General features: G+C 42.1%; 52 protein-coding genes and 1 pseudogene (2 of these 53 only partly in view). 27 read left to right on the top strand and 26 right to left on the bottom strand.

All coding sequences use genetic code 11. The features are described from left to right. Together HEQ19_12690 and HEQ19_12685 are read right to left on the bottom strand one after the other, a co-directional pair. Nucleotides 1–1,063 carry the 5' portion of a C1 family peptidase gene (locus tag HEQ19_12690; protein WYM00251.1) on the bottom strand. Its footprint begins 290 nt before the window's first position, so the window shows 1,063 of its 1,353 coding nt (coding positions 1–1,063); the start codon lies at nucleotides 1,061–1,063; its stop codon lies off the left edge, out of view. Nucleotides 1,064–1,241: 178 nt separating this feature from the next. Beyond that, nucleotides 1,242–1,397: a hypothetical protein gene (locus HEQ19_12685; protein WYM00250.1), complete on the bottom strand. Its 156-nt coding sequence runs from the start codon at nucleotides 1,395–1,397 to the stop codon at nucleotides 1,242–1,244. A 46-nt stretch (nucleotides 1,398–1,443) separates the two neighbouring features. Here HEQ19_12685 and HEQ19_12680 point away from each other — a divergent pair, with 46 nt between their 5' ends. The 3 genes and pseudogenes from HEQ19_12680 (at nucleotide 1,444) to HEQ19_12670 (ending at nucleotide 4,760) form a co-directional block, all read left to right on the top strand. Further along, a complete protein-coding gene (locus HEQ19_12680; protein WYM00249.1) occupies nucleotides 1,444–3,354 on the top strand; it encodes a GTPase family protein in 1,911 nt (636 codons plus the stop codon). Nucleotides 3,355–3,524: 170 nt separating this feature from the next. Next, on the top strand, nucleotides 3,525–4,298 hold the full coding sequence (locus HEQ19_12675; protein WZI67196.1) for a hypothetical protein: 774 nt from the start codon (nucleotides 3,525–3,527) through the stop codon (nucleotides 4,296–4,298). A 219-nt stretch (nucleotides 4,299–4,517) separates the two neighbouring features. Further along, nucleotides 4,518–4,760, top strand: a pseudogene (locus tag HEQ19_12670) (transposase). Here the strand turns inward: HEQ19_12670 and HEQ19_12665 are convergent. From HEQ19_12665 to HEQ19_12650, 4 genes are all read right to left on the bottom strand, one after another. Further along, nucleotides 4,757–5,095, bottom strand: coding sequence for a PAS domain S-box protein (locus HEQ19_12665; GenBank protein ID WYM03380.2), 339 nt, complete (start codon nucleotides 5,093–5,095; stop codon nucleotides 4,757–4,759). The pseudogene HEQ19_12670 and the gene HEQ19_12665 overlap by 4 nt on opposite strands. A gap of 129 nt (nucleotides 5,096–5,224) precedes the next feature. Then, nucleotides 5,225–5,440, bottom strand: a complete 216-nt coding sequence (locus tag HEQ19_12660; GenBank protein ID WYM03379.1) for a hypothetical protein — start codon at nucleotides 5,438–5,440, stop codon at nucleotides 5,225–5,227. Nucleotides 5,441–5,902: 462 nt separating this feature from the next. Continuing rightward, nucleotides 5,903–7,486, bottom strand: a complete 1,584-nt coding sequence (locus HEQ19_12655; protein WYM00248.1) for an NAD(P)H-hydrate dehydratase — start codon at nucleotides 7,484–7,486, stop codon at nucleotides 5,903–5,905. 135 nt (nucleotides 7,487–7,621) lie between these two features. Next, nucleotides 7,622–8,494 (bottom strand): hypothetical protein, encoded by an 873-nt coding sequence (locus HEQ19_12650; GenBank protein ID WYM00247.1) that lies wholly within the window; start codon nucleotides 8,492–8,494, stop codon nucleotides 7,622–7,624. Nucleotides 8,495–8,723: 229 nt separating this feature from the next. Between HEQ19_12650 and mnmA the strand changes: the two genes are divergently transcribed. Both mnmA and HEQ19_12640 read left to right on the top strand, forming a co-directional pair. Then, the gene (gene mnmA / locus HEQ19_12645; protein ID WYM00246.1) at nucleotides 8,724–9,779 is read left to right on the top strand and encodes a tRNA 2-thiouridine(34) synthase MnmA; all 1,056 of its coding nucleotides are present in this window, start codon (nucleotides 8,724–8,726) and stop codon (nucleotides 9,777–9,779) included. A 19-nt stretch (nucleotides 9,780–9,798) separates the two neighbouring features. Next, nucleotides 9,799–10,593, top strand: a complete 795-nt coding sequence (locus tag HEQ19_12640; protein ID WYM03378.1) for a Tab2/Atab2 family RNA-binding protein — start codon at nucleotides 9,799–9,801, stop codon at nucleotides 10,591–10,593. A gap of 34 nt (nucleotides 10,594–10,627) precedes the next feature. On the opposite strand, the gene dcm is transcribed toward HEQ19_12640, so the two are convergent. Both dcm and HEQ19_12630 read right to left on the bottom strand, forming a co-directional pair. Then, complete coding sequence (dcm, locus tag HEQ19_12635; protein ID WYM00245.1) at nucleotides 10,628–11,986, bottom strand: DNA (cytosine-5-)-methyltransferase; 1,359 nt, start codon at nucleotides 11,984–11,986, stop codon at nucleotides 10,628–10,630. Nucleotides 11,987–12,233: 247 nt separating this feature from the next. Next, nucleotides 12,234–12,518 carry a DUF2470 domain-containing protein gene (locus HEQ19_12630; GenBank protein WYM00244.1) on the bottom strand — a complete coding sequence of 95 codons (285 nt, stop codon included), beginning with the start codon at nucleotides 12,516–12,518 and terminating at the stop codon, nucleotides 12,234–12,236. A 249-nt stretch (nucleotides 12,519–12,767) separates the two neighbouring features. Between HEQ19_12630 and HEQ19_12625 the strand changes: the two genes are divergently transcribed. Next, the gene (locus tag HEQ19_12625; GenBank protein ID WYM00243.1) at nucleotides 12,768–13,529 is read left to right on the top strand and encodes a metallophosphoesterase family protein; all 762 of its coding nucleotides are present in this window, start codon (nucleotides 12,768–12,770) and stop codon (nucleotides 13,527–13,529) included. Nucleotides 13,530–13,662: 133 nt separating this feature from the next. Here HEQ19_12625 and HEQ19_12620 read toward each other — a convergent pair whose 3' ends face one another. Then, nucleotides 13,663–14,523 carry a M48 family metalloprotease gene (locus HEQ19_12620; protein WYM00242.1) on the bottom strand — a complete coding sequence of 287 codons (861 nt, stop codon included), beginning with the start codon at nucleotides 14,521–14,523 and terminating at the stop codon, nucleotides 13,663–13,665. A 247-nt stretch (nucleotides 14,524–14,770) separates the two neighbouring features. On the opposite strand from HEQ19_12620, the gene HEQ19_12615 reads away from it, so the two are divergent. From HEQ19_12615 to HEQ19_12605, 3 genes are all read left to right on the top strand, one after another. Next, nucleotides 14,771–15,304, top strand: coding sequence for a DUF4330 domain-containing protein (locus tag HEQ19_12615; protein WYM00241.1), 534 nt, complete (start codon nucleotides 14,771–14,773; stop codon nucleotides 15,302–15,304). Nucleotides 15,305–16,161: 857 nt separating this feature from the next. Next, on the top strand, nucleotides 16,162–16,581 hold the full coding sequence (locus HEQ19_12610; protein WYM00240.1) for a RusA family crossover junction endodeoxyribonuclease: 420 nt from the start codon (nucleotides 16,162–16,164) through the stop codon (nucleotides 16,579–16,581). Nucleotides 16,582–16,690: 109 nt separating this feature from the next. Beyond that, entirely contained in the window at nucleotides 16,691–17,002 is a 312-nt protein-coding gene (locus HEQ19_12605) for a hypothetical protein (protein WYM00239.1), read from the top strand. Between the two features lie 67 nt (nucleotides 17,003–17,069). Here the strand turns inward: HEQ19_12605 and HEQ19_12600 are convergent, their stop codons facing one another. Then, entirely contained in the window at nucleotides 17,070–17,966 is an 897-nt protein-coding gene (locus tag HEQ19_12600; protein WYM00238.1) for an alpha/beta hydrolase, read from the bottom strand. A 566-nt stretch (nucleotides 17,967–18,532) separates the two neighbouring features. On the opposite strand from HEQ19_12600, the gene HEQ19_12595 reads away from it, so the two are divergent. Then, on the top strand, nucleotides 18,533–19,117 hold the full coding sequence (locus tag HEQ19_12595) for a hypothetical protein (GenBank protein WYM00237.1): 585 nt from the start codon (nucleotides 18,533–18,535) through the stop codon (nucleotides 19,115–19,117). A gap of 588 nt (nucleotides 19,118–19,705) precedes the next feature. Here the strand turns inward: HEQ19_12595 and tnpA are convergent. Continuing rightward, a complete protein-coding gene (gene tnpA, locus HEQ19_12590; GenBank protein ID WYM00236.1) occupies nucleotides 19,706–20,128 on the bottom strand; it encodes an IS200/IS605 family transposase in 423 nt (140 codons plus the stop codon). A gap of 67 nt (nucleotides 20,129–20,195) precedes the next feature. On the opposite strand from tnpA, the gene HEQ19_12585 reads away from it, so the two are divergent. Further along, complete coding sequence (locus HEQ19_12585; GenBank protein ID WYM00235.1) at nucleotides 20,196–21,524, top strand: transposase; 1,329 nt, start codon at nucleotides 20,196–20,198, stop codon at nucleotides 21,522–21,524. Between the two features lie 44 nt (nucleotides 21,525–21,568). After that, nucleotides 21,569–22,351 carry an armadillo-type fold-containing protein gene (locus HEQ19_12580; GenBank protein WYM00234.1) on the top strand — a complete coding sequence of 261 codons (783 nt, stop codon included), beginning with the start codon at nucleotides 21,569–21,571 and terminating at the stop codon, nucleotides 22,349–22,351. Between the two features lie 110 nt (nucleotides 22,352–22,461). Here HEQ19_12580 and HEQ19_12575 read toward each other — a convergent pair whose 3' ends face one another. Next, nucleotides 22,462–23,217: a WecB/TagA/CpsF family glycosyltransferase gene (locus tag HEQ19_12575; protein ID WYM00233.1), complete on the bottom strand. Its 756-nt coding sequence runs from the start codon at nucleotides 23,215–23,217 to the stop codon at nucleotides 22,462–22,464. Nucleotides 23,218–23,974: 757 nt separating this feature from the next. Here HEQ19_12575 and HEQ19_12570 point away from each other — a divergent pair. The 4 genes from HEQ19_12570 to HEQ19_12555 all read left to right on the top strand — a co-directional run bounded on the left by HEQ19_12570 (nucleotide 23,975) and on the right by HEQ19_12555 (nucleotide 27,599). Then, nucleotides 23,975–24,694 carry a response regulator transcription factor gene (locus tag HEQ19_12570; GenBank protein WYM00232.1) on the top strand — a complete coding sequence of 240 codons (720 nt, stop codon included), beginning with the start codon at nucleotides 23,975–23,977 and terminating at the stop codon, nucleotides 24,692–24,694. Nucleotides 24,695–24,873: 179 nt separating this feature from the next. Beyond that, complete coding sequence (locus HEQ19_12565) at nucleotides 24,874–26,550, top strand: SpoIIE family protein phosphatase (GenBank protein WYM00231.1); 1,677 nt, start codon at nucleotides 24,874–24,876, stop codon at nucleotides 26,548–26,550. A 3-nt stretch (nucleotides 26,551–26,553) separates the two neighbouring features. After that, the gene (locus tag HEQ19_12560; GenBank protein WYM00230.1) at nucleotides 26,554–26,979 is read left to right on the top strand and encodes an anti-sigma regulatory factor; all 426 of its coding nucleotides are present in this window, start codon (nucleotides 26,554–26,556) and stop codon (nucleotides 26,977–26,979) included. A 179-nt stretch (nucleotides 26,980–27,158) separates the two neighbouring features. Then, the gene (locus HEQ19_12555; protein ID WYM00229.1) at nucleotides 27,159–27,599 is read left to right on the top strand and encodes a hypothetical protein; all 441 of its coding nucleotides are present in this window, start codon (nucleotides 27,159–27,161) and stop codon (nucleotides 27,597–27,599) included. Between the two features lie 69 nt (nucleotides 27,600–27,668). Here the strand turns inward: HEQ19_12555 and HEQ19_12550 are convergent, their stop codons facing one another. Continuing rightward, the gene (locus HEQ19_12550; GenBank protein ID WYM00228.1) at nucleotides 27,669–28,091 is read right to left on the bottom strand and encodes a nuclear transport factor 2 family protein; all 423 of its coding nucleotides are present in this window, start codon (nucleotides 28,089–28,091) and stop codon (nucleotides 27,669–27,671) included. Between the two features lie 484 nt (nucleotides 28,092–28,575). On the opposite strand from HEQ19_12550, the gene iscB reads away from it, so the two are divergent. Next, entirely contained in the window at nucleotides 28,576–29,859 is a 1,284-nt protein-coding gene (gene iscB, locus HEQ19_12545) for an RNA-guided endonuclease IscB (GenBank protein WYM00227.1), read from the top strand. A 288-nt stretch (nucleotides 29,860–30,147) separates the two neighbouring features. Here iscB and HEQ19_12540 read toward each other — a convergent pair whose 3' ends face one another. Continuing rightward, a complete protein-coding gene (locus HEQ19_12540) occupies nucleotides 30,148–30,669 on the bottom strand; it encodes an orange carotenoid protein N-terminal domain-containing protein (protein ID WYM00226.1) in 522 nt (173 codons plus the stop codon). A gap of 651 nt (nucleotides 30,670–31,320) precedes the next feature. Here HEQ19_12540 and queG point away from each other — a divergent pair. Together queG and HEQ19_12530 are read left to right on the top strand one after the other, a co-directional pair. Continuing rightward, nucleotides 31,321–32,295 carry a tRNA epoxyqueuosine(34) reductase QueG gene (queG, locus tag HEQ19_12535; GenBank protein WYM00225.1) on the top strand — a complete coding sequence of 325 codons (975 nt, stop codon included), beginning with the start codon at nucleotides 31,321–31,323 and terminating at the stop codon, nucleotides 32,293–32,295. Further along, nucleotides 32,270–32,905 (top strand): HAD-IA family hydrolase, encoded by a 636-nt coding sequence (locus HEQ19_12530; GenBank protein ID WYM00224.1) that lies wholly within the window; start codon nucleotides 32,270–32,272, stop codon nucleotides 32,903–32,905. The genes queG and HEQ19_12530 overlap by 26 nt, the downstream gene beginning before the upstream one ends. Before the next feature lie 322 nt (nucleotides 32,906–33,227). Here the strand turns inward: HEQ19_12530 and HEQ19_12525 are convergent, their stop codons facing one another. Further along, nucleotides 33,228–33,953: an ABC transporter ATP-binding protein gene (locus HEQ19_12525; protein WYM00223.1), complete on the bottom strand. Its 726-nt coding sequence runs from the start codon at nucleotides 33,951–33,953 to the stop codon at nucleotides 33,228–33,230. Nucleotides 33,954–34,142: 189 nt separating this feature from the next. On the opposite strand from HEQ19_12525, the gene HEQ19_30940 reads away from it, so the two are divergent. After that, nucleotides 34,143–34,715 carry a hypothetical protein gene (locus tag HEQ19_30940; GenBank protein ID WZI67195.1) on the top strand — a complete coding sequence of 191 codons (573 nt, stop codon included), beginning with the start codon at nucleotides 34,143–34,145 and terminating at the stop codon, nucleotides 34,713–34,715. Here the strand turns inward: HEQ19_30940 and HEQ19_12515 are convergent. Next, nucleotides 34,644–35,861 (bottom strand): ABC transporter permease, encoded by a 1,218-nt coding sequence (locus HEQ19_12515; GenBank protein ID WYM00222.1) that lies wholly within the window; start codon nucleotides 35,859–35,861, stop codon nucleotides 34,644–34,646. The genes HEQ19_30940 and HEQ19_12515 overlap by 72 nt on opposite strands. Then, nucleotides 35,858–37,327 carry an efflux RND transporter periplasmic adaptor subunit gene (locus tag HEQ19_12510; GenBank protein WYM00221.1) on the bottom strand — a complete coding sequence of 490 codons (1,470 nt, stop codon included), beginning with the start codon at nucleotides 37,325–37,327 and terminating at the stop codon, nucleotides 35,858–35,860. The genes HEQ19_12515 and HEQ19_12510 overlap by 4 nt, the downstream gene beginning before the upstream one ends. Nucleotides 37,328–37,736: 409 nt before the next feature. Between HEQ19_12510 and HEQ19_12505 the strand changes: the two genes are divergently transcribed. Continuing rightward, nucleotides 37,737–38,621 carry a tetratricopeptide repeat protein gene (locus HEQ19_12505; protein ID WYM00220.1) on the top strand — a complete coding sequence of 295 codons (885 nt, stop codon included), beginning with the start codon at nucleotides 37,737–37,739 and terminating at the stop codon, nucleotides 38,619–38,621. Nucleotides 38,622–38,811: 190 nt separating this feature from the next. On the opposite strand, the gene HEQ19_12500 is transcribed toward HEQ19_12505, so the two are convergent. Further along, nucleotides 38,812–39,216, bottom strand: a complete 405-nt coding sequence (locus HEQ19_12500) for a response regulator (GenBank protein ID WYM00219.1) — start codon at nucleotides 39,214–39,216, stop codon at nucleotides 38,812–38,814. 226 nt (nucleotides 39,217–39,442) lie between these two features. Between HEQ19_12500 and gyrA the strand changes: the two genes are divergently transcribed. Next, nucleotides 39,443–41,962 (top strand): DNA gyrase subunit A, encoded by a 2,520-nt coding sequence (gene gyrA / locus HEQ19_12495; GenBank protein ID WYM00218.1) that lies wholly within the window; start codon nucleotides 39,443–39,445, stop codon nucleotides 41,960–41,962. Between the two features lie 47 nt (nucleotides 41,963–42,009). On the opposite strand, the gene HEQ19_12490 is transcribed toward gyrA, so the two are convergent. Together HEQ19_12490 and HEQ19_12485 are read right to left on the bottom strand one after the other, a co-directional pair. After that, nucleotides 42,010–42,930, bottom strand: a complete 921-nt coding sequence (locus HEQ19_12490; protein ID WZI67194.1) for a transposase — start codon at nucleotides 42,928–42,930, stop codon at nucleotides 42,010–42,012. A gap of 45 nt (nucleotides 42,931–42,975) precedes the next feature. Continuing rightward, nucleotides 42,976–43,260 carry a UPF0175 family protein gene (locus tag HEQ19_12485; GenBank protein ID WYM00217.1) on the bottom strand — a complete coding sequence of 95 codons (285 nt, stop codon included), beginning with the start codon at nucleotides 43,258–43,260 and terminating at the stop codon, nucleotides 42,976–42,978. A 538-nt stretch (nucleotides 43,261–43,798) separates the two neighbouring features. On the opposite strand from HEQ19_12485, the gene HEQ19_12480 reads away from it, so the two are divergent. Then, nucleotides 43,799–43,978, top strand: a complete 180-nt coding sequence (locus HEQ19_12480; protein ID WYM00216.1) for a chlorophyll a/b-binding protein — start codon at nucleotides 43,799–43,801, stop codon at nucleotides 43,976–43,978. A 344-nt stretch (nucleotides 43,979–44,322) separates the two neighbouring features. Here the strand turns inward: HEQ19_12480 and rpoD are convergent, their stop codons facing one another. After that, nucleotides 44,323–45,495, bottom strand: a complete 1,173-nt coding sequence (gene rpoD, locus HEQ19_12475) for an RNA polymerase sigma factor RpoD (protein WYM00215.1) — start codon at nucleotides 45,493–45,495, stop codon at nucleotides 44,323–44,325. A gap of 1,707 nt (nucleotides 45,496–47,202) precedes the next feature. Further along, a complete protein-coding gene (gyrB, locus tag HEQ19_12470) occupies nucleotides 47,203–49,140 on the bottom strand; it encodes a DNA topoisomerase (ATP-hydrolyzing) subunit B (GenBank protein ID WYM00214.1) in 1,938 nt (645 codons plus the stop codon). A 197-nt stretch (nucleotides 49,141–49,337) separates the two neighbouring features. Between gyrB and miaA the strand changes: the two genes are divergently transcribed. Beyond that, complete coding sequence (gene miaA, locus HEQ19_12465; protein ID WYM00213.1) at nucleotides 49,338–50,234, top strand: tRNA (adenosine(37)-N6)-dimethylallyltransferase MiaA; 897 nt, start codon at nucleotides 49,338–49,340, stop codon at nucleotides 50,232–50,234. A gap of 178 nt (nucleotides 50,235–50,412) precedes the next feature. Here the strand turns inward: miaA and HEQ19_12460 are convergent, their stop codons facing one another. The 3 genes from HEQ19_12460 to HEQ19_12450 form a co-directional block, all read right to left on the bottom strand. Then, a complete protein-coding gene (locus HEQ19_12460; protein WYM00212.1) occupies nucleotides 50,413–51,456 on the bottom strand; it encodes a 3-deoxy-7-phosphoheptulonate synthase in 1,044 nt (347 codons plus the stop codon). A gap of 286 nt (nucleotides 51,457–51,742) precedes the next feature. Then, entirely contained in the window at nucleotides 51,743–52,114 is a 372-nt protein-coding gene (locus HEQ19_12455) for a DUF1823 family protein (protein ID WYM00211.1), read from the bottom strand. Nucleotides 52,115–52,140: 26 nt separating this feature from the next. Beyond that, a complete protein-coding gene (locus tag HEQ19_12450) occupies nucleotides 52,141–53,118 on the bottom strand; it encodes a putative 2-dehydropantoate 2-reductase (GenBank protein WYM00210.1) in 978 nt (325 codons plus the stop codon). Nucleotides 53,119–53,311: 193 nt separating this feature from the next. Between HEQ19_12450 and HEQ19_12445 the strand changes: the two genes are divergently transcribed. The 3 genes from HEQ19_12445 to HEQ19_12435 all read left to right on the top strand — a co-directional run bounded on the left by HEQ19_12445 (nucleotide 53,312) and on the right by HEQ19_12435 (nucleotide 55,531). Beyond that, on the top strand, nucleotides 53,312–54,550 hold the full coding sequence (locus tag HEQ19_12445; GenBank protein ID WYM00209.1) for a transposase: 1,239 nt from the start codon (nucleotides 53,312–53,314) through the stop codon (nucleotides 54,548–54,550). Nucleotides 54,551–54,614: 64 nt separating this feature from the next. Then, nucleotides 54,615–55,016: a fasciclin domain-containing protein gene (locus tag HEQ19_12440; protein ID WYM00208.1), complete on the top strand. Its 402-nt coding sequence runs from the start codon at nucleotides 54,615–54,617 to the stop codon at nucleotides 55,014–55,016. A gap of 179 nt (nucleotides 55,017–55,195) precedes the next feature. Then, nucleotides 55,196–55,531, top strand: coding sequence for a hypothetical protein (locus HEQ19_12435; protein ID WYM00207.1), 336 nt, complete (start codon nucleotides 55,196–55,198; stop codon nucleotides 55,529–55,531). Nucleotides 55,532–56,387: 856 nt separating this feature from the next. Here the strand turns inward: HEQ19_12435 and murF are convergent. Then, a protein-coding gene (gene murF / locus HEQ19_12430) for a UDP-N-acetylmuramoyl-tripeptide--D-alanyl-D-alanine ligase (protein WYM00206.1) crosses the window boundary here: on the bottom strand, nucleotides 56,388–57,671 show its 3' portion. The gene runs 72 nt beyond the window's last position; only the last 1,284 of its 1,356 coding nucleotides appear in the window; the start codon falls outside the window, past its right edge — the gene reads right to left on this strand; its stop codon occupies nucleotides 56,388–56,390.

Genomic DNA, 57,671 nt, shown 5'->3' with positions numbered 1-57,671 from the left:
CTAAGCAGAGTGTATTTAACTCTTCTTCAAATTCGCTACTATCATCAATAGTTAGGTCAAAGTTGAGAATATTCAGAATATATTCTTCTGCTTGTTCTTGTTCTTCGTATTCATAATCAAAGTAATAGTCTTCTTCGCTTTCGACATATTTATTACAGAGGGCATCAAGGGCGTCAGCAAAACCCTCTGGGTCGCTGGTTCTAATATAAAAGTTGAAAAGCAATAAAGAACCTTCATCAGCAAAAAATGATTCGCTTTCTTGCCAGACTTCGGCACTAAAATCAAGGTCGCTAACAGATTTAATAATCCATGAGTCGTGCCCATTGTACTCTGAATGTATTATGTAATCGTAGGGAATATAACAATAACCCTGGTCTCCCCACTTTGAACCCCATGAATTGCGGACGATAAACATTTTATCTTTGTTGGAGTAGCCCACACAAAGCATGGCGTGCCACCCGTGGGTAGCGCGGACATTATCTGATTGCTTGGGCATGGGTACACGCCCCCGATTTTTTGTGGCTTCATCAAAAGATTCAAAGGTGTTGAGGGCAAAAGCAATGGGATAACCTTCTGCTAGAGTATGTCGCCACAGATCAAGGTTAGTTTCAATAAATTCGGCTTCTTCAATCTTAAAATTTGCTGCGTGTTCGTAGGCTGATTCCTCGGGTTCCTGGAAAATTAGTTCCTTATCATTAGGCCAAATTTCCTCAGAGCAGGCGCCATATTCAGTTAGAGCCTGAATAGCCAGTTGCATTTGTGTTCCGCCATCTTCGTTTTCTTTGCCATTAAGAGAGCGGGCGTTATAGTAAACAAACAAACGACTGACATCAGCAGACTCGCCTAAAACACGTTTAGCCAAGTATTCATACGCACCCACAAATGCATTGGCTACGCAACTATTACCTACCTGTTCTTCTACAGCGGTCATGCTTTGCCGGAGGTCTACCTTGGGTGGTAATTCTTCACTACTAAAACGTGATGCTTCATGGAGTTTGGCGTCTTCGGCTTTCTGCCCTGGGTGATAACCACCAATCCGATTATTTGAGTTTTGTGTAACCATTTTTACTTTAAAAATATTGCATTATTTGTATAACTTATTGCAAGTGATTTGTAAAGTTTTTTTTTTACAAAGAAGTGGTTTGCAAAAGTCCCCTAAAACCCCACCCCCAACCCCCTAAGCGCAAGCGAGGAGCTTGCTCTGATGCAATACTGTGTATGTTTTAGTATCTGTATTGTATTTATACTTTTTCCCCAGTCCCTAGCCCCCAATCCCCAGCGATGCACTGAGCTTGTCGAAGTGTCCCCAATCCCCAATCCCCAATCCCCAATCCCCAGTCCCCAGCGATGCACTGAGCTTGCCGAAGTGTCCCCAATCCCCAATCCCCAATCCCCAATGATCGACAATAATATAAGAACTCTCCGCAAGGCAGGTATAGGGCAATGGTGCGCTTAAAACTGTGGCAGTGGGTAATATTAGCTACCCCAATCGCCTTCACGATCGCTTTTTTACTAATCTCTGCAGGATTGCAAATTCAAGCATGGCGCATTAGCTGGATTTGGGGCGTGTTAACTCTGTTACTCGTGGGCTGGCGTTGGCTACTGGTGAAATGGACTCGTCCTGCGGTCCAGCAGTTAGAAGCTGTATTGGCGGAAGTTAGTGAAGAACTGAAATCTACTACTACAGATAGTGTCGGTCAGGCGGGAAATGATGTTACGAATCAAGCACAAGCAGCATTACAGGATATTCTCAAAGCTGCACAGAGCGATCGCCCAATTTGGGAAGACTGGCAAACCTTTTGGACAAGATGCCAAAATCTGGTGGAGGCTATTGCCCATATTTACCATCCTGAAGTTAAATATCCCCTATTGAATATTTACATTACTCAGGCTTACGGGTTAATTCGGGGGACAATGGATGATTTGGATGGGTGGATGCAAAAGTTATCACCAGCCCTCAATCAAGTTACCGTAGGTCAAGGATACGAAGCTTACGAAATCTACCGCAAGTTGGAGCCATCCGCCCGGAAACTGTGGCAAGTTTGGAATTGGGCACAATGGATGTTAAATCCAGTCGCTGCCGTCGCCAAACAAGCCAGTAAGCGTTATAATGACCAAGCCAATCAGCAACTGTTGGTAAATTTGAGTCAGATGTTGCGCGAAGCTGCGCTGAGGAATTTATGTCGTCAGGCGATCGCACTTTATGGCGGTAACACCTTACCAGCTTCCAAGTTTCCCACCTCCACACCTACCTTACCCAAAGCCAAAACCCAAACTTTGCGAGACATTCTGGCGCAAGCAGAACCGGCTGAGGCGGTGGCACAGAAACCTGTCAATATTCTCCTAGTGGGGCGGACTGGTGCGGGGAAGAGTAGCTTAATTAACACGTTGTTTCAAGCTGATTTAGCGGAGGTAGATGTATTACCTAGTACAGATAAGATTCAGAATTATTACTGGCAAACTGGCAATACAGAAAGCCTAACACTTTGGGATACACCAGGGTATGAACAAATTAACCGGGGAAATCTGCGTGAGCAAGTCCTGGATTATGCTAGCAACGCAGACTTATTATTGTTAGTTACCCCAGCCCTCGATCCAGCCCTACAAATGGATGTGGACTTTTTGCAAGACATGAAAGCTGAAGTCAGCGATTTACCTGCAATTACAATTGTTACCCAAGTAGATCGTTTGCGTCCGATTCGCGAATGGGTGCCACCTTATGATTGGGAATGGGGCGATCTTCCAAAAGAAATTGCAATTCGCGAAGCTACGGAATATCGCGCCCAATTGCTAGCTGATTTCAGTAATTTAGTTTTGCCGGTTGTCACGAGTGATAGCAAAATCGGTCGAGTCGCTTGGGGTGTAGAAGCGCTATCTTTGGGAGTAATAGAGGCGATCGCACCAGCCAAACAACTGCGTCTAGCCCGATTTTTGCGTAATCTCGAAGCCCGCACTGTCGCAGCTGCGAAAATCATCGACCATTACACCTTCCAGATGGCGACAACCCAGGGACTTACAGCACTGGTTAAAAGTCCCGTTTTGCAATTTATCTCTACATTATCAACGGGTTCGCCTACCTTAGCTTATCTCCTCGCCGAGCAAATTCCTGTGGAACAATTGCCTATTGTAATTGGTAAACTGCAGATGGCTTATGACTTGTTTTCGCTGTTAAGAAATGGTGAAAACCATAGCCGCAATTTTGACCTGTTATCATTGTGGTCTTTGCTGTTAGAAAACCCCGCCACACCAGACCGAAATGCCTGGGCATTTGGTCACGCTTTGGTAGAATATTGGAGTCAGAATTTGACAATTGAACAACTACAAGAGCGGTTTAATTATTATTTGAATGTTTGACTCGGCTGCAGATACCCGACTTATCAAAGAAGTCGGGTATCTTGTTTATTATGAACTTATAAACTTTGGATATGGTGGGCAATGCCTACGTATATTTCAAAAATCAAATAACAGTCCTAGAAATGTCCTGAATTTGATAAAATCTGATTAATCACAATCTCAAAAATTGCATGACTCGATTTATTCATGACCAATTTGCTAAGGATTATTTGCAAGAATTACTCAAAGCTTATGGAGAAGTAAAAGCATCATCTAAGGTAGCAGGAGAGGTCAAAGAAATTGATGTTATCTTCACTCCTTCAGTCCAACAGACTACTAGTTTACAAATCTTAGGATTGCTGGGAATATTTGCCGAATATCCAGCAATCTTCGAGCCATTTCGTAATGCAGCATCTACTGATGAAATCTGCGACTGTCTGCTAAAATTATTAGAAGTTAGGGGTGCATTACAGCGGGAGGCGAATCGAAACAAAACCTCACCTGTTGAGTCAGACATTCCCAAATTATGGGTTCTCACTCCTACAGCATCCCCAGCACGATTATCTAGTTTTGGTGCGATACCAAAATCTGATTGGTTAAGAGGGGTATATTTTCTACCAGAAGCTCTACGGACGGCAATTGTAGTCATCCACCAGCTACCGTCAACACCAGAGACGTTATGGTTAAGAATTCTTGGTAGGGGAACTGTACAGTCACAGGCGATAGTGGAGTTGGAAGCGTTACCATTAAATCATCCATACCAGAAAGTAACACTCGAATTAGTTTACAACTTGCGCGAAAATTTGAGAATCAATCAAGATTTAGAAGAAGATGATCGGGAGTTAATTATGCGATTAGAACCACTTTATCAGCAAGACCGTGAAAGAGCAAAACAAGAAGGTAGACTAGAAGGTAGACTAGAAGGTAGACTAGAAGGCAAACAAGAAGGGTTCTTGCGTACTTAGCGTGCTAAATATGTTGAAAAATAAGCTTGAAATCCTTGCTGGGATAAGATGACAGCCATTATTTACTGCCTTTTAGGTCTGATGATTAAAATTTTGGCTATAAGCGCCTGTAAGCCTTGATTTTAAAACAAAGTTATCGACTGTAATTAAAAATTTAGCACGTTAAGTACGCAAGAACCCAATTTATTTGAAGACAATAAAAATGTGGTAACGGGAACGCTAGAATTAATCAATTGGTTAAAAAAAGCTGAACCATATTATCAAAGAAGTGTGCAGACAATTAAACGGTGGTTTGGAGAAATAGTCGGATATTTTGAACGAAGGACTACCAGTGGAGTAGTAGAAGGAATAAATAATAAACTGAAGTTAATAAAGCGAAGTGGATTTGGATTTAGAAACTTTCGTAATTTTGAGATTAGAGCTTTACTTTCTTGGCATTATCCTATCAATTTAGCACGCTAAGTACGCAATAGCCGTAGTTTTTCGACCTGCTCCAAGTCGGTTGCTAAATCATCAGGGTAGGTGATTTGCTGAAAAGTTAGGGTTTGGAGTTCAGCGTGAGAATAACCGACAATTTCACAAAACCGCTGGTTCAGGCGAATAAATTGTCCAGTCAGTGACACATGTCCGATACCTACCGCTGCTTGTTCAAAAGTACAGCGGAACCGTTCTTCGCTTTCCCGTAGGCTTTTTTCTGCCTGTTTGCGTTGTGCTAATTCTACCTGTAACTGTTGGTAGGCGGTAGCTTGTTGAATGGCGATCGCAATTTGCACCCCCAGTTGATCCAATAAATCCAATTCTACCCCAATACAGTTCAGTTAAGGAAAATTGTCGTAGGGGCACGGCACGAATAAAATTGTCATTAGAAGAAAAAATTTTGGATGTTCCCGTAAGTGTATATCAGAGCCTAACTGAACTGTATTGGACTATATCCTTTTGGGCTTCAAAAATACCCACGCTACCAACAATGTCACGGCTGTAAATATTTGCGTTAAATCCAAAGCAGACAGATAACCATCTGCAAATGAAGCAATACTGCGATCTGTTATACCAAATAGCCAGGAAGACAGTCCAAATAGCCAAATCCCATTTTTAATATTACCAACGAAGACCTTAGAATCGGACGGCTTTCGGTCGTTCATCATCTTCTACTCCCTTGGTGAAAAATCTGGTGATGGATGAGAAATCCCCGTCAGAGTTTTTTCTGTTTCATGACGCTGAATTTATCTTTATGTTAATAAATATTTCACTAACTTGACTAAAATGCCAACAAATACATATGGATATCTTGACATTCCCAAGACAGTTACCAGCTTTTGCATCTCGACTGCGGCAATTTTGTGACAAGAAATACAAATAAATACGCGATATGATATACCAGTGGTGTTAATAACTCTTGCATCCGCGCTGCTATCGCTTCGTTTTCAGGCGCTGGTATATTTTACGATGGCTGCGCCAGCCGTTGGCATCGCTTGTGGTCTGGGTTTCCTACTCAAGAAGTTCCCATGTTTTTTCCGTTGATGCACCTGTTGACAAGCTTACCTTTTTCTTAAGTTGTCACCAATAGTCTGAGACTGGGAACGAGGGAAGCACTGAAGTGTTGACTAAAAAATACTGATAAATTTCCACAAATATTGTGTCAATGTAAAGGCATCAACACCTAACTCAGTGCGCTCAGAGGCTGCTAAAATACCAGCTTGAGAATGCCACCAAGCAGCAGTTGCAACGATATCTGACACCGGAACCTCCCGATTTGCTGTTTGCGCCAATAACCCACCAAGTAGCCCAGTTAACACATCGCCACTTCCACCACGGGCTAAAGCTGGGGTACTTTCAGGATTTATCCAAACCCTACCTTCGGGGTTTGATATGGCAGTTCGTGCCCCTTTTAATAATACTATTGCCCCGCTTTGCGTTGCCGCAGCCTGCACCGCCTTAACTCTGTCTTGGTTAGCATCGGGAAGATCGGGAAATAACCGCTTAAATTCACCAGTGTGGGGGGTGAGTACTGTTGGCGCCTGACGTTTTTGTAAGGTGGGGATTGTTCCTAATTGTGCTAGAATATTCAAAGCATCAGCATCGAGAACCAAAAGGCGATCGCTCTCAATCACCTGTTGTACAATAGGATGACTATCTGTAGTTAAACCAGGACCACAGGCGATCGCCGCAAAGGAACTTAAATCTGTGTTCTCTGGTAATTGTAATTGGGCGATCGCTCCAGTTTCCGTTTCTGGACAACCAATAATCAGCGCCTCTGGTAAATGTGACACCAAAATCGATTTCAACGACTCTGGTACAGCAATTGACAGCATTCCCACACCACTAGCGCGGGCGCCCAAAGCAGTTAAAATCGCCCCCCCAGCATAGCGACGCGAACCACAAATTAACAGTAAATGTCCTTCTTTGTATTTGTGGGTGACTAGTGGACGAGGTAAAGGTAAAGTAGAAACTGCTGTTTTTGTAGTGATCCGTTTAATCTTCGGTGCATTTCCCAACACAGCTTGCACATCAGCCAAGGGAATATCAAAATCAATTAACTCAGCTTTTCCCAGATAGTCTAACGCCTGATCTTGTAATAAACCCAGCTTCCATAGACCCAGACACAACGTATGGGTAGCGTGAATTGCAGTTCCCAAAACTGCGCCTGTATCGGTATGCAAACCTGAAGGTAAATCAATACTAATCATCGGCTTGTGCCATTGATTTAATTGATTAATTGCCGAGGCGATCGCATCAGTCAGGTTTCTTTCTAAGCCAAAACCAAACAATCCATCAATTAGTATATCACAATCAGGCAACTCTTCAATTGTTTGATAAAAAGGAATACCCAAACTCCGAGCATACTGTAAATGCTGCGAAGTTAATTCCTTTACCTGAGAAAAAGGATGATAAATCCAAACCGCATAAGCGCGGAAGTGCAACTCACGGGCGACTACCAAAGCATCACCCCCATTATGACCCGGACCGACCAGAATACCCACACGGTCTCCGATGGGGGGAGAGATTTGCGTCACCTCCCCAGATACAGAGTTCGGGTAAATTTCTTGAATGCGACGGGTAATTAATCCCGCTACCTTTTCCATTAAAGCAGCTACAGGTATTCCCGCGGCAAAGATCCGCGCTTCAATATCTCGCATCTGTGCGGCCGTAACTACTACTTGGGAAATTTGTTCTAGCCTCACTCCCAACTCCTAACTCTTAACTCTTACAGCAATTTTCACCCAATAACCAGAGATCTTTGTAAGGGCGCAAGGCCTTGCGCCCCAAAAGCGTGGTCTATTTACCTGAAAATGGCTGTAACTCCTAACTCCTCACTTTTAACTTTACCTTCCGTAATAAACTCTGGCACTACCATATCCCAAATTTCGCACATAATTATTCCATTGTTCTGCATCAGCACGTTTATTAAAAGGCCCTACGGCTACGTGCGCTCCTCGTGGATTTTGTCTTTCGACTATTCCCCCTTCATATCGTCCTGTACTCTGGCGAATGCGGTTAGCAATTACATTTAACTCTGCTAATTTGCCAGGAATGATGACATAGTATGCTCTGGTAGTTTCTGGTCGTCTGTTATTCTGTATATTATTAGAATAGCTTCTGTTATTCTGTATATTATTAGAATAGCTATTGAAAGCGACTATTGCCTGTCCGTTCGAGGATCTGACGACTTGTGCCCCATTGATACCATTTAATTGTAGTTCTCTCACCCGCTGTTGGGCGTTAGATTCTCTGCTAAATGACCCTGACTGGATGACGGAACGTCCATTCATCTGGCGGATATAGGCTCTAGGTTCTATCGAACGTACTCGTTGTAATTGATCATAATTCATATTATCCACATACACCAAGTAGCGCTCACTCAAGTTTTGGTTAAATTGATTAGTCCGCACTGATTGGTAAGGGTTGACATACTCGTTAACTTGATTAGTCCGCACTGATTGGTAAGGGTTGACATACTCGTTAACTTGATTAGTCCGCACTGACTGCATCGGTTGTGTCGGCTGCTGTAATATTATAGGCTGCTGACTGGTGGGAATCTCTTGCATAGGCGGTGCTGGGGGTAGTCCGTTAACTACTTGAGCAAGCATTATTCGATTGTTGTTAATTTGCCCTTGTGCTGGGGTAGACTGGGCAATCAGCGCTAACCATCCCCCCAAGAACAGTAAGATATATTGCCTTGTGATTGTATTCGACATAGGTAACTGTTGTAGCAAGTTAGTATATATTTGTAGTATAAATTTAGTTTTTCTGGGTGGCAATAAATACATCTTTAGAAAATTAGTGCCGTACCCTCAGCGATAACGCACCCTAGAAATATCCCTAATCCCTCGTAGTAGGTAAAGCGCTTGATTAGCAAGGATTTTTTGGATCGGTGTGCTACAATCGATCAGTCACGAAGCTCCCGTGCCGTCCTTGTATAAGGTTATGAAAAAAGTCGTCGTTGGTCTTTCTGGTGGCGTTGACAGTTCCACCGCTGCAGCAATACTGCACAATCAGGGCTATGAAGTTATCGGTTTAACCCTTTGGCTAATGAAAGGCAAAGGACAGTGTTGCTCTGAAGGTATGATCGACGCGGCTAATATCTGTGAACAATTGGGAATTCCCCATCAAGTTGTTGATATTCGGGATGTCTTTCAAACCAATATTGTTGATTATTTAGTCAACGGTTACAGTGCGGGAATCACTCCTTTGCCTTGTTCGCAGTGCAATAAAACTGTGAAATTTGGCCCAATGGTACAATATGCCCGTGAGCAATGGGGATGCGATCGCATCGCTACTGGTCATTATGCCAATATTAACTATGACGAAACTACTGGGCGTTACCAGTTATTAAGGGCTGTTGACCGCAATAAAGACCAATCCTATTTCCTTTATGATTTGTCTCAAGATTTACTAGCCGCTACGATATTTCCCCTAGGTGATTTACAAAAAAGTGATACCCGTCGCCTCGCGGCTGAATACAGTCTGTCAACCGCTGATAAGCCAGAAAGTCAAGACTTATGTTTGGTGGAAAGCAACGGTTCCATGCGGGCATTTTTAGATAAATACTTAGCGCCGAAGCCAGGTGATATTGTTGACACAAGCGGTAAAGTTTTGGGGCAACATGATGGTGTCCATCATTACACAATTGGACAGCGCAAAGGGTTGGGGATTGCTGCACCGGAGCCGCTGTATGTGATTGAATTAGATGCAGCAAATAATAAGGTGATAGTCGGCGATCGCACTAAAGCAACTCTTGGTGAATGTACTGTAAATCGGGTAAATTGGGTTTCCATTGCACAACCAGCTAGCCCCATTCACGCCGAAGTCCAAATTCGTTATCGTTCTCATCCGACACCAGTCACGGTAATTCCTTTGGAAAACTCCCGTGTCCGCTTGGTGTTTGACGAACCCCAGTTTAGTATCACCCCTGGACAAGCTGCTGTGTGGTACGACGGCGATAAAGTTTTAGGTGGCGGAATTATTGAACAGTTTAATTGAAACAGCCGCTGAGAAAAAGATGAAAATTTGGCAAACCGATTTTTATCGTAGTCCCCAACGAGATGCAACTGGTGAAATTTTATGGGAATTGTTGTTAACTGACGCAACTCGTAGCTTTGAATATATAGCCACCTGTCCCCAATCACAAGCAAATTCCACTTGGATAACTGCTCAACTTGAGTTAGCCGCTGGTGAGAAACTCCCAGATATAATCCAGGTGTTTCGTCCTCAATCTTTAAGTTTAATTGCCGCCGCTGCTGGTAATTTAAATATTGAAGTCGAACCTACGCGCCGCACTTTGGCACTAAAGAAATGGTTGCAAGAAAAGCAACATCCTTTAGTAGTAGATAAACCACCCCCAGCACCATTACCAGAAAATCTCTGGGGGGAACAATGGCGTTTTGCGACTTTAAATGCAGGTGAATTGGTAGATGTGTTTAAGGAACGCCCAATTCCAATTTTGGATACACCAGAAGATCTCAAACCCCTAAATTTGGGGTTAGCCTCAACAGTAGCGATCCCCGGTGTGGTAATATATGGAGGCAGGCGATCGCTCCCTTTGGCACGGTGGTTAAAAACATCCCGTCCCGTAGCGCTGAGTTATATTGCTGGTGCCCCTGATGGTTTGGTGTTGGAAGCTAGTTTGGTAGATAGGTGGATTGTGGCGACTTTTGAAGATTCGGAAGTAACTACTGCTGCTAAAGTTTATGAACAGCGCAAGCAGCAGAGTCAGGGGCTGCACTTTTTATTACTCCAGCCTGATGATTCGGGTATGACTTACACTGGTTTTTGGTTGTTAAAATTAGAAGATTGACGCCTTCAAAAAATCTTTGCAACACATCGATAATCTATAGAGGCGCAAGGCCTTGCGCCCCTACCCTATCTGTCCCATTCTTTTTTCCAATTGGTATGATTTTAAGCTGCTCTTTCTTTGTTGTTTGTTGAACAACAGAGAAAATATTCAAAAGCACTTCTTTAGCCACAGCTTTAACTACATTAATACTCACAGAATTGCCCAATTGATAGTAAGCTTTATCATCTTGAGGATGTAGGATAAAACTATCAGGAAAACCCTGCAATCTTGCGGCTTCGCGCTGAGTTAGTCGTCGCACTCGGTGATTGTGGTAAACTCCCAATCTATTAGCATCACTAGCCACTAGGGTAACAGAAATTTTCTGAGGATCGACAAACTTATAAACCTCAAAGGAAAAATTACCCGCCAAAGGTTTATATTTCCCATTAATCAATTTTAGATATTTCTTCGCAACCAAAGAGTTGAGAATTTCTCCAAGATTTGGGTGTGCAAAAAAACTAGCTATTTGTTCCTTAGTTAATAACTTTCCATCTTGTTCACGCCCAAACTCTTTATTACGTCTCTTTAAAATAAACCGGTTCATCAATGCAATTTCATCCGCGCTACACTCACCACGCAATCCTAATTCCCAAGAATGAACCGAGTTACCACCGCGATAATCAATCAAACGTACTCCATGTAAGCGATTTAAATCATCATGAAATATTCGTTTCAAAGCACTTACAAACTCGGTTGAACAATCATATTTTGCATCAGGGTTATTTTCTAAGATATCAGCCACAGTTACCGGCTTTTTATCCGGGTAAAATAAAGATAGCTGTTGTGTATCATAAGAGTGGGAATCTTTTGGTCCCACATCTGATATCAAATCAAAAGTGGGAGACGCATTTAAAACTCCTACAAGATAAATTCGCACACGGTTCTGCGGTAAGCCAAAATTAGCACTGTTGAGTAAACAACTATGAAAGCTGTAGCCTCTACTTTGCATTTCGTGCTGAATTGTTGTCAAAGTTCTACCTTCATCATGGCTATAAAGTCCTCGGACATTCTCAAAAATAAACGCTTTTGGTTGATAAGTATCCAGTAATCTGGCGATTTCAAAAAAAAGTGTCCCTCGCGTATCTCCAAACCCTGCTTTTTTACCCGCATGAGAAAAAGACTGACAAGGAAACCCAGCCAATAAAATTTCATGTTCTGGTAGTTTCTCAATTAACCGCACATCACCTAAAGGTTTATGACCGAAATTTGTTTCATAAACTAATTGAGCATCTGGATTAATTTCGCTACTTAAAACACATTCAGTTTCTATATTTAAAGAATTAGCCGCTTGTTCAAAAGCTAATCTAATTCCCCCGATTCCTGAAAATAAATCAACAAACCGAATCTTTTTCATAGATTGACGTGCGAATACCAGAACAGATGAAAAATCTTTATGTCTTTGTGGTGCAAGATTTTTTTGACCATTACAACACCTTCCTGTAAATAGACCACGCACGCGGTAGGGGCGCAAGGCCTTGCGCCCTTACTTTGGTTTGTGGTTATTGCGTGAAAATTGTTGTCAGACACCAAGATACTAAGAGGATGAATGAGAAGTCTCAGTTCACCCTGTACTTTGAAAATTGTCAAGGTAGCAACAATTTCTACTTCGTTTGGACTCTAGCTTGTTTGATCATTGCAATCAGAGTTTGGTGAGCATCTTCCGCATCTGCTAATATATGATCAAACGAAATGCGAACTGGTACAGGTTCACCATCGACTTGTGCTGTTAAATCCATACCTTCAGAATCAATTGACAGCATCGAGGCTACTGTTGCAGATGTTACTCCGCCAAAGGCCTGAGCATAAAGAACCACCGCATCAGCATGATCCTCATTCATATGCTTGCAGATGCGCGAACTAATTGCCGATGAAAACTCTTCAGACATTGTAAAATTCCCAATAAGTTATAGAGCAACTGGGTAAATTTTAAGCTAACCTAGATAAAATTTGCTGAATTTGGGATTAGCAACCGCGCTAAATTCTCTGTTCAGAGTCTGTAGTCAGGACTTTTACTTGTGTGAAAAAGATTACAATTATAATAGAATACAATTTGTCAAGTAATTTTTACCTTTATTTGCGAAATCCAGACCGCTGAAATTGTAGCAGCAATATTAGGGAATGTCATTCAAAAGCAGATGAGCCAAACTAACCAGCGTCGAATTGTAATTGGGGATGTGCATGGTCACTACGAAGGATTGATGACTCTCTTGAGTGCGATCGCCCCCACATCTGACGATCAACTCTATTTTCTCGGAGACTTAATTGATCGTGGACCTCAGAGCGCACAAGTAGTTAATTTTGTCAAGAACAATAACTACCCATGTTTGCTGGGAAATCATGAGCAGATGTTATTAAACATTCTCAGCAATGGGGGAGTCGCCACCCCAGCAATGCAAGCCTGGTTGTATGGTGGGGGACAAGCAACGGTAGCCAGTTATCAAGAAGCGACAATTCCCCAAGATCATCTCGATTGGTTCAAAGCGCTGCCAACATATCTCGACTTAGGGAATGTGTGGTTAACTCATGCTGGTGTTGATCCTTCCCTACCATTAACAGAACAAACCTCAGAGCAATTTTGCTGGATACGAGACGAATTTCACAGCATTGAACAGCCTTACTTTCGTGATAAACTGATTATCATCGGTCACACCATTACCTTTACTTTACCAGGCGTCAACCCTGGCTATCTAGCACAAGGCAGAGGGTGGCTAGACATAGATACTGGCGCTTATCACCCCCGTAGTGGCTGGTTAACCGGACTCGACATCACAAATAACCTAGTGTATCAAGCCAACGTATTTAAAAAACGTGTCCGCACCCTATCTTTAGAAGAAGCCGTAATTAACGTAGATCCAGCCGAAATTAGAAGCGATCGCCGCAATAAGCAGCGCGTATAATTATGGTTGTCATTTGTCATTTGTCATTTGTCATTTGTCAGTTGTCAGTTGTCATTTGTCCTCTTGGCTGTTAACTCCAAACTCCAAACTCCTAACTCCTAACTCCAAACTCCTAACTCCTAACTCCTAACTCCTAACTCCGTATCAAGGGGCGGAGATTAGTTTTATAAGTAGCATTATCTAATCCGTCGCGGCCATTGCTAGGTTGAGCATTAATACTGCTGTTGAGTTTCTTAATGCGATCGCCTGTTGCGGGGTGAGTACTCAAAAACGCTGGCGTAGAACCCCTTGCTACGAGTTTTTTCATAAAGGAAACCATCGCCGATTGAGCATAACCACTGCGTGTCAAAGTTCTTAATCCCCGTTGATCAGCATCAAATTCATCTTGACGACTGCGGGGACGATTTAGGGCTAGTTCCACACCAATTCCCACAGCTTGATTGCGGTCTAAACCTGTTGCTGTTGCTATCCCACTAGCGATCGCTTTTTGTCGCATTTGTTTTATTAGGTGTTTTCCGCCAATATGACCAATTTCATGGGCGAGTACACTTGCGAGTTCCGCTTCATTGTCTGCAACTTTCAGCAGTCCTGTGTGGACATAAACATAGCCTCCCAAAGTGGCAAAGGCATTGATAGAATCATCCTCAACGACCTGGAAAGTATAGGGAAGATTGGGGCGATCGCTATTAGCTACCAAACGCCGACCTATTTGTTCTACATAACGATTAACTTCTGCATTCCGGTAAAGGCGAACTTCGCCACTCTGTAATTGCTGATTAATTTGCTTACCAAGATCAACTTCGTCGCGATCGGATATATTAGAAAGCTGAAGTACCTGGACTCCCTGTAATAATAGCGGCAATAAGTCAAAAGCCCTACCAGGGAGGGGTGTAGTCACACATACACTCAGGGCGACTACCACCGAAATCAACGGATACAACCAACGACGCCGCCACAAACGGTAATTTGTCAGAAATTTTTGCCAATAAATCATAATCTAGTGTAAGGATAATCTTGAAAGAACTTAAAATATGAGACAAATTATAAGACGAGTTTAGACTGTTCTAAGTTGCATTCTCAACTGAATACAGAAACTCGACCCGGAAAAGTTATGATAAACTGTCGCATGACTACAACCCCTAGCCAGTTTTAGTTTTTTGTCTTTTAGATAACATTGCCGTTATCGTGATAAAACTTGCTGCTAAAATCAATTACTCCGCTCTCATCTGGGAAAATTTGTTATGGCTATTTTAGATTCCAAAGGTCGCTTATTCGGCAAAATCAACCTTTTCGATTTAGCTGCTGGGCTGGTAATTTTGCTAGTGATATTCGGCATTTTTGTTTTTCCTGGTCCTTCCGGTTCCGTCGCCCAAGTCGGTGTCGAAGCCGTACCCATCGAAGTAGATTTAGTAGTTCGTGGTTTGAATGTCCGCGACCCTGAACAGTTATTCAAGAACGGATTTACAAAAGGTGGTAAAACCAATGTAATTATCCGCAATCAACCCCACGGTCAGATTGGGATTAAATCGATTCAACAACTACCTCGAACCTTGACTATTGCTCAACCCGATGGTTCCGTGAAAGAATTGCCCGACCCTCGTTCAAACAATTTTAGTACAGATATGCTTTTGACCTTAGAAGGTAAAGCTAAAGTTACTAAAACAGGACCTGTCATTGGTAACAGTAAAGTTAAAATTGGTATGCCATTTGAATTAGAAGGATTTAACTATAACTTTAATGCTACTGTCATTGATGTTAGGTTAAAAGATAAATAACATTCCTACTTTAGGAGAAATATCTGTTTCATTGCCTCTCAAAACGGGAGGCATTTTTTTGCTAAATTAGGTATTATTACAGCATCTTTTAGGCAATAAGCGCATCTTATACCAATTCTGTATGAGAAGGTAAATATGCTCAAAACCCTTACCAATGACCAATAATGACCAAAGCCTGCACGCCTCAATAGCTGATACCGTTTCACTTTAAGTATGATACAAATACGTTGGTAGGGGCAAGGCAATGCCGTGCCCCTACTGGCTTCTATATGTATCAGAGTTTTGGTGAAATGGTATGACCTAGTTAACATCATGATAATTTTGTTTAGAGAATAATTAAGTCTGGTTAATGATGAATTAAATTAAGTTGGCTGACTTCTTAACATCTACAAAATCTTGAAATTAGCCATCAATTTTTATCTATGTTGTTGTTTATTAGTTTAATATGTTATTGTGTAAATGTGGACTGCATAATTAGTGTTTTTTAATACAAAAGTTGTCTTGATGCTAGAGTAGTAGGTATGTAGAAGCCACCAAAATAGGGTTCACACCAAAATTTACTTAGTATTATAGGGTTACTCTACTGTTAGAGCTAAAGTAACTTTTTTAGCTCCTAATCAGCAGAGATTCTGGTATTTTTCTCTCAGTAAAGCGACAGATAACAGCGATTAATTTGGTCAAGATTAACACCCTGACCGAATTTGAGATTTTACATTTGGGATTTGGGATTGAAAAAAAAGAATCTCAAATCTCAAATCCTAAATTATGTGTGTGGTGGTCAATCTACAATCTCAAATCCGAAATCAAAAATTGCATGACAACTGTTAATAGTTGAATTAATTTGTGAGAATTTCTCAATGCTACCCTTTGATTTTGTCGTCATTGGTAAACCAGTTTCTCACCAAAGTAAAGAACGCAAGCGCATACAAGCCTGGAAAGACCAAGTTCGTAGTGCGGCTGAGTCTTACTGGAAAGGAAATCCACCATTAGGTGATCTTTTAAAGGTTGTGATTACACACTTCTATGAAGCAGTTTCTGGCGATGAGTCGAGTGTTCCAGATAGTGACAATATAGTCAAGCCCATTAGAGACGCCTTGAATGGTGTAATTTATGTTGATGACTATCAAATTACCGATTTCATCAGCCGTAGACGCAACCTTAATGGATCTTTTAGACTCAAGGGAATATCCCCAGCTTTAGCAGAAGGATTTGCCCAAAGTCAAGAATTTTTGCACATTAGAATTGAACTTGCGCCAGATCCTGGAGATTTACATTGATATTGCCTTGAGATATTATGTACTGCTTAACACAGATTTTCACATAGGACTGCTGTAAAATAAATGCATTAATTGCTACTCTACCGCCAGGACAAAACAAGTAAATTTTATGCGAGAGCCGCAAAATCAACATCTGTTAGAGCATCGGCGACTCCTAAAGCTTGCCAGAGAATACCGTCAAAAAGGGTATTCTGTTACCATCTATCCTGCTCCAGAAAAATTACCTGCAACCCTGGCTGGCTGTGTCCTGGACTTAGTAGCTGTCAATGACACAACAGTTGTTGCGGCCACTGTGAGGACAAGAGAAACTCTGAGTTTAAACGGTTCCGAGGATATACGCCGAATTAGTCAATCAGTACAGCAGCTTCCAGGATGGGAGTTAGAGTTAGTAATCACAAACTCACGCAGAAAGTCCATCTGAGTGCTGAGTTTGGAGTTAGGAGGAGTGAGCGAACAATTATTATTCTCTCATCCCCCATTCCCCACCACTATTTAAGCAAAGGCAAAAATTGCCGAATCAACCCAATTGTTACCGCTGGTAGTTCTAATTGTGGCGTTAACCCCACATCTTGTAGCGGTTGAAAAAATCGAATCGCTTGGGGATTGATATTTGCTAGGCGGCGTCCAATTTCTGGCCCGGTAAATTGGGATTTTTGTCCCCAGATAATAGCGGTGGGAGTTTTCAGTTGCTGAATGTAAAGGGACAAATCAAAGCACAAATCGCCCCGGACAAAAGATAGGGCTGCATATTCAGCATTTGGCTGCTGGGCTGATTCCAGATAAGCATCGACAATTTCCTGGTAGATGCGACTAGGCTGGGCAAATTGTCTTTGCTCTAAAAAACTGCGAATTCCACCACTGGTAGCAATACCAGCACTATACAGCAAGCGGTCAACAACGGGAACGCTGACTAACTGAGCAAAAAAGCTGCGGGAGTAGTCTTCGCCAAAGTCAGAAAGTCCAGCGGGTGTGGTGAGAATTAAAGACTTGAATAAATTAGGATGGGCGATCGCCACTCGAATTGTCAACGCCGCAGTTAGGGAAGAAGCGATCACCGTTACTGGTTCTGTACAAGTTTGCGCCAAAAACTGACGAATATTCGTCAAATAATCTTCAATCGTGTAATTACGTGCTGGATGCTCCGATTTACCCCAGCCGATTAAATCTGGTGCAAGAATGCGATATTCGGCGGTAAAGGCTGGATAAACTTTCGACCACTCATAACTAGAAGACCCACCGCCAAAGCCATGCAAAAATACCAAAGTTTGGCGATCGCCTTTTGCGGTAACATCATTCTGCCACGGTGCGCCAGTGGCAGTATGGTACATAATTTTACCTAGTGAGGTAATTATGGAACGTTGCTCAAATCCCAATGGCTCAAACATAAATATTTGTTATTGACTATTGTGGTTCTTTGGTGTGATTTATATCAATATCAACTCAAAACACTTATTTGTTGGATTAAAACCCCACTTTTCCCACTTTTCCCACTATTATTATCCATTCAATCATGTCCTAACTTCTTACCAGGGTCAGATTAAGTAGATGTGAAAATACCGGATTTGTTGTAAAGTTTTAGTGATTCTTTTTTCACTATCAACAGTCAAATTTGCTTGGAATTACTTGCCTGTAAGGATTTATGCTGGTAGCGACTATCACTAGATAGATTGTTCCGTCGGAAGTGTTTTTATGGTACTCTATCGGAAACATCACGGATAGTTTTGAGTGTTCAGCAGAAGCTCACAGTCTTTTAATTTGCATTTTCCCAAAAAACCACTTGATTGTGGATTCGGCATTCAGCCCAGGCTGATAGTGCAAATTAAATCAGCGACAGCTTAGATGAAACTCTCAGTATGTAAAGCTATTAATTTTAGTTATGCATACAGAAACAATAGTTTTTGATGAAATTATTAATCGGATTATTCTCTAGGCGATGGTAGAGCGCAGTGTCATGGTAAAGCAGGCTATTCTTCAATCGGCTAAAGTGTCAAAGGTTGAAGACGCTAAATTTGCGCTTGACAGTTATAAGCTAAAAAAGCAAGTTATAGCTTCGGCGTGGCAAGATAAAGTCGAGGAATTGATTGAAGCAGCGAAGGAAGTTGTACCTACTTGCATTTCGTTAGATTTGGAAGATTTGAAATGTTTTGAAGCCGTGGAACGTCAGTATGAGCAGTGGGGGGTCATTTTCCATAATTGTCTAGCAATCCAACCATCAAATCCAGCATTTCCAACCCGTTCGGGGCTGACTGTGTTAATGGGAGCGCCCAAGAGCGGGTTTTTAGAGGCCACTTTCTTACGTCCTGTTAACTTGGTTAGTACCTGTGTCACCAGTTCCCAAAGGCTAGTACTTTGCGCCTACGGTAGCGATCGCCAATTACTTGCCCAAACCATACTACCAGGAGCTAATCTAGCCAATTCTGACTCCCTAATACCCCCTAATACCTTATTATCTGTGACAGCAAATGACATCCATTCTGTGACATTCTGCGCTTTTGATGGTCAATTCACCCTTGATGACATTCGTTTTAGTTTTTAAATCAAAACCCTAAAAACTCAGTTTTGAAATCACTCTACCCCGCCCGACATCGTGTATTTTTATGAGTTTTATTTTGAATAAAAAATAAAATTGGTAACTGTTAACAGTTCACTGACAACGTGCAAAAATTATATTATTATATATAGGGCTACTATTTAATTGTTGAAATATACGTAGCTTGGTCAATGCCTTACACATATAGATTTCCCTAGGCATTCCCAAGTCTAGAGATACTTAAACTTTTTCACAACTGAAATATTATTCCCATAGCAATCCAATTTTAGTTGTGACTGTTAACAATTGCTAATTCGTAATTATTCGTCAACAGTCAACAGTCTATAAGCAGTTTACCATATCATTGAGGACTGTTATATTATTTAACCTAATTGCGTAATTCCCCTTCCTCAGCCGTTCGCGCAGCGTGTCGTAGACAAGGCAGGGAGGGGATGTAAGCAAGTCAAAAACGTAAGCGTTGCGGTAGCGAGTCTTGCCTACGGCACGCCAAGGGCGAACGAGCGTCAACGTCATCAACAAGTATTTTACCGCAGGTAGAACATTCTTGATGACAGTTGAGTTTTTGACAATATATTAGTTGGTTGGTTTGTCCTGTGATTGGATATATTCTTTTAGAGTTTCTAATGGCGCACCACCAGCAGAAATAACACAGTAAGCATCTGTCCAAAAACTAGGGTCTTCTTTGTTCCAATAGTATTGTTTGAGATATTCCTCAAACTCTTTTCTGACAATTCTACTTGATGCAGATTTTAGAGAACTAATTAACTGTGAGGTATTATTGTCTGGATGTACATCCACCAATAAATGTACATGATTTGCCTCACCGTTAAATTCTAATAGTTCACATTTTCTTTTTTCACAAACTCTACTAAATATTTCTTGTAATTTAGTTAGAATTGCTTGATTTATAACATTTTTACTGTATTTTGTCACAAAAATTATATGGAACTGAATCCTGAAAACAGCATGAGCGCCTTTTCGTAAAGTAGTTTTCATATTGACAACTGAAAATTATGGTGATATTCTACCATAAGTCAGGAAACTGAAAAGGGGGTGATTACTGATGGCGTTACGTAGAGCAACTTTTAGGCTTTATCCAACAAAGGAAGTCAATGCAAAATTGCATTACCATAGGAAGCTTCATCAGGATCTATATAATGCCGCAGTATCAAACAGAATTACTTCATACAAAAAGTTTGGGAAATCTGTTTCTTACTTTGAGCAACAGAATTGTTTACCTGATTTCAAGGAAGTCTGGTATGAATATAAAGTTTGTAATTCCCAAACATTACAAGCAACATTAAAACGTGTTGATTTCGCTTTTCAACGATTTTCCAATGGACTTGGAGGATACCCTAAATTCAAATCAATCCGTCATTATTCAGGTTGGACTTATCCATCATTTACCGGATGGAAAGCCCATAGCACTGGTGACAACGGTTATTTGAAATTAGCAAAAATTGGTCAAATTCAGATGAGAGGAAAAGCTAGAGTTTGGGCACAAACCAAAGCTTTAGACATCCTTTATCGGCACGGGAAATGGTACGCCTCCATAGTTTTAGATATTGATGAAGTTCTCTTAAAAAATAGTCGGAAAACTGATAATGGTATTATTGCCATTGATTTAGGTTGTAATGATGCAATTGCTTGGACAAACGGTGTAGAAAATGGCTTAGTTCCTGCTCCTAGGTTTTTTCGTAAAGCGGAAGAAAAGAATAAACAATTAAGCAAAGGTAAACGTCGTAAACGTTCACCTAATTTCAAAAAGAAGATTAAGGCTTCTAGAAGGTGGAAGAAAACACAAAAGTTAATTAGCAAGCTTTTGAGAAAAGTTTCTAACCAACGTCAGAACTTCGTTCACCAGGAAACTACACGGATAATTAGCGGTAACAGCACGGTAGTAACTGAAAAACTAGAAGTCAGAAAAATGAGTGTCAAAGCCAAAAAAGGCAAACGAAAGAAACAAAAATCTGGTCTAAATAAATCAATTCTTGATGTAGGAATGGGAATGATAAGAGATGCTTTGAAAGCAAAATTATCAGATGTTGGAGGTTTATTTGTAGAAGTGCCTACGAAAAAAGTAAAACCATCCCAAACTTGCCCTAAATGTGGGCATCAAGAAAAGAAAACTTTAGATCAGCGAGAACATGTTTGCCATAATTGTGGATATACCCAACAAAGGGATATAGCATCAGCAGAAGTGATGTTGCTTTGGCATTCAAAGAATCTACAGGGGTTAGGAACTAACCTCTCAGATGTAGATGATTTTAGCTCTACTTCAGACACCAGTAAGCACAAGCAAACTGGAAGTCTCAAGCAACTAAGTCAGAGGAAACGTCAAAAATCTCAACTTACTGATGGGGATGTAGAAACCCCATCTTCAACGAAGTAAGATGGGGTAGTTCATTCTTGTAAGTAATTGAGTAGGTATACACCGTGGCACAGGCTTCGTCTTCGTGGCAGCAATTAATCAACCAGCTTCCAGTCTGGTCGCTTCCAGGGTTCAAGACAGGAAGCCCAAAGCAGCGCACTTTCCAGAGGTTTTCAGGGCCTGGAGGTATTCTTGGGTTCCTGACAATCATCGTTGCTATGTTGTTGTGGAACTGGAAACTTCTCTTGGCGCTGTTGAGCGGCGTTGGGGTAATGTTATTAGTTTACTCAATCCAGAAGTTGGACTGGCAAAAGCACTGGTCTTTGATTCGGCAGTTTTTCAACAGTCCAAATCGTCGCTTAGTTTTAGCAGTTACTAGTGGTGGTATTGCTACCATCAGTACTTATATGGCAGCAGCAATCTGGGTTGATGCCAAAAGCCCCTGGATTGCGGCTGGTGCTATTATACAAGGTTTAGGAACTCTGTTAACTTTAATTTTTTTAGTCTGGCAAAGCGTCATTTTTTATGGTAAGCCAGAAGAAGACCAAATTGATCAGTTGTTGGTTTTCTTAACTGAACCAGACCCCTTAAAGCGTTTGATTGCCGTACAACAACTGACTAAATTCATCACTCGCCAACGAATTGATTCTTCCTGGCAGCAAAATATCGTAGAATGCTTGCGACTCCTACTGAGTAGGGAACAGGAAGCCGTGATTCGAGAAGCAGCTTTTGAGAGTTTGCAAGCCCTAGACCGCTTGCAAGTTCTACCATCTACATCTACTACAGCCACGCCCTTGCGCTATATGGAGTCAAGAGTCCAAAGTCAAAAGTCCAAAGTTCATTCTTAAGCTGGAAAATCAGGGTTTTTGGCGTCGTTGAATGATCTTTCGGGGCGCAAGGCCTTGCGCCCCTACCAACAATCATCCTCACATAGCCGATAAAATGGGTGCTACGCCCACTAACTAATTGCACCCTTTGCCGTGAAATGATAAACAAAAGCTTTCATCGCAAACTCTGGTAAAGCCAACATCCGCCGCCAACGCCAGGGTTCTTGATAAAGCCGATATAGCCATTCCAAATTATTATTTCCCAACCACGCGGGGGCGCGAGTTTTTGCTCCCGACCAAATATCAAAGCTACCACCAACGCCAATCCAAATTGCTTGGGGACACAAATGACGATTTTCGGCAATCCATAACTCTTGACGTGGCACTCCCAAGCCGACAAAAATCACTTGTGGCTGCAATTGGGCCAGAGTTTGTCGTAATTGTTCTTCCTCTTCTTTTGAATGGTAGCCGGAGTGAGTACCGACCATATTCAAACCAGAGATTTGCTGCTGACAAAACTCAGCCGCATTTGCTGCTACACCAGGTGCGCCGCCATAGAAAAATACCTTTGTACCTGTCTGCTGTTGTCCAAGTTCTCGCAACAGTGTTTCCGCCAGTTCAATCCCTGGACAACGCTGCACTTTTTGCCATAAAAGCCAGCGTAAATACAGAACTACCCCCGCGCCATCTGGAATCACTAACTCAGCATCTTGAATGACCTTAGCTAGAGAACTATTCCGCTCTGCTTGCATCGTCATTTCTGCATTTAGCGTTACCACATGAGCGCCTTTGCCTTCAAGTAGGCATTCTAGCAACCAGCCCGGATAGTTAGTCATCACATGAACTGGTATGCCTAAAACTGAAACCTTTTTCGGCGGTTTAGACATAGGCGATTCGTTGATTAGCCTCACACCAAATTGTTTAGACCGCTAGTTTATCAAATTTGTTCATATACTGTCTGTCGTAATTTTAGCAACATGTAATTTACCGTTGGTAAGTAAAACTCAGTACAATATCTGCCCAAAATGATTTAATAGTCCGAAATTCAGACTCTATATTCAATATTGAATATAATAACAAAAACTTATATCAAGAGGAAGAAAGCCTACGGCATAACCCAGCCTACATTGAAATTTCTTAAAATACCTAGGACTTACGCATGAGTAACTCTAAATCAAGGGTTTGGGTTGGGCATAGGGCATAGGGCAGGAAAAATTCACCAATGCCCCATGCCCTATGCCCCATGCCCGATCTCCATGAAATGAATTAATCATTGACATCCCTTAAGGTTCTTGGGCTAGGCGAATCATATTTTGGGTTGGGGTTGTCAAAAAGCGTGGCTTTTGTCTACGTTCCCTACCAGACCCGCAGGCTTTACGCGGAGCGTGTCGTAGACAGACGCACTCGCGTTCGGAAAATTATGGAAAATTCTGGCTACTATACCGCGCATTGTTGACGGTTCATGTTGTAGGTTTGATTCCACGGGGAATTAAGTGCTTGTGGTACTGGTAACACCCCTCAGTGTTAGCCTGACTCACAAAAGGCTGTAATCAGTTGGTACAGATGTGTGGAAACTGAATCTCAAAAGACTTTTGAGTAAACTCGATTTTATAGTTAAGGTAGTGTAACGGGCGGAACTTGGCTATGAGTAAAATTCGTATTGCTCTGATTGAAGATCATGACCTCACCCGCGTGGGTATTAGGACAGCACTACTACAAAAAGAAGAAATAGAAGTTGTAGGGGAAGCTACCAATGCTGCAGAAGGTCTAAAAATGTTAAAAAAGTTACAACCTGATATTGCGATTGTAGATATTGGGTTACCGGATAAGGATGGTATTGAACTGACGCGGGAGGTGAAATCTAGTGGTAATGGGGATGAATTAGCGACAAAGGTGTTAATTTTGACTTTGCGGGATAACAGAGAAGCGGTGCTAGCAGCTTTTGCTGCTGGGGCTGACTCCTACTGCATGAAAGATATCAAATTTGATAATTTGCTGGAAGCAGTGCGAGTAACTTACAATGGCAACGCTTGGATCGATCCGGCGATCGCTCGGATTGTGTTACAACAAGCCCAGCAAAATCCACCGAAACCGGAAACGATCTCAATGGATTCTCCCACCCATGTCCAAAATCCCAATGCAGTAGAAAATCAGGAGGTTATTGATCCTTACATCCTGACAGAAAGGGAATTAGAAGTGTTACAGTTGATTGTCGAAGGTTGTAGTAATGCTGTCATCGCCGAAAGACTTTACATAACAGTTGGGACAGTGAAAACTCACGTCCGCAATATTTTGAATAAGCTATGTGCTGATGACCGTACCCAAGCCGCAGTTCGCGCCTTGCGTTCTGGGTTAGTGGGATAAAGTTACTTTTAGGGTGTAGCTATCCTAAAGACAATTCAATGAAAATTGACAACTTTGAGATTAACTTTCAAAGTTGCTAGGTTTTCTTGCACAATTACTGTTCAAGTCTCTGTTATTTATCTAGTGGGATAAATATTGCACTATCTCACAATTCAAGTATCTACAAAATAAAGTCAAATATGACTGAAATAGATATAGGCAAACTCAAGCTCATGGTGGTCGATGATGAGCTAGATAACTTAGATTTACTCTACCGCACTTTCAGGCGAGACTTTCAAGTATATCAGGCTAATCATGCTCGTAGTGCCCTAGAAATTTTGGACAAAGAAGGTGAGATGGCTGTGATCATCTCCGACCAAAGAATGCCAGAAATGAATGGCACAGAATTTCTCAGTCGCACGGTGGAACTATTTCCAGATACAATTAGGATTTTGCTCACTGGTTTTACGGATGTCGAAGATTTGGTGGATGCGATTAACTCCGGTCAGGTGTTCAAGTACATCACTAAACCCTGGAATCCGGAACGACTCAAGACGTTGGTCGAACAAGCCACTGATACTTATCGCTTAGTTAAGAAACGCACTCAGGAATTGCGTCGGGCTTTGCGGCGAGAATCTTTGTTTAATGCGGTGACAACAGCAATTCGGGAGTCTCTAGACTACGACAGTATGCTGGAAAAGATTGTCGCGACGATTGGACAAACATTTGAAGCGACTTGTTGCTTGCTCAGACCAGTCGAAGGCGATCGCCTGCTATCAGACCAATTTTTCTACCAAGATCCCAACTTTCTGGCTTCCAGTTACTCTTTCGACCCCAATCCTTTAATTGAAAAAGTTCTCGCAACCCGTCATTATCAATTGATTCAAAGTACAGAAGATGACGGTAAATCTTCTCATCAACTAGTTGTGCCACTGTCCTATCAGCAACACCTGCTGGCTGTTCTTACCCTTTACCAAAAAGGACATCATCATCCTTGGCAAGATGAAGATATCCAACTGATTACAGGTGTTACTGAACAAGCAGCCTTAGCTTTGTCCCAAGCAAAACTCTACCAGCGTCTGCAAGAAAAGCAACAACAAATTCGGGCTGAGTTAGAAGTGGCTCGCCAAATTCAAAACAATTTGCTTCGCCAGACTTTACCAGATATTAGAAATGCCAAGGTGCAAGCTTGTTGTTACCCGGCGCGGGAAGTGGGAGGCGATTTTTTTGAGGTGTTTGTCCATCCCAAAGGTGACTTGTGGTTGGCGGTGGGTGATGTTTCCGGGAAGGGTGTCCCAGCTGCTTTGTTCATGGCTAGCGCTATTTCGGTCTTGCGTCGGGAATTATCCCAAGAAACGCCAGCCCCGCCAAATATCATCATGCAGAATCTCAACTATGCCATGTCTGATGATTTGATTGGCAACAATTGCTTTATCACCCTAGTTATAGCCTGTTATACCCCTACTACTAGGGAATTTGTCTACGCTAATGCCGGACACATATATCCCTTACTTTGGTCACAGCAAGCAAGTGCAGCAGAAACACCCAATTACTTGAAGGTACGCGGTGTTCCCTTAGGTATTTTACCTAAGTGGCAAGCACAGTCTGGTAGTTTGGTTCTCGCGTCTGGAGACACCTTGCTGCTAGCTAGTGATGGTATTACAGAGGCAATGGTATCAAATGATTTATTTTTGGGCGGAAAAACCGAAGATTCCCTAGAGGGTTCTAACCGTTCTATGCTAAATCAAGACGGTCTTTGGCAGCTGTTACAGCAGGAAACCCGTCCACTGTCTCTAAACCATTTACTAGCTCGCATCCAAGCAGACAATTATGTTCAAGAGGATGACCAAACTATACTTTCACTGGAGGTTTTCTAAGCAATGAAAAGTGAGCTTCATGTACCAAGTGACTTGAATTTTTTAAATATTGTCGAAAACTGGTTGCTGGGATGTCTCAAAACCCAGCTAGGCGATTCAGTTGATTGGTCACGACAATCAAGTCGTTTGCGCCTGGCTCTTGTTGAAGCCTATTCCAACGTAGTACGTCATGCCCATAAAGAACAGCCAAATTTGCCGGTCTTATTGCGCTTGGAACTCAAAGACCGGGATCTGTCCCTCGAAATTTGGGACTACGGCGAAGGTTTCGATATGTCTACCTATTTCCCGCCAAATCCTAAAGAAAAACAAGAAGGTGGCTATGGTTGGCTAATTATGAATCGTTTAATGGATAAAGTCGAGTACCAATTGCAAGTTGATGGTGCTAACTGTCTCAAGTTAGAAGCTAGTCTACCAGAACTAGTCAACTGAGGCAAATGACAACCGTTGCCATGTTGCGAAATGTTAATGAATTTGATAACTTTTGCTAAATTTATTTGATTTATAGGTGGAGATTATCAGAATATGGAAGCTATGGGGTCTTGATTCACTCTAGAACCCCTGTTGGGTACTGAAGATATTACCTCCATAGAAATAAAATTATTCAGCGTATGAAAGCTTTATTTTGTTTGTCACCACGCTATCGGCTTGATGATGAATCCCCTTGGTTAGAGGGTATCGACCCCAGTCGTCACTACTGGCTGGCGGTAAATGGAGATAGGAATCTGACAGTAGCTATTCCTGGGTTGATGGTGTCGTCGAAGAATCAGCTAAGGCAGACTATTGGTAAGTTCCGCTCTCTACAGCCTGGGGAACAAATGACTTTGACTAGAATTGCCAGTGCTTGTACGATTCACTGTGTCAGTCCCAACTGCTATGCGATAGAAGCTGACATTAATGGTGCTACAGTTTGGCATCTATTTGATCAAGAAACTTTAGATAGTCTGTTGATGACAGCACACCCCGATTGGCAATGTGCGCCTTCAGATATTGAGTTAGGTAGGAAATTACTACTGCGTTCTTTGCAGGAAGCAAGTGTTATTAAGAGTTAGGAGTTAGAAGTTGGGAGTTGGGAGTTAAAAATTGTTTTGTACTCAGAACTCTGAACTCACAAATCAGGACTATTGGCGACGCAAGGCTAGTAGCTCTTGGGGGGATGCTAAAAGTTTGATTTTGGCGTCGATAATTTGGTGTTTTTGATTGAGGATAAATAGCCACATAACGTTGACACCACACCAGGAAGTTTCGGCTTTACCTGTCACCTGTACTTGGATTTGGTTATTTGCTAAAGTTTCGGCAATTCCTTGTTGGGGATAGGCTTTTAGGTCTTGAGCTTCTTGTTGTAAATAGGTGGCGATCGCATCTGGTCCGACAATACCAGATTCAAACGGTGGATGCATCACTCCGTCCTCAGCGAACAAGCCCGCTGTGGCTTGAAATTCTCCTGCGTTCAATGTTTCAAAGTAACGCAGTATACTCACTTGTTTTATCCCCTCTATCGGGAATTTTTCTGCTACTGTGGCTGTAAATTCGGCAGATGTCATATGATTTACCTTATTTTTTATTGGTTATTAGTCATTTGTCATTGATCAGGGTTTTGAGCATATTTACGTTTCGTAATATAGTTTGGTTTATTCCCACCAATTTACTACCAAAGCAGCTATCACCTACGGAAAAATTAGTTCCCAGACTATTTTTTGCCCAGGAACTAAATTTAACAGAAGAGTCAACAACCCACCGCTAATTGCTTTCGCGGAGCGTGTCGTAGACAAGAGCAATCTAGCGGGGGCTTGCAAGAGTCCTAGTTGACCCGATGACCTAGCATCTGGAATTAATTAATTAGCTAGGTAGCCGTTATTGGTAAGCGTTTAAGTTCACACCTACAAATACGAAAATATTCACCAGAAGAATTGCCAGTTTGTAGCTCTGTAACTTCGTTGTTAAACAGTCATTTGGGAGACAGTGCAGCGAAGATAGTACCGTCCAATAACATCGTCAAGGCAAACATCACCCGTAAGGAGGGACTTTATGTCCAAAGTATTTGTTCTAGATACAGATAAACGACAATTAGACCCCATTCATTCAGCACAAGCTAGGCAATTATTACGAAACAAGAAAGCAGCTATTTTTAGAAGATTTCCATTCACAATCATCCTGAAAGAATCTTATCCAGATTCAGAAGTTCAACCACTACGATTAAAGCTTGACCCTGGTGCAAAATTTACAGGGATGACATTAGTTAATGATGTAAATGGTGAAGTTGTTTTTGCTGCTGAATTACAGCATAGAGGTTTTGTAATTCGAGAATCTTTAACATCTCGAAGACAATTAAGAAGAGGAAGACGCGCTAGAAAAACTAGATATCGTCAACCAAGATTCCTAAATAGAACAAGGAAAGAAGGATGGTTATCTCCAAGTTTACAAAGCCGGATTGAGAATATTAAAACGTGGGTTGCTAAGTTTCAAAAACTTGCAAAAATAGAATCAATTAGCCAAGAGCTAGTTAGATTTGACATGCAACTAATGAACAATCCAGATATAAAAGGAGAGGAATATCAGCAAGGAACATTAGAGGGATATGAAACAAGAGAGTACCTTCTCGAAAAGTGGGGTAGGCAATGTGCTTATTGTGATGTAAAAGATGTTCCTTTTCAGGTTGAACATATTCATCCGAGAGCTAAAGGTGGAAGTAATTCCATCACAAATTTGACGCTTAGTTGCGAAAAATGTAATCTAAAAAAAGGAACTAAAGACATTAAAGATTTCCTCAATAAAGACCCAGTTAAGTTAGCAAAAATCTTAGCTCAAGTAAAAAGACCATTAACTGATGCAGCAGCAGTAAACACAACTCGTTGGGCGTTATTCAGGGCTTTACAAGAAACAGGATTGCTTGTAGAAACAGGTTCAGGTGGGTTAACTAAATTCAATAGAAATCAACAAGGATTAGAAAAAACTCACTGGATTGATAGTGCATGTGTTGGGAAATCAACACCAATACTAAAAATAAAAGGAATAAAACCTTTGTTAGTCAAAGCTATGGGACATGGTTCTAGACAATCATGTAGACCTGATAAATTTGGATTTCCTTCAAAACATTGTTCAAGAGTAAAATTCCATTTTGGTTTCACTACTGGTGATATTGTGAAAGCAGTTGTAACTACAGGAAAAAAAGTAGGAAATTATATTGGCAAATTAGCTACTCGTAAAACAGGTAGTTTTGATATATTTGCTAAGGAAGGAAGGATTACTGGAATCAGTCAAAGATTTTGCAAAACAGTACATAAAAAAGATGGCTATGCATACAGCATATAAATACTTGGGAATTGTTCAACTATCTTCTGCCTTGTTTTTGCTAAAGCAAAAAAGCAGACAGAAGATGTTTCACAATTCCCCTGCCATTCCGAGCGCCACTGATTCTGAGTACAGAATACAGTGGGGGACTCCTGACAGTCTAGTTGAGGTTGGCAAGATATAGTCAGTTGGGTGCGTCAGTAGCAGTAATGTCTTCCTATTTTTAGATTTTCTCTGACTGACGCACCCTACAAAACAAATTCGAGCTTTTTTTAATTGTCAGTCCCCTAATTGGTAATTGGGAATGTTTTATTCTGCTAAAGGATCAACACCCATGTCAGCTGCTATTTTGCGGAGAACTGTAATTTGTTGACCAAAGTCTAGTTCTTTGAGTGCTTCGAGTACTTGAAAGCCATCACGAGAGAGTTGATAGCCTACTGGTACGGGCACAACAAGGCCTTGAACCATTAATTCTGATAATTCATACCAGAAAGCCAGCTTGGTATTGGTAGTAAGTATCCCATAAGCGCGGGAAATTGCAGTATTTCTTTTAGCAGCTAGGTCGCGCATGACTTCTAACTGCTGTGCGTGAGACATCTGTTTAATTTGAGTTAATAAACCTTCTGCAAATTGTAAACGAGCTGCGCCTGTAGCAGCTGGGGTGATGGAGCGTCCCATTTCGGTGTATGCATACCAAAGGACTGCGAGCTGGTCATCTACGCTAAGACTCTTAAATACAGCAGTTGTAGAAGCAACAGCATCACCAGCTTGGGTGTTGTAGTTGAATGCGTTAGAAAAGCGGGTTGAAGCGGAATCAGAAGTGAAGGTCATAATAGCACCACAGTTGATTTAATGGTTACGCTGTGAATCAGTGGGAGGCTTGTCACCAAAGTCCTCACTTCGTGACGCTACGCGAACGCGCCGTGGAAGCCCCTGCATTCATGCATGGGGGTAAGGCGGAGGCGATTTCAATCGCAGTCACATTATACGGGGGTTGCTGCATTCGGTGTACCTTTGTTTTGTACTTTCAACGGGACAGTTACCGTTTCAAACTTTACAACCCTGTACGCATAATGTTTTGCTGAATTGAGCCTCCCTTGCGGGGTGATGTGAGCTTCGACAATGTTAGAGGTCGGTAACTATCCAAACGACACTGGTTTAACCCCGTTAAGCCTGTTTAATCGTTCAGTTCTAGAGCGAGGGACTAGCTACGCATCCCCCGGTAGGTATTTAACGCTTGCCTCTAACGTAGCCACTTAAGGCTTAGTCTGGTCAGATGTGGGACTTTTTCAAGCCCCTGCCTTTAGGCATGGGGTTTCTGACTCTGGGTTGCTTTACCTCTTAATGACTATATTGCATCATTTCTTAATAAATTGCAAATAATATTTACATATAGGTGTAGTAAAAAATATTGAACAGAGGGATCGGTTGCCTAATATATAATGTAGAGGCCACATATTAGGCAAAGTTTATATAACGAAAATGAATGAGTGTGGCATAACAAGCAGCGATGTGGTAAGAGCAAAAGCCCATGAGTTGGGATTTCATAAAGTCGGGATTGCTGCAGTAGATGGGGTGGATGCTATAGAAGTCCAAAGGCTACAAGCATGGATAGCGCAGGGTTTTAACGCCGATATGGAATGGATGGCTAACCCGAAGCGTCAAGATATTAGTTTAGTGATGCCAACTGTGCGATCGCTAGTGTGTGTAGCTCTCAATTACTACACACCAGATCAACGTCCCGAAGGCGAGGAATACGCCAAAATTTCCCGTTATGGCTGGGGAAGGGATTATCACAAGGTGATGCACAAAAAACTTAAAGCGCTGACTACCTGGCTCACATCACTTGATGAAAGTGTTCAGGCGCGTTATTATACAGATACAGGTCCAGTGCAGGATAAAGCGTGGGCGCAACGAGCAGGTATTGGTTGGATTGCCAAAAACGGCAATGTAATTACTAGAGAATACGGCTCATGGGTGTTTTTGGGAGAAGTATTGACCAATGTCGAATTAGAGAGCGATCGCCCATCAGGTGAACATTGCGGTACATGTACTCGCTGTATAAATGCTTGTCCTACAGGTGCAATTACCAGTCCGTTTGTAGTCGATGCAAATCGTTGCATAGCTTATCATACGATTGAAAATCGGTCGGAAAATTTGCCCCAGACAATCGCAGCCAATTTGCATGGTTGGGTTGCGGGTTGCGATATATGTCAAGATGTTTGCCCGTGGAATCAGCGTTTTTCTCAGACGACCGATGTGGTAGAATTTCTACCTTATCCGGGGAATATTGCACCCAAACTGGTAGAATTAGCAGAAATATCAGATGATGAGTGGGATAAACAATTTCCGGCATCAGCCTTGCGGCGGATTAAACCAGAAATGTTACGAAGAAATGCCCGTGCTAATCTTAACGCAACCAAGCGAAAGCATGACCCAGAAAGTAATTATTTTTGATTTTGATGGCACGATCGCAGATACAGTAGATGCTCTTGTAGTGATTGCTAATCGTTTAGCTGTAGATTTTGGTTTTATACAAATTACCCCGCAGGAACTCGCACTCTTGAGAAACTTAACAGCCAGGGAGATTATTAAATACTCAGGTATCTCTGTTTTTAAGATACCTTTTCTGGTGAAAAAAGTTAAATCAGAATTGAAAAACAAAATCCATGAATTTAAGCCGATTCCGGGAATTGAAGCAGCTTTAATAGAACTCCAGAATGAAGGCTATAGATTAGGGATTATCACGTCTAACTCTCAAGAGAATGTGACGGAATTTCTCAAAATCAATAATTTGGATAGCTTGTTTGAATTTATCTATTCAGGAGTAACAATTTTTGGAAAAACCACGATCATTAATAATGTATTAAGACAGAAGCAACTCAAACCCCAAGATGTCATTTATGTCGGAGATGAAACCAGAGATGTAGAATCATCGAAGAAAGCTAATATCAGGGTAATTGCTGTAAATTGGGGTTTTAATTCACCTGAAGCACTAGCTAAACAAAAGCCTGATTTTTTGATTCACCAACCAAGTGAATTGTTGGGTGTTTTGAGAAGTTTTTAACGTCCAAGGGTCAACCGATTTTGGATTTTGGATACTTCTCTGCGAGAGGCCTACGCCAACGACTTCCCTGCGGGACGCTGCGCGAACGCTCAGTACAAGTTTTGGATTTTGGATTGACCCCGACCACAAGGGACAAACGATTTTGGATTTTGGATTTTGGATTAAATCTAAAATTCTGCGGAGCCTGCAAGGTACCGAAACAATCTAAAATTTAAAATTGGCTTGGTCAAGGGTCAAGGTGAATATGGACTCTTGACTCTTGACTCTTGACTCTTGACCGACTTTACTGATTGATGTGCAAATCGCGTTCCCAGGCTTTAAATTATAGCACAGCCATCTGATTCAAATCCGCTGGGGTGAGGTTAGAATGCACTACTTCACCATCGCGGAACCAGACGATGCGCTGGGTTTGACGCGCTACTTCTGGTTCGTGAGTTACCATAACTACCGTGATTCCGCTGGTGTTGAGTTCACCAAAGATATCTAATACTTCTTGAGTAGTGCGGGAATCAAGGGCGCCGGTGGGTTCATCTGCGAGGAGAACAACCGGACGGTTGACAATAGCACGGGCGATCGCTACTCTTTGTTGTTGTCCACCTGATAATTGAGTGGGTTTGTTGTTCAGGCGCTTTTCTAAGCCTACTTTGATCAAAGCTTCGGTTGCGCGATCGCGTCTTTCGGCAGGTTTGACACTAGCATACACCATCGGCAGCATGACATTTTCTAGGGCTGTCAGTTGGGGTAATAAATGGAATTGTTGGAAGACAAACCCTAGCTTTTTGTTGCGAATATGTGCCAATGAGCTATCATCCATTTCGGCGACATCGAGGTTATCTAGATAATAATGTCCCCCAGTGGGACGATCTAGACAGCCGATAATATTCATGGCTGTAGATTTACCTGAACCAGATGGTCCCATGATTGAACAATATTCGCCTTCGTTGATGACCAAATTTACATCATTCAAAGCTTTGACTTCGATTTCACCAATTCCGTAAATTTTAAAGATGTTTTCTAAACGAATGATTGCTGGGTTGTCATTTGTCATTGGTTATTTGTCATTACTCATTACTCATTACTCATAACTCATTACTCATTACTCATAACTCATAACTCATAACTCATAACTCATAACTCATAACTCATTACTCATTACTCATTACTCATTACTCATTACTCATTACTCATTACTCATTACTCATTACTCATTACTCATTACTCATTACTCATTACTCATTTGTCATTACTCATTACTCATTACTCATTACTCATTACTCATTACTCATTACTCATTACTCATTACTCATTACTCATTACTCATTACTCATTACTCATTACTCATTACTCATTACTCATTACTCATTACTCATTACTCATTACTCATTACTCATTACTCATTACTCATTACTCATTACTCATTACTCATTACTCATTACTCATTACTCATTACTCATTACTCATTACTCATTACTCATTTGTCATTACTCATTACTCATTACTCATTACTCATTACTCATTACTGATTACTCATTACTCATTACTCATTACTGATTACTCATTACTGATTACTCATTACTCATTACTCATTACTCATTACTCATTACTCATTACTCATTACTCATTACTCATTACTCATTACTCATTACTCATTACTCATTACTCATTACTCATTACTCATTACTCATTACTGATTACTCATTACTCATTACTCATTACTCTTTGTCATTTGTCATTTGTCTTACGCGCTTCTCAACGCCACAATTGGATCAAGTTTAGCAGCACGACGGGCGGGAACGACGCCGAAGAATAAACCAATACCACCAGAAATACCAACAGCCATTGTAATTGCTATGGGAGAAATTCCTGCTTGTAAGGGTGTGAAAGCTGCTACCAGCATAATACCGCCGACACCAACTGCAGTCCCAACTAAGCCGCCTGCAGCGGAAACAATCACGGCTTCAATCATAAACTGTAGTAAAATATCTTGCTCAGTAGCGCCGATAGCTTTCCGCAGTCCGATTTCTTGGGTGCGTTCGGTGACGGAGACGAGCATAATATTCATGATACCAATGCCGCCGACAAATAGGGAAATACCTGCGATCGCTGCTAACATAATTGTTAAGGCGCTGGCAATTTGACCAACGGTTTGCAAAGCATCCTTTTGGGTGCGGATGGTAAAGTCGTCTTCACCGATGAGTTTATGGCGTTGTCGCAGTAAGTTGGTAATTTGAAATTCTGCTGCATCCACACTATCTGCATTCTTGGCTGAGGCGGCAATATAAGTTAACTCTATTCCATAGGGAGAAGTGCGCCCGACAATGCGGTTAGTTGTTGTCATCACGGGTATTAATGCCGCATCATCATAATCTACACCAACGTTTGAGCCTTTAGCTGTCAGCACGCCAATGATTTGAAAGCTGGTATCTTTAATGCGTAACTGTTGACCGATGGGGTTGGTATTATCAAACAGTCTTTCTGTTAATTTTGCACCCAGCACGACAACTTGGTTGCTGCGCTTCATGTCTATGTCAGTAAAAAATCGCCCTTTGGCAATTTCAAAGTCACGCACTATCAAGAAGCTGGGAGTTGTACCAATGATGTTGACATCGGTATTTTTATTACTATAAGTTACCACCTGTCTGCTGTTCAACTCGGCGGTGACAGATGCTATTGTTGGTACTTGAGTAGCGATCGCATTGGCATCTTCTAAAACCAAGGTTTTCGGCACATTTCTGGAAATCCGCTGTGTTTCTCGATTCCCTGGAAAGACAAACAGCACGTTTGGACCTAGGGACTCTAACTGTTTATTGACGTACTTTTGCCCACCTTCACCAATCCCAATCATGGCAATGACGGAGGCGTTACCAATAACTATACCCAGCATTGTCAGGGCGCTACGCAATTTATTTGACAGCAGGGTTTTTCCCGCCATATTCAGGCTTTCTAGGAAGTTCATGGATTATTTTTTTCTTTCGTCTTTTGCAGTTTGTAGTCTTTGGGTAAGTCAATAAACACGCGATCGCCTGGTTTAACTCCTGTCAAAACCTGGGTTTGGTCTTTGATTTGTGCGCCTATGGTGACTTCTTGAAATTGGGGTTTATTGTTTTCATCGGGTATGAGAACGCCAGTTTTACCTTTTTCGGTGACAATCGCCACGGTGGGTAATACTAAAGCATTACTGAGGCGATCGCCTAAAAAAGTCAGATCCACATTTAAGCCAGAACGCAGTTTATCTACCCCAGTATTCAGCACCACCCGCACCTGAAAGGATGTCACACCTTGTTCTACCACCGCTTCCGGAGCAATTAAGCGCACGCGACCCTTAAAAACTTGGTCGGGATAAGCATCTGCAGTAATTTCCACCTGTTGTCCCGGTTTAATTCTACCAAGATCCGCTTCTGGGACTTGAGCGAGGACTTCTAAACCCCGCGCTACGGCGACAATTGAACTAGAAGTAGCCGAAGCACTAGTTGAGGCTGAGGTTGTCGGAGTCACAAAGGCGCCCACATTCGCATATTTTTGGGTAACAATTCCCGTAAAAGGAGCGCGAATAATTGTATCTTCCAGTTTGATTTGAACCGCCTTTAACTGAGCTTCAGCAGCTTTCACCGCTGCTTGGCGTTGAGCAATTTCTTCAGGACGGGTGCCATTTTCTAATAATACTAATGCTGCTTGGGCTTCGGTAACAGCTGCTTCCTTCCCGGATATTTCTTCGCTGCGAGTCCCACTTTGTAACAGTGACAGTCGTTTTTGGGCTTCTTCTAAACCAGCTTTTGCCCTGCGGTCTTCACTGATATACTGTTCCAGTTGGTCAACAGCAGTGGCGCCTTGACGTGTTAATTCGCGATAGCGGTTTACCCGTGCTTGGGTCAGATTTACCTGAGCCTTTGCCGATTCTACCTGAGCTTGGGCTTGTCCAATTTCCTGTTCACGATTCCCCGCACTGGCTGCATCTAACTGCGCCTGAACTTGGGCTAGACGGGCTTTAGCTTGGGCTATTTCTTGGGGACGACTCCCTGCACGGGCTTCATCTAACTGTGCCTGTGCTTGGGCTAAATTGGCGCCCGATTGGAGAATATTGGCTGGAATATCGCCTACATCCATGCGTGCAATAAGTTGACCTTGCTGGACGCGATCGCCTTGTTCCACATACAACTGTCCTAAAACTCCAGGGTTTTTGGGACTAAGATTTACACTTTGAACTGGGACTATTTTACCACTGGCGGTAATCCGCAGGGTAACATTTTTCGTGGCTACGGGAACAGTTAATTGGGTAATATTTTGGTTGTTGGTTCTCCGCTGTACAATGTTATAAGTAGTAGTACCTACAACCAATCCACCAGCTGCTATTAACCCGATTAACCAGCGTAATGGATACTGAATTTTTCTGCCAAGCAAGGGAATTTCTATATGGGTAGTCATAAATAGCAGCTGATTAAATGAAGGTATCTGGAAGGGTCTGGATATGAAATCCGCACTAGTACTCTGTCAAGATAAAAATGATGGACTGTAGTGCGGGCATCTTGCCCGCGTGAGCGAGACGCTCACACTACCAAAAATCCCTCAAAACAAAATTGACAGACTACTAGTAGCAGGTGGGGTTTGTACTGCAAATCTTTTCAATGCCTGAGATCGGTGAACAGCTTGATTAGTGTTTATATTTCTTATTATTAGCCGATTTTGGATCTCTGTGCATTGACCTGAATGGGTGACTTTAATTTCCTGGGTCTTGATCCCAATCCCGATTAACTAGAAAATTTGCCTTTCGTCCAGAGCGCAGATCGTTTAAGCTAGCTGAAAGATCTTTGATTTGTGGGCAAAAGGTGGTAAAGTGCCGAAACATGTTCAATTAATTTCCCTTCTAGTTGTGTGTAGTTTGTGGAGTATGCCCAGAGCAGCTCATGCACAAGCACTATTACCCCATACACTGCAACTAGATGCAGCCAAGTTAGAGAAACAGGGATTGAGCTTGGCACAAGAGGCGGCTCAACTTGGTCAGTTTCAACAGTTTGAGTTGGCTTTACCACGGGCGCGACTCGCTAGTCAACTGGCGCCGAATAATGATAAAGTGTGGTTCCTGTTGGGTGGTTTGAATTTGCAAACCAAGGACTATGATGGGGCGATCGCCGCTCTGAAAAAGGCACAATCTCTCAATCCTAAAAATGCCGATGTTTTATTTGCGTTGGGTTCGGCTAATTTTCAGCAGCAAAAATACCAAGCAGCTCTGGTCAATTACCAAGCAGGTTTGAAGTTAAAACCCAAAGACCCAGAGGGGTGGTTTAATTTGGGTAATGCCTACTATATGTTGGGACGATTACCAGACGCCCTGGCGCAGTATAATAAAGCCGTTTTTCACGATAAAAAATTCTGGCCGGCAATTAACAATACGGGTTTAATCCAATACGAACAGGGTGATATCGACACTGCAATTAAACAATGGCAATCTGCTGTTGGGATTGACAAGCAAGCCGCAGAACCTTTATTGGCGCTGGGAGTAGCTCTATATACTAAAGGCGATCGCCAGCAAGGTTTAGCTATGGGAGAAGCGGCGCTGCGGATCGATCAACGCTATGGCGAGTTGGATTTCCTCAAGCAAAATCTTTGGGGTGAACGTCTACTATCTGATACCAAAAAATTTCTAGAATTACCCAGGATTCAAGCAGCTCTACAGCCACAGGAAAATCCCGCAAACGCCAATCAACAACCTACTCAATAGTCAGTTGTCATTGGTCATTAGTAAAGGATGAGGAAATATAACTCCTCACTCCTCACTCCTCACTCCTGACTCCCGACTAATTAACCACTTGTCAAGCGCTACCAATTCATAGTACATATATACTGTCTAAACAGAAACCATGTATCTAAAACATTGGCGGGCGAGCCTGACTGAGATTGTCCGTCAATGCTCACTGGTGATCTGTGGGCAGAAGTGCGATAATCTGGTCAACAAACTGTTGATGATCAACAACCGGCTTAGAGATATAGCCATCAGCACCGCTTTGCTTGAGGAAATTCTCGCGATCGCCTTCCATAGCGTGAGCCGTAACCAAAATTACAGGTAAGTTAGTTGTTTGTGGGTTAGATTTTAACATTTGTGTAATCTTGATCCCATCCACAGATTTACCTTGGTAAACACTTCTGGACAGAGAAACATCCATTAAAATCAGGTCAGCCTCACCTGATTGGGCAATTTTTATTACTTCATCCACATTTTCGGTGTGTTTTACGTTTAAACCACCGCGCTTGGTCAAAATTTTGGAAAAAACGCGAGCATTGATCAAATCGTCTTCTACAATCAAAACAGTTTTCATGAGAATTTTAGTTATGGAGGGAGGGGCATGACTAGCTGATTAAAACAGTTGTCTACCTCTTTTTTAATCTTTTATGTGTATCCCCGTCATCAAGGATAATACTACTGCTGATTATCCAATGACTATCAAGATTTGGTTAGAAATTGCTTTTTATCCATTATGCTGTGGTTGCTGCAGTGTTAATTTCCAGCGACTTTTGTGTAGTTAAATTTCAGGGAAAAAACTCATGGCAAAACAGTTAAACCTTCTCGCAACGGGACAGGTAGTCACAACAGCCCTGCACACCGAGATGCAACGGTCTTACTTAGAATATGCCATGAGTGTGATTGTTGGGCGAGCCTTACCAGATGTGCGTGATGGCTTAAAGCCAGTCCATCGCCGCATTTTGTACGCTATGCACGAACTGGGGCTGACACCGGATAGACCCTATCGTAAGTGCGCCCGTGTCGTGGGTGATGTCCTAGGTAAGTACCACCCCCACGGCGACCAAGCGGTTTACGACGCCTTGGTCAGACTTGTGCAGGAATTTTCCAGCCGCTATCCGTTGTTGGCAGGACATGGTAACTTTGGCAGTGTCGATAATGACCCACCAGCGGCGATGCGTTACACAGAAACGCGCCTCTCGCCAATTGGTCATGAGGGGATGTTGACGGAAATTGGCGAGGAAACGGTGGAATTTATCGGTAATTTCGATAATTCCCAGCAAGAGCCAACTGTACTACCTGCTCAGTTGCCATTTCTGTTACTTAATGGCTGTTCTGGTATTGCTGTGGGGATGGCGACAAATATTCCACCCCACAATTTAGCGGAAATTGTCGATGGTTTGATAGCTTTAATTGATAACCCGGATTTGACAGATGAAAAGTTATTTGAGTTGATCCCCGGACCAGATTTTCCCACAGGTGGGGAAATTGTGGGTACAACGGGCATTCGCGAGGCTTACACTACAGGTAAGGGTGGGATTGTACTTCGGGGTGTCGCTAGCCTGGAGGAAATTCCTGCAACTAGAGGTAGTAAGCGGCGGACAGCAATTATCATCACCGAATTGCCGTATCAAGTAAATAAGGCCGGCTGGATTGAGAAAGTAGCCGAATTGGTGAATCAAGGACGCTTACAAGGAATTTCTGATCTGCGGGATGAAAGCGATCGCGAAGGTATGCGGGTAGTAATTGAACTCAAACGCGATACCAATCCTCAAGAGGTTCTCCAGCATTTGTATCACCAAACCGCCTTGCAAACCAATTTTGGGGCGATTCTCTTAGCTTTGGTGGATGGACAACCCCGCCAGTTAAGTTTACGTCAGTTGTTACAGGAATTTTTGCATTTCCGAGAACAAACCCTAAATCGCCGCTACAGTTATGAGTTGGGTAAGGCGGAAAGTCGGTTACATTTAGTAGCAGGCTGGCTTTTGGCCCTGTCTCACGTAGATGAAGTTATTGAAATTTTACGGCAAGCTGCTGATGGTAGTACGGCAAAAATTAGCCTTTGTAGTCGATTAGAATTGAGTGAAGCACAGGCGGACGCAATTTTATCTATGCCTTTGCGTCGTCTGACAGGTTTAGAACAACAGAATTTACAGCAGGAGTTTGAGCAATTAAGTCAACAAATTTCTTTGCTGCAAAGGCTACTGAATGATAGACAGGAATTACTGAAGGCACTGAAAAAAGATTTGCGTAGTCTGAAACGTAAATATAGCGATACCCGTCGGACTAAGCTAGTTACAGTTACTGCCGAAACCAAGGCCAAAGCGGACAAATCCACAGGTCGTCAAGGTGCGGAGGAGGATGAGGAAAATCCCCAATCCCAAAATCTTCAACCAGAACAGCCGCCAGAAGAAGCAGTATTAGAATTGACTCATCGGGGGTATGTACGTCGCACTTCGCCGAATCCTAAAAAGCCGAAAGCTGATAACGGTCTACCTGATAATGATTTTATTATCCAAAGTGAGTTGACTAATACAGCAAAAGATTTGCTGGTACTGACTAGCGGCGGTAAAGTTTATCCGGTGAATGTGGGTGATATTCCCTTAACAACAGGGCGATCGCCACGGGGAACACCGCTAATTACTATGCTCAGTACTACGGCTCAAGGTACACAGGAAGCTGTTGTCAGTCGCTTTGTGCTACCGGCAAATTTAGCAACCACCCAAATGATTTTGCTGACGAAGCAAGGAAGAATTAAACGTCTGTCTTTGGCAGAATTTACTAACCTGACTCGGCGCGGAATTACGATTTTGAAGCTCAAGGACGATGATGAGTTGTTATTTACTGAGTTCACCACTACAGGGGAACACCTATTTGTAGCCAGTTCCGGTGGTCGTTTATTGCGGTTTGTTGTCAATGACGAACAATTACCCGTGATGGGACGTGCGGCGATGGGTTTACAAGCTTATCGCCTGTCGAAAAATCAGCACATGGTCGGCTGTGTCACTGTTCGTAAAGATAACCAGTTGTTACTAGTGACTCAAGAGGGATACGCCAAGCGAATACCCGCGAGTAATTTAAGAGCAGCTAATCGGGGTGATTTAGGTATCCAAGCCCTGAAATTTACTACCAAAACTGACAACCTCGCCGGGATGATATTAGCAACCCCAGGCATGGAGGTAGCGCTGATTACCAATAAGGAACGAGTGGTACGAGTGCCTATAAATACGGTACCACTGTTGGACAGAGATGCTAAGGGTGAAAACATCCTCCAACTAAGCCGCGATGAGAAAATTATTACCGTTGTGGAAGTGGGGGGATGATTTTTTATGGTGCGATGAACTACCCCGCCCTACTTCACTTCGTGACGCTACGCGAACGTGGAGGGCGGGGTTTCTACATCCCCACCCGTAGAGCAAGATTTTTGACGTTTCTTTTGACCTAGTTGCTTTAGACTTCCAGTCTGCTTTCGCTTTTTGGTATCTGAAGTAGAGCCAGAATCATCTATGTCTTTGAGGTTAGTTCCTAGCCCCTGTAGATTCTTTGAATGCCAAAGTAACATCACTTCTGCTGATGCTATATCCCTTTGTTGGGTGTATCCACAATTCCGGCAAATATGTTCTCGCTGGTCTAAAGTTTTCTTTTCTTGATGCCCACATTTAGGGCAAGTTTGGGATGGTTTTACCTGACGTGTAGGCACTTCTACAAATAACCCACCAACATCTGATAATTTTGCTTTTAGAGCATCTTTTATCATTCCCATTCCCACATCAAGAATTGATTTATTTAGACCAGATTTTTGTTTCTTTCGTTTGCCTTTTTTGGCTTTGGCACTCATTTTTCTGACTTCTAGTTTTTCAGTTACTACCGTGCTGTTACCGCTAATTATCCGTGTAGTTTCTTGATGAACGAAATTCTGGCGTTGGTTAGCAACTTTTCTCGAAAGTTTACTAATTAACTTTTGTGTTTTCTTCCACCTTCTAGAAGCCTTAATTTTCTTTTTGAAATTAGGGGAACGTTTGCGACGCTTGCCTTTGCTTAATTGTTTATTCTTTTCTTCCGCTTTGCGAAAAAACCTAGGAGCAGGAACTAAGCCATTTTCTACACCATCTGTCCAAGCAATTGCATCGTTACAACCTAAATCAATGGCAATAATACCATTGTCAGTTTTCCGACTATTTTTTAAGAGAACTTCATCAATATCTAAAACTATGGAGGCGTACCATTTCCCGTGCCGATAAAGGATGTCTAAAGCTTTGGGTTGTCCCCAAACTCTAGCTTTTCCTCTCATCTGAAAGAGCAAGTTTTCTTCTTGGCGATGTATCTGAAACCACAATCATGATGGGTTGAGTTTTCCCTCTTGTCGCAACTGATCATGGGTTTTTCTATCTGCTTGAAAATCAGATTCTTCATATAGCAAATCCACACCTTTAGCTTTTAAGAAAGAATCAACTTCTAGACGGGTTGACATTCCTAATAGTTCGCGGATTTTGCCTACACTAATGAATCCCTCACGATACGCTTCAATGATGACGATTTCCAGTAATCTGCGCTCTAAGTTACCCCATTTAGATTCTAAGGAATGTGCTACTTCATCTGGTAATGCAATCTCGATATGCATAAGTTTTTACTCCAAATATTTTGCGCGATTAATAGTTTTTGTGACTGTATATATATTAGACCTCTTGCAAAATTGTTTCTATGGTATGATAGAGGGTTTTAGATTTTAGATATTTTTGGTGTTCTTTGCGATAGCTTCGCCCGCCGTACTTCACCATGTAACTCTAACTTTTGGCTAAAACAAAGGCAATTTCTTAATATATAGCAACCGCCAAAGTGCTTAGGACATTAACTGATGATAAAACCTAGACACAATCAGACTTGTAACCCAGCGATGCACTGAGCGGTCGTTGTGTCCCCAGCGATGCACTGAGCGGTCGTTGTGTCCCCAGTCCCCTGCTATAACACAAAATTAATTCTGCAAGAGGTCTATTATCGCTAAAGTACAGCACTTAGCCCTCTGTTATCACTTTGGTAAGACCCAATCAGCCAAACGCTTACGGGGCTTTATTTTTCACTTGTTGCATTTATGAAAAAAAATGTTATATTAATTTACATAAGGCAATAAACCTTAGTAAATCCACTTTGGAGTGCCAACCATGACAGATACTACAAAAATTACTGCTCCTGTAATTGAAGATCGTAATGCTTGGTCTTGGGGCTTTACCCCACAAGCAGAAATTTGGAACGGTCGCTTGGCAATGATCGGCTTTTTAGCAGCAGCTTTGATTGAACTGTTTTCTGGTAAAGGCTTCCTGCATTTCTGGGGTATTCTATAAATTTGGATAAACGCAAATTATCTAAAATAAAGAAACCTGGAAGTGCCGATTCACTACCAGGTTTTTCATATTTTTCAGTCAAGGGTCAACCGATTTTGGATTTTAGATTTTGGATTTTGGATTTTGGATTTTGGATTGACCCCGACCACAAGGGGCAAACAATTTTAGATTTTGGATTTCGGATTTTGGATTTGTTAGGCACACAAGGAGCCTGCAAGGTACTGAAACAATCTAAAATCTAAAATTCGCTTGGTCAAGAGTCAAAGGTCAAGAGTCAATAATTTTTGACTAATGACAAATGACTAATGACTAATGACAAATGACAAATGACTAATAACAAATGACTACCGAATATATTCCTTGAGAACGCTGTTGCGATTCGGGTGGCGTAATTTACGAAGCGCTTTCGCCTCAATTTGGCGAATCCGTTCGCGGGTGACGTTGAAAATTTGTCCAATTTCCTCAAGGGTTTTCATCCGACCATCATCCAAACCGTAACGCAATCTCAGAACATCGCGTTCGCGGGGGCTGAGGCTGTCGAGGACTTTTTCTAAGTCTTCGCGCAACAGATTTTTGGAAACTTGGTCTTCTGGTGTCTCACCATCGGATTCAATAAAATCGCCCAATCGAGAATCTTCTTCTTTCCCAATGGGCGTTTCTAGTGAAATTGGTAACTGAGCAGATTTAGCAATAAACCGCAGTTTCTCAATCGTCATTTCCATGCGAGTAGCGATTTCTTCTTCAGTGGGTTTGCGACCCATTTCTTGAGAAAGCAGCTTGGTGGTTTTCTTAATGCGAGAAATAGTTTCGTAGAGATGAACAGGAAGGCGGATTGTGCGGGATTGGTCGGCAATCGCCCTGGTAATTGCTTGACGAATCCACCATGTAGCGTATGTAGAAAACTTATAACCTTTTTCGTGGTCAAACTTTTCTGCGGCGCGAATCAAGCCAAGACTACCTTCTTGAATTAAGTCTTGGAACGACAAGCCACGATTCATGTATTTCTTGGCAATGGAAACCACAAGGCGGAGGTTAGATTGTACCATCTTATCTTTTGCCCTGCGACCAACATGCAAGCGATAACGAAATGCTGGCAATGGCAATTGTACTGCTTCTGCCCATTCGCTATCTTTAGGATCGCGTTCCAACTGTTCTGAAAGTTTTTCCCGTATCCGCTCTAATTCCAGTAAATCAGCTATTTTCCGCGCCAATTCAATTTCTTCGTCTGCCCGCAACAGACGAATGCGACCAATTTCTTGCAAGTAAAGCCGAATTGAATCTTCTGTATAGTGCTTTTTCTTGCTTTGAGTCCGACGACGCGACTTAGCGGCTTTTCCAGACTTTGCGTCGTCCTCATCAGACTGAGGCTCTAAAAATTCATCAATTTCGCCATCATCACTAATCAGCAAGTCCTCTTCATCGTCGATTAAGAGTTCTTCTAACTCGATCTCAGGCTGATTTATTATTTCTAGGTCAGGCTGATATATGCTTTCGAGTACGTTGTTAGCCTGGTTCATGCCGCGTTCCTCATGCTCCTTGCAGAATCAATTACTCAAGATCCGTTTACTGCTCTTAATAAAAGAGCTAATTGACGACCGAAAATAGGCTTTTGGCTAATTTGCCTGAGATATTTTCGGAATTTTTTTGCCTCCTTGGGAGGACTTTATGACTAAGTATGGAAGTCACCGTTAAACTGACTTGCTCACCTTAGTAAAGGCTATGGGCGTTGTTATTGCTCACAACCTTTGAAAGACTGGTCTAAAAAAAGACAGGTCTTGACAAAAAAAATTACCACCCTAGACATAATGTATATGACTGTTGGTAGATTCTCTTGTAAATACTGTTCCGATTGTAGCCTGTTTCACAGAAATTGCACTCTTTTTGTGTGTTAATCATGAAGTCCTTAAGTAAGGTAAAGCCACTTTTATCAAAAAGCACTGAACAACGGTAGTTATACCCTTAAATTTTTTCTCAAACTTTTTCCAATTACAGTGGCATTATCATTACATTCATCAGGTTGCCATACCTGCATATCGTCGATTTCAGGTATGGTGTACAACATAAATTACCTAGAAATAGCGCATTTTATGTTAACTCAAGCGGTCAGCATTTGGGCACCCTTTCTGACATTTCCTTAATAAACTAGTCAGTTCGCAGAAGAAAGCGGGATTTCCCACTAGGTAGATACAGCAAGTACGCTGGTGTTTATCTTCCGGAACTCTACTTTGTGTATGCCAATTACCTAAACTAGGGAGTTAAGGTGATGGCGGAATCAGTCAAAAGATAGATCATTTTAGATTTAACTGATTCTGTCTTATTCACACATTAGCGCACTGCTGAGATTTCAGCCCTATGAATCTTGACAAATCTCTCCAATTGTACCCAACGCTATTTTAATCAATTGATCAAGGATTTGACATTAGAGATTATGAATATTGTTCTACGGAAAGTAAAAGAGTATCAAATACAGCCATGCTAACAAGAGTCATGAAGGCAGTACTCTGAGCTATTTTCTAGTCTGTGATTAGCTTTTGTCTGCTGCTCAACGGGAAAATTTCCAGCATAGATAACACTAAGAGATGATTGTGAACCGATTTGTCAAATCTCCCTAAGTAGTAATTAAGTAAAATATATTACTTGCATGATACTCGATTCTGCTCATGTCGTAATTATCAATTCTCCAGTCACTTAACATCTGCTGCTTATATGGAGCTTTGCTCCTCAAAGATAACAAATAGGCTTCTGGGTTGTGGACAAAATTGACTCGAAGTTACAAAGGTAAAACGTTTGTAATAGCGCTTCAGCACTCAAGCTTTATTTTACGCATAAAAGTATTTTATGTTCAATTCGTCGGTTGACTTACTTAGCAGGGCAAGAAAGATGATAAAAATTAAAATTTATGTATTTTATTAAATAATCTTAATGAGACGCAAAAACAGCACCTACTCTCCGGGCATATATATGTTCTGTCATGTTTGTCAAGGGTCAAGAGTCTGAATTTTTGGACTCTTGACTTTTGAATCTTGTCTGCGACACGCTGCGCGATGACAACCTCCGCGAAAAAAATATGACAGATGCGTAAGTCCTAAAAAAAAGAAAGTAATGGGTAATCGATTTGCACCAATTACCCATTTATGAGTGCTGTTAGCGTAGCCCTTGCTGAGTGCTGAGTAAAAATACTAATATCTATTGCCCAGTTCCTCTCCCCAGTCCCCAGCGGTGTGTTAGATATCTAGTTCCGTTAAATTGAGTTTAGAACCGTAGGTTTCGATAAATTCGCGCCTAGGTGCGACGCGATCGCCCATTAAAATGGTAAAAATGCGATCAGCTTCGGCTGCATCCTCGATTTCCACTTGCTTCATTTTGCGAGTTTCTGGGTTCATGGTGGTTGTCCAGAGTTGTTCTGGCATCATTTCGCCCAAACCTTTGAAGCGTTGGATGGTATAGTTGGCATTGCTGGGAAAGGTGGCAATTTTTTGTTGTAATTCGCGATCGCTATAGCAGTAATCATGATTGCGACCCCTTTCTAACTTATATAATGGGGGACAAGCAATATAGATAAAGCCCTGTTCGATGAGCGCCCGCTGATACCGATAGAAGAAAGTTAACAACAGTGTACGGATATGCGCTCCATCTACGTCAGCGTCGGTCATGATGACGATACGATGATAGCGTAGTTGGGTGGCATCGAATTCATCGCCTTTGACGCCCAAACCAAGTGCTGTAATTAACGCTTGGACTTCGTTATTTTTATAAATCTTGGCGTCGTCAGTTTTCTCGATATTGAGGATTTTACCACGTAGGGGGAGAATAGCTTGGGTACGGCGATCGCGTCCTTGTTTGGCGCTACCGCCCGCTGAATCGCCTTCGACGATGAAGATCTCGGATTCACTGGGGTCTCGCGAACTGCAATCAGCCAATTTACCGGGTAATGGGGAAGATTCCAGCACCGATTTGCGCCTGACTAATTCCCGCGCATGACGGGCGGCTTCTGCGGCTTTAAAGGCTTGGATGGCTTTGTCGAGGACTGCATCAGCAATACTAGGGTGAAATTCTAGATACTCGGTGAGAACTTCGCCCACAAGAGAATCGACAATTCCCCGGACTTCAGTGTTACCAAGTTTGGTTTTGGTTTGTCCTTCAAATTCCGGATCGGGGACTTTGACAGAAATAACTGCTGTTAAACCTTCGCGGACGTGTTCCCCACTGAGGTTAGGTTCACTTTCTTTAATTTTATTCCGTTTGCGGGCGATGGTATTTAATGTGCGAGTGAGAACCGCCTTCAAGCCTTCAAGGTGAGTACCACCATCAACTGTGCGAATATTATTGGCAAAACCCAGTACATTGTCTGTATAGGCATCAGTACACCACTGCAAAGCCACTTCTACTTGTACATTGTTCCGTTCCCCCTGCACATAGATAATTTCTTCATGCAGTGGTTGCTTCTCACGGTTCATGTAGGCGATATATTCCTTAATACCGCCCCTGTACTCGTAGATTTCTACCTTGGGTGTATCGCTTTTTAGTAATTCGAGACGGTGGTCAGTAAAGGTAATTTTGACACCAGCATTTAAATACGCCAACTCGCGCAGGCGACCTGCTAAAGTAATGTAATCAAACTCAATGCCAGTGCTAAAAATTTGCTCATCAGGCTTGAAGCTGACAGAGGTTCCGGTTCTGGCTTCTTTGTAAGGCTTGGCTTCCAGTTCCGTCACAGGGACACCCCGTTCATAACGCTGAACATGCACCTTTTTATCTCGCCAGACAGTAACTTCGACAATTTCTGATAGGGCGTTAACTACAGAAATCCCAACCCCGTGCAAACCTCCAGAAACCTTGTAGCCACCACCGCCAAACTTACCCCCAGCGTGGAGTACGGTCAACACAGTTTCTAAGGCCGATTTGCCTGTTTTTGGGTGAATATCCGTAGGAATCCCCCGTCCGTCATCTTGTACAGTACAAGAACCATCTGCGTTGAGATCCACCTCTACATGGGTGCAATAACCTGCCAAAGCCTCATCAACCGAGTTATCCACCACCTCGTAAACTAAATGATGGAGGCCTCGCGGACCCGTGGTACCGATGTACATTCCTGGTCGTTTGCGGACGGCTTCCAGACCTTCCAGAACTTGAATCTGATCGGCACTGTAACTGCTCGTCATGAAAATTCTCCTGATGCGTGGGGTTGAAATCGCCCAAGGGCTATAGAAAGTCAAATCACTCCAAAATTGTAACACAAAAGCCTTAGTGGCGTCTGTAGCGCAATTTTATGAGAAGTTTATACAGGGGTTGCAGCCCTCTGTTGGTTGGGATGGGGAAAGGGGAGATGGAATGACAAATGACAACTGACTAATGACTAATGACTAAATTAATTGTGATTTGTGGGGCTACGGCGACGGGTAAGTCTGGGTTAGGATTGGCTTTGGCTATGCAGTTGAGTTCTGTGATTCTCAGTGCCGATTCTCGACAAGTATATCGTGAGTTTGATATTGGTACGGCTAAACCAACTGTGGCAGAACAAAAATTAGTACCACATTATTTAATTGATATCTGCGCTCCTACAACCATGATGACATTAGCAGATTACCAGCAGAAAACACAAGCGCTAATAGCTTCAATTTCTACTTCCCCACTGTTATTAGTTGGGGGAACTGGTTTATATATACGCTCGATTGTCCAAGGGATGAAAATTCCCAGGGTCGGACCGCAAAAAGAATTGCGATCGCAACTCGAATCTCTTGGTCAAGCTACTCTTTACCCTATATTGCAACAAGTTGATCCGGTTGCAGCACAAAAAATTCATGCTCATGATCTAGTGCGGACTTTAAGGGCTTTAGAGGTATATTATGTCACGGGATATCCAATTTCCGCACAACAAGGCGAGAATCCACCGGATTATCCGATTTTGCAAATTGGCTTAGACTGTGATCCTGAACGGTTAGAATGTCGCATTCACAGGCGTACTGAACAGATGATAGCAGATGGTTTGGTCGCTGAGGTAGAGTATTTGTGTGAAAAATATGGCGCTGATTTGCCATTGTTGAATACTTTGGGTTATCAAGAAATTAAGCAATATCTGGTAGGAGAAACTTCTTTGGAGAAAGCGCAGGAATTAGTAGTTTTGCATACCCGACAATTTGCCAAGCGACAACGTACTTGGTTTCGCGCATATCCCCAAATTGAGTGGTTTGATGTGGATAATCCTGATTTATTAGAGCAGGTTTGGCAGCGAGTAAATGAGTTTATTAATAACTAAGTGGGCAAACATAAATTCTACAGTTGTTGGTTGTCATTTGTCATCACTGATAAAAACGTCGCAAATAGAATACGTGGTAGGGGCGCAAGGCCTTGCGCCCGTATTCTGTAGGCTTTGCGCCCGTATTCTGTAGGCTTTGCGCCCCCATTCTGTAGGCTTTGCATGAAAATTGCCAAAATTATTTCAGCTTCTCATATGCTGCTAAAATTATTCTTTCTGTTTCCTCCCAGCTAATACATTTGTCAGTCACGGAAACACCATACTTTAATTCCTCTTTTTTACAATTAATTGGTTGATTACCTGCATACAAATTCGATTCCAGCATCATGCCAACTATTGATGTATTGCCATCTACTATTTGTTGAATAACATTTTCCAATACGGAAGATTGTAATTTGTAATCTTTATTTGTATTGCCATGACTACAGTCGATGACAATTCTTGGTTGTAACTTTGCTTCTTTGAGTTTTTCTTCCACAAATGTGACATTTTCAGCATCAAAGTTAGGTTGATTACCACCCCTTAAAATAACATGCCCATAGGCATTACCTTTAGTTTGAAATACGCTGACTTGTCCGTTTTGATTTATTCCCAAAAAATTGTGAGGTTTGCTCGCAGATTGTAGGGCATTTAAAGCCACTTGGATATTACCATCTGTGCCGTTTTTAAACCCCACAGGCATCGAAAGTCCACTGGCCATTTCTCGGTGAGTTTGTGATTCTGTCGTGCGGGCGCCAATTGCCGACCATGCAATCAATTCACTAATGTACTGTGGTATGATTGGATCTAGGGCTTCTGTAGCAGCAGGTAATCCTAATTCAGCAATTTGTATCAGTAGGCTACGGGCAAGTAATAACCCATCTTCTACATGGAAAGAATCATCCATTTCTGGATCATTAATTAATCCTTTCCACCCTACCGTTGTTCTTGGTTTTTCAAAGTATACCCGCATGATTAACAGCAGCTTATTCTCGACTTTTTGGGCTAAAGTCTTCAGTTTGTCTGAATATTCCAGCGCTGCTTTTGGATCATGGATTGAGCATGGACCTACTACAATAAATTTTCTTCTATCCTGAAAATCTAGTATTTGTTCTAGTTCCTTCCTAGATTGCAAAACTGTATTTTCAGCCGATTTAGTTAAAGGTAATTTTGTTTTAACTTCTTTTGGAGTTAATAAAACGTGAGAATTCTGGATGTTTATATCAAATAATGGGTGATGCATGAGGGCAAGGGGTGATTTCAGTTATTTTGTTTAATTTTAGAACTTATATACATAGTCTCTCGTAAAAATATAGTATAAAATTATATAGATTAAAAAAAATAAACTTTTCTGTCACATAGATTAATTATTCAAATGAGTTTTGGTCAACAAAGAACTGCTGGTAAGCTAATGTGCGTCCAAATCCCAACCTACCATTTTTAAGTTTTTTGAAGCTCAACCGAGCAGTATTGGAACCGTATTGACTGTTTATTGTTGATTATTGCCCTTGATTCTTGTTTACAATAGTCTAAATAGCTTCAGTTTGCTGTAGATAGCTAAATAACCAATTAGCTGCTGTAGCTCTGCGAGTTTGCCGAGGTCCGAATTCCCCGATTTTGTAACCTTTGAAACCCAGCTTTTCTTTGAGTACTTGTTTATTCTCCGTAGGAATCGAACGAGTCAACTTGACAGTTGCGGGGCGACTATCAATAAAATCAGGTGGTTGTGGGTACTCATCCCGCCATTCTGGTGTTACTTCACTATTATCCCATGTTTCAGTTGAGGCATCGTAGCGATAACCTAAGTAGTACCATACCAACTGATTGACTGTGGTATCATCAAGTTGTTCGTTGAGAATTGCCCAAATTGTTTCGGTATTGAGTGGTGGTAAGTTAGACATAAGCAATTAAAGGGAGCAACGTGATTTTATCGGGTGTTAAAATCTGGGACGTATTTGGAACTCAGCATCGCTGAACTTCTAGCATCCAGAAACTTCAGTTGCTGATAGACACAGGTAATCAGGGGTAAATTCACACCCGCAGCTTGCGCTTTTCGCAATGGGGCGCCAAAAATCGCTTCTACTTCCAAGGGACGGCGTTCATCATAATCAATTTTCATGCTGGTGCGGTAAGGCTTCATCTTGACAGTGTAATCAAGCATTGTTTGAATGAAGCTATTGGGGATGATACGTCCAGAACCCAAAGACCCCGCTATGACTTCAAACATCAACTGTTCAACTAATTGGTGGGTGTGGATATCTGCCATTAATTCATCAGTTCTAGCGTTGAGAATCACAGATAGTCCATTGTAGGGGATATTCCACACCAGTTTTTTCCATCTCCCTAGTAGTAAGTCTTCTGTTAATTCTATAGAAATATCAGCACTAGCAAAATCAGCGGCTATTTGCTGCATCCTCTGTGTTATCCCCGCAGGAGAATAGTTAGCGGTATATTCTCCCAAGGTAATCTGTCCATAATCTAGATGGCGGATATGTCCTGGCCCTACTTTATTGGAACACAGAAAGCACAACCCACCGATAACCCTTACCCTATCAACAATTTGGGCAACTTCTTCTTCAACTCCCAGTCCATTCTGCAATACCAACACCACCCCATCATCTTTAACGATAGGTGGTAACAGCTTCGGCAGTAAATGGTTTTGTGTCGTCTTCAGTGCTACGACCACCACATCGCATTGTGGCATCTTTTCTGTCTCGTTGTAAGCGTTGACTTGAGTTAGGGTGAAGTCACCGTCTTTGGACTCAATGACTAAACCATGTTTGCTGACCTGTTCGTAATCACTTTTCAGCAAATAGTGGACATCCAAACCAGCTTTTTGCAGCTTGGCACCATAAAACCCACCTAATGCACCAGTTCCCAGGATGGCGTATCTAAGCTCGGACATTTTGTCTACAAAGAAATTTTCCTATGGTTATCATAAGACTATTTAACTTAATTTTGTTTCCTAAAAATTCAAAGTGCTTTACCATCCTTTAAAATTTGTTACCGAAAAAATGGGTAAAAGCCCCGTCCTTCTAAGACGGCTTTATATTTTATAATATTGTTTTATGTGCAATATTCCGTGATAAAATCCTCTGATGATAGTCAGAGAAACCAAGCTACTAAACGGAACCCTCGAGCAATACCAAGCTCTTGATGATGCCATTCGCACTGCCCAATTCATTAGAAATAAGGCCCTTCGCTACTGGATGGATAACCAAGGGGTTGGTAAGGCTGACTTATATAAGCTGTGCAAGGACTTAGCACTTGAATTTGACTTTGCTTTAAAGTTAAACTCCGCAGCGCGTCAAGCCAGTGCCGAAAGAGCTTGGGCTGCTATCTCAAGTTTCTATAAACGTTGTAAAAAGCAGGAGAAGAAGAAAGGTTATCCCACGTTTAAAAAGCATTGTCGCTCTGTAGAATATAAAGTATCAGGCTGGAAACTATCTGATGATTGCAAGATTATTACTTTCACGGATGGCTTTAAGGTTGGGTCTTTATCTGTATTCTGCAATTCATCCACGCGAGAAGACCTTCATAGACTTAAAATTAATCGTGTCCGGGTAATCAGAAGGGCGGATGGGTATTATGCCCAATTCTGTTTTGACGCTGACCGTAAAGAAGTTGGGAAATTCACTGGTAATGTCGTTGGGTTAGATTTAGGGTTAAAATATTTCACTAAAGACCAAAATGATAATGCTGTAATTTATCCCCAATTCTTGAGAAAGTCTGAGCGTAGACTAGCCAAAGCTCAGAAACGGTTGAGTAAAAAGTTTGTTAAAGGCAAAAAACCTCAGTCAATTAATTATCACAAGTCGCGGAAACGATTAGGTAAAGTTCATCTAAAAATCCAAAGACAGCGTAAAGATTGGGCTATAAAGCAAGCCCGATGCGTAGTGACATCTAACGATGTTGTAGTCTATGAAAATTTGAAGATTGCGAACATGGTCAAAAATCATCATTTGGCTAAATCGATTTCTGACGCTAGTTGGTATCAGTTCACTCAATGGCTAGACTACTACGGAAAAATCTGGGATAAGGTAGTGGTAGCAGTAACGCCCGCTTACACCTCCCAAGATTGCTCTAATTGCGGACATAGGGTGAAAAAGTCACTCAGCACCCGAACTCATTCATGTTATAACTGTGGGGTTGAAATATGCCGTGATACGAACGCGGCAATTAATATCCTCAAAAAAGGAATGAAGATATTAGGAGTTGCGTGGCAAAATAACAGTACCCAAGGGCATTGGGAATCTGCATCGCCAGATGAAAAGCATGGGGAGAAGACCGCCAATACTATTGATGGGAAACTTGATATAGCAAGCGGATTTCTGTGAACCATGAATTAGAATCCCCGTGCGTTCACGCCGGGGAGTATGTCAAATAGATTAGGTGAAATATATGGCTGATATAGTTGATATTGCTGTTAGCGCCGATGCTTTCAAGACTCTGGTGGTTGCTGTGCAAGCTGCTGGTCTAGTCGAAACATTAAAAAGTCCTGGTCCATTCACTGTTTTTGCGCCAAATGATGATGCTTTTGCCAAGTTACCCCCAGGAACTATCCAAACTCTAGTGCAGAATATCCCCCAACTAACACGAATTTTAAAATATCATGTCGTTCCCGGCAAGCTGTTGCAGGCGGATTTGGCAAAACTCGGTACTGTGACTTCTGTGGAAGGTTCACCCATTAAAATTAATTGTGCCGATGGTTTTGAAGTCAAAAATGCCACGGTTTTAGCAGCAGATATTGAAGCTGATAACGGTGTGATCCATGTGATCGATACAGTGATTTTAATGGGTTAATAGTACTATGGTGGGTATGTCCCACCATAGTACTATTAGCGACTTCAAAACAGCAGGCATTACTTTAATTTATATTAAATTATGGCTGCGCTTATTTCATCTGTATGCTATTTATTAATTGCATTTTTTGAAAAAATATTAAATCTGTTATAGACTAAGAATATTATCCCAACAAATTGATGCTCGATTTCAACACCTTAGCTGAGTTCTCTCGCGCCAACTGTGTGGGTATTTGTGCCTTCCTCGTACCCGCAAACTTGCTGGCCACATTGTTGACAATCATCCTCACAGTACAACATCGCCCATCACATCAAGTGTGGAAATCTGTGGGAATCGCCAGTATTTTTGCTTTCGTGATGATAGTGCATGTATATACTTGGTTCATCATTGGCGTGGTAATGGCTCCAACTTATATCTTGCTGTCCCTAGCAATCACTTGTATGCTGATTAATTTGGCAGCACTAGTTTGGCAAAGACGCTACCCTAATATTCCCAGTCTCTCCAACCACGCCTAATAAAGCAGTCTTGAATCATTAATCAAAACTTAGATACCCGAATTCTTTTAGAAGTCGGGTGTCTAAATATCGTGAATTTTCACAATTCAAGTAGCCATCATCAACTCCGTACACCAGGAGACATGAAAAAAACTTCTGATTCCCCTCCTTGCTTGCGCTTAGGGGCTAGGGCTGGGGTTTTATTTTCAAGTCAGATAGATATAGTTTGGAAAACTTCCAGACATAAATTCCTGAATTATGTCTAAACATTTAGCTATATAAATTACTGTCTTACAGCGTTTTTTCAGTAAATAGACCACGCTGTAGAGGGACAAAAATTAATTTATCTTCATGCTCAATTCCATGAGCTACATCGGTAGGAACACAACATTATTGTACCCTGAGATTGTTACTAACAATAGCTGATATTCCATATCTGAAGCTGAAAAATGGGCTGAGTTTGCAAGTAACATTTTGACAGAGATCAAGGACATAATTCATCTATTTATGTCTATACAGTTAACTTTAGAGGCTTGAATAATCCAGTCTAGTCATCAAAAATAAAGACAGCATCTAACAACTTGTAGGCGCTCTTGGTGACAATTTAACCTTATCCAATGTCCACAGTCCGCGCAAGCGGACTTTATTTATGTGCCTGGTAGGGTCTTGGAAGCCAGGATTTACAGCCATTTTCAGGTAAATAGACCACGCTTTTGGGGCGCAAAGCCTTGCGCCCCTACGGAGATATTTTGTGATCATTGTGATTAATTAACAGTTAACATCTCTGACAATTTGTGAAAAGCTAATGGCTAATTGCACCTTTAGCCATTAGCTATTCTTCATTACCTATTACCTATTATCCCAAGGACTAGCAAATTTAGCCGGGAAATTCTGCACGCAATTGATTGACAACCAGATCCAGTCCTACGGAATGGGCGGCTTTGAACAGTAAGCGATCGCCTGCTTTGACAAATGTCTTTAATCTGGCTACCAATTCCGCATGAGTGGCAAAACACTCTGATGGGATACCCTCAGCACTGTGGGCGATCGCTTCTGCATCTTTGCCATCAACCAAAACCAACAACCCGTCTAATTTCAACTTTCGCGCTGTTTCTCCTACTCGTTGGTGTAACTGCGGCGATCGCTCTCCTAATTCTTTCATTGCACCCAACACGGCGATTTTGCGTTTTCCTGGTGTCTCGGCTAACAATTGCAATGCTGCCAACATAGCTTCTGGTGCAGCATTGTAAGTCTCATCTAAGATTACCACATCATTGGGCAAAGCAAACCGCTGCGATCGCCCTGTCGGCATATTCACCATCACACCTGCTTGCAGGGATGACCAATCAATCAAGAGCACCTTCGCCACCGCCAAAGCCGCTAAAAAATTAGTCGCATTGTGACGACCAACCAGAGGTAAAGGTAGTTGAATTCCTCCTACTTTCAGAGTCTGGTGATCAATCAATTGTCCTTGAATATCGCCGCCTGACAAACCATAAGTCAGAACTTCTCCTGACCATACCTTCGCTGCTGTTTCCATCAATAGGGGGTTGTCGTGGTTGAGAATTGCTACACTATTAGCAGGCATTTCGGCTAATAGCTCACATTTTGCACAGGCGATCGCTTCTTCCGAACCCAATAACTCAATATGTGCAGTTCCCACATTGGTAATCACGCCCATTGTCGGCCGCGCTATGTGTGTCAGTTCCGCAATTTGACCTTTACCCCGCATCGCCATTTCAATCACAGCATAGTCATGTTCTGCACCCAGTTCTAAAAGAGTTTTCGGTACACCAATTTCATTATTGAAATTACCATAAGTCTTGTGGACTCTTCCTTGGGTCGCCAAAACCGCCGCGATGAGTTCCTTAGTCGTAGTTTTACCCACCGAACCCGTTACCCCAATCACCGGGATATCGAAGCGATCGCGCCACCATCTAGCAATTTTCTGATATGCTTCTAGAGTATTTCTGACCTGCAATACCGGCAATCCTGGATTTTCGTAGTCAAAATCAACAATTGCAGCCACAGCACCGTTAGCGATCGCAGTTGACACAAATTCGTGTCCATCAAACTTCTCACCTCGTAAAGCCAAAAAGACTTCCCCAGGCTTCAAAATACGTGTGTCTGTTTGTACACCACGGCTTACTTGTGTTAGGGC

The organism is Gloeotrichia echinulata CP02 (assembly GCA_038087035.1).
Classification (GTDB): domain Bacteria; phylum Cyanobacteriota; class Cyanobacteriia; order Cyanobacteriales; family Nostocaceae; genus Gloeotrichia; species Gloeotrichia echinulata.
Note: the sequence above shows the minus strand (reverse complement) of the source record. Positions and strands in the feature narration are given on the sequence as shown.

Bases quoted from the DNA above. Each gene is read 5' to 3' on its own strand.
- gyrB (WYM00214.1), bottom strand. From the start codon at position 49,140: ATGACGAGCAGTTACAGTGCCGATCAGATTCAAGTTCTGGAAGGTCTG.
- HEQ19_12480 (WYM00216.1), top strand. From the start codon at position 43,799: ATGACAGATACTACAAAAATTACTGCTCCTGTAATTGAAGATCGTAAT.
- HEQ19_12575 (WYM00233.1), bottom strand. From the start codon at position 23,217: ATGTCTAAACCGCCGAAAAAGGTTTCAGTTTTAGGCATACCAGTTCAT.
- gyrA (WYM00218.1), top strand. From the start codon at position 39,443: ATGGCAAAACAGTTAAACCTTCTCGCAACGGGACAGGTAGTCACAACA.
- HEQ19_12460 (WYM00212.1), bottom strand. From the start codon at position 51,456: ATGCATCACCCATTATTTGATATAAACATCCAGAATTCTCACGTTTTA.
- iscB (WYM00227.1), top strand. From the start codon at position 28,576: ATGTCCAAAGTATTTGTTCTAGATACAGATAAACGACAATTAGACCCC.
- HEQ19_12595 (WYM00237.1), top strand. From the start codon at position 18,533: ATGGTAAAGCAGGCTATTCTTCAATCGGCTAAAGTGTCAAAGGTTGAA.
- HEQ19_12455 (WYM00211.1), bottom strand. From the start codon at position 52,114: ATGTCTAACTTACCACCACTCAATACCGAAACAATTTGGGCAATTCTC.
- HEQ19_12445 (WYM00209.1), top strand. From the start codon at position 53,312: ATGATAGTCAGAGAAACCAAGCTACTAAACGGAACCCTCGAGCAATAC.
- HEQ19_12540 (WYM00226.1), bottom strand. From the start codon at position 30,669: ATGACCTTCACTTCTGATTCCGCTTCAACCCGCTTTTCTAACGCATTC.
- HEQ19_12550 (WYM00228.1), bottom strand. From the start codon at position 28,091: ATGACATCTGCCGAATTTACAGCCACAGTAGCAGAAAAATTCCCGATA.
- HEQ19_12555 (WYM00229.1), top strand. From the start codon at position 27,159: ATGAAAGCTTTATTTTGTTTGTCACCACGCTATCGGCTTGATGATGAA.
- HEQ19_12485 (WYM00217.1), bottom strand. From the start codon at position 43,260: ATGCATATCGAGATTGCATTACCAGATGAAGTAGCACATTCCTTAGAA.
- miaA (WYM00213.1), top strand. From the start codon at position 49,338: ATGACTAAATTAATTGTGATTTGTGGGGCTACGGCGACGGGTAAGTCT.
- HEQ19_12565 (WYM00231.1), top strand. From the start codon at position 24,874: ATGACTGAAATAGATATAGGCAAACTCAAGCTCATGGTGGTCGATGAT.
- HEQ19_12660 (WYM03379.1), bottom strand. From the start codon at position 5,440: ATGAACGACCGAAAGCCGTCCGATTCTAAGGTCTTCGTTGGTAATATT.
- HEQ19_12530 (WYM00224.1), top strand. From the start codon at position 32,270: ATGACCCAGAAAGTAATTATTTTTGATTTTGATGGCACGATCGCAGAT.
- mnmA (WYM00246.1), top strand. From the start codon at position 8,724: ATGAAAAAAGTCGTCGTTGGTCTTTCTGGTGGCGTTGACAGTTCCACC.
- HEQ19_12490 (WZI67194.1), bottom strand. From the start codon at position 42,930: ATGAGAGGAAAAGCTAGAGTTTGGGGACAACCCAAAGCTTTAGACATC.
- HEQ19_12650 (WYM00247.1), bottom strand. From the start codon at position 8,494: ATGTCGAATACAATCACAAGGCAATATATCTTACTGTTCTTGGGGGGA.
- HEQ19_12615 (WYM00241.1), top strand. From the start codon at position 14,771: ATGGCTATTTTAGATTCCAAAGGTCGCTTATTCGGCAAAATCAACCTT.
- dcm (WYM00245.1), bottom strand. From the start codon at position 11,986: ATGAAAAAGATTCGGTTTGTTGATTTATTTTCAGGAATCGGGGGAATT.
- HEQ19_12630 (WYM00244.1), bottom strand. From the start codon at position 12,518: ATGTCTGAAGAGTTTTCATCGGCAATTAGTTCGCGCATCTGCAAGCAT.
- HEQ19_12500 (WYM00219.1), bottom strand. From the start codon at position 39,216: ATGAAAACTGTTTTGATTGTAGAAGACGATTTGATCAATGCTCGCGTT.
- HEQ19_12610 (WYM00240.1), top strand. From the start codon at position 16,162: ATGCTACCCTTTGATTTTGTCGTCATTGGTAAACCAGTTTCTCACCAA.
- HEQ19_12435 (WYM00207.1), top strand. From the start codon at position 55,196: ATGCTCGATTTCAACACCTTAGCTGAGTTCTCTCGCGCCAACTGTGTG.
- tnpA (WYM00236.1), bottom strand. From the start codon at position 20,128: ATGAAAACTACTTTACGAAAAGGCGCTCATGCTGTTTTCAGGATTCAG.
- HEQ19_12620 (WYM00242.1), bottom strand. From the start codon at position 14,523: ATGATTTATTGGCAAAAATTTCTGACAAATTACCGTTTGTGGCGGCGT.
- HEQ19_12675 (WZI67196.1), top strand. From the start codon at position 3,525: ATGACTCGATTTATTCATGACCAATTTGCTAAGGATTATTTGCAAGAA.
- queG (WYM00225.1), top strand. From the start codon at position 31,321: ATGAATGAGTGTGGCATAACAAGCAGCGATGTGGTAAGAGCAAAAGCC.
- HEQ19_12600 (WYM00238.1), bottom strand. From the start codon at position 17,966: ATGTTTGAGCCATTGGGATTTGAGCAACGTTCCATAATTACCTCACTA.
- HEQ19_12585 (WYM00235.1), top strand. From the start codon at position 20,196: ATGGCGTTACGTAGAGCAACTTTTAGGCTTTATCCAACAAAGGAAGTC.
- HEQ19_12510 (WYM00221.1), bottom strand. From the start codon at position 37,327: ATGACTACCCATATAGAAATTCCCTTGCTTGGCAGAAAAATTCAGTAT.
- rpoD (WYM00215.1), bottom strand. From the start codon at position 45,495: ATGAACCAGGCTAACAACGTACTCGAAAGCATATATCAGCCTGACCTA.
- HEQ19_12515 (WYM00222.1), bottom strand. From the start codon at position 35,861: ATGAACTTCCTAGAAAGCCTGAATATGGCGGGAAAAACCCTGCTGTCA.
- HEQ19_12640 (WYM03378.1), top strand. From the start codon at position 9,799: ATGAAAATTTGGCAAACCGATTTTTATCGTAGTCCCCAACGAGATGCA.
- HEQ19_12525 (WYM00223.1), bottom strand. From the start codon at position 33,953: ATGACAAATGACAACCCAGCAATCATTCGTTTAGAAAACATCTTTAAA.
- HEQ19_12570 (WYM00232.1), top strand. From the start codon at position 23,975: ATGAGTAAAATTCGTATTGCTCTGATTGAAGATCATGACCTCACCCGC.
- HEQ19_12450 (WYM00210.1), bottom strand. From the start codon at position 53,118: ATGTCCGAGCTTAGATACGCCATCCTGGGAACTGGTGCATTAGGTGGG.
- HEQ19_12440 (WYM00208.1), top strand. From the start codon at position 54,615: ATGGCTGATATAGTTGATATTGCTGTTAGCGCCGATGCTTTCAAGACT.
- HEQ19_12605 (WYM00239.1), top strand. From the start codon at position 16,691: ATGCGAGAGCCGCAAAATCAACATCTGTTAGAGCATCGGCGACTCCTA.
- HEQ19_12560 (WYM00230.1), top strand. From the start codon at position 26,554: ATGAAAAGTGAGCTTCATGTACCAAGTGACTTGAATTTTTTAAATATT.
- HEQ19_12625 (WYM00243.1), top strand. From the start codon at position 12,768: ATGAGCCAAACTAACCAGCGTCGAATTGTAATTGGGGATGTGCATGGT.
- HEQ19_12680 (WYM00249.1), top strand. From the start codon at position 1,444: ATGGTGCGCTTAAAACTGTGGCAGTGGGTAATATTAGCTACCCCAATC.